At 63.5% G+C, this 57,671-nt stretch carries 22 protein-coding genes and 1 pseudogene (2 of these 23 cut by a window edge); 7 read left to right on the top strand and 16 right to left on the bottom strand.

Going from position 1 to position 57,671, the window contains the following annotated elements:
* The 3 genes in view from BKG76_RS12120 to BKG76_RS12110 are tightly spaced (at most 17 nt apart) and all read right to left on the bottom strand, a layout consistent with a single transcriptional unit that may run on beyond the window.
* Nucleotides 1–6,614, bottom strand: the 5' portion of a protein-coding gene (locus BKG76_RS12120) for a non-ribosomal peptide synthetase (RefSeq protein WP_070937853.1). Its footprint begins 1,543 nt before the window's first position; only the first 6,614 of its 8,157 coding nucleotides appear in the window; it begins with the start codon at nt 6,612–6,614; its stop codon lies off the left edge, out of view.
* Between the two features lie 2 nt (nt 6,615–6,616).
* Nucleotides 6,617–30,952: a non-ribosomal peptide synthetase gene (locus BKG76_RS12115; RefSeq protein ID WP_070937852.1), complete on the bottom strand. Its 24,336-nt coding sequence runs from the start codon at nt 30,950–30,952 to the stop codon at nt 6,617–6,619.
* A gap of 17 nt (nt 30,953–30,969) precedes the next feature.
* Complete coding sequence (locus tag BKG76_RS12110) at nt 30,970–31,200, bottom strand: MbtH family protein (RefSeq protein ID WP_070939170.1); 231 nt, start codon at nt 31,198–31,200, stop codon at nt 30,970–30,972.
* Between the two features lie 533 nt (nt 31,201–31,733).
* On the opposite strand from BKG76_RS12110, the gene BKG76_RS12105 reads away from it, so the two are divergent.
* Nucleotides 31,734–33,137 (top strand): cytochrome P450, encoded by a 1,404-nt coding sequence (locus tag BKG76_RS12105; RefSeq protein WP_070937851.1) that lies wholly within the window; start codon nt 31,734–31,736, stop codon nt 33,135–33,137.
* Here BKG76_RS12105 and BKG76_RS12100 read toward each other — a convergent pair.
* The 3 genes from BKG76_RS12100 to BKG76_RS12090 form a co-directional block, all read right to left on the bottom strand.
* The gene (locus BKG76_RS12100) at nt 33,113–34,390 is read right to left on the bottom strand and encodes a glycosyltransferase (protein WP_070937850.1); all 1,278 of its coding nucleotides are present in this window, start codon (nt 34,388–34,390) and stop codon (nt 33,113–33,115) included. The genes BKG76_RS12105 and BKG76_RS12100 overlap by 25 nt on opposite strands.
* A 40-nt stretch (nt 34,391–34,430) precedes the next feature.
* Nucleotides 34,431–35,711, bottom strand: a complete 1,281-nt coding sequence (locus BKG76_RS12095) for a glycosyltransferase (RefSeq protein WP_070937849.1) — start codon at nt 35,709–35,711, stop codon at nt 34,431–34,433.
* Between the two features lie 146 nt (nt 35,712–35,857).
* The gene (locus BKG76_RS12090; protein WP_070937848.1) at nt 35,858–36,838 is read right to left on the bottom strand and encodes a class I SAM-dependent methyltransferase; all 981 of its coding nucleotides are present in this window, start codon (nt 36,836–36,838) and stop codon (nt 35,858–35,860) included.
* Nucleotides 36,839–36,927: 89 nt separating this feature from the next.
* Between BKG76_RS12090 and BKG76_RS12085 the strand changes: the two genes are divergently transcribed.
* Together BKG76_RS12085 and BKG76_RS12080 are read left to right on the top strand one after the other, a co-directional pair.
* Nucleotides 36,928–37,719: a GAP family protein gene (locus BKG76_RS12085; protein WP_070937847.1), complete on the top strand. Its 792-nt coding sequence runs from the start codon at nt 36,928–36,930 to the stop codon at nt 37,717–37,719.
* A gap of 134 nt (nt 37,720–37,853) precedes the next feature.
* Nucleotides 37,854–38,639 carry a GAP family protein gene (locus tag BKG76_RS12080; RefSeq protein ID WP_070939169.1) on the top strand — a complete coding sequence of 262 codons (786 nt, stop codon included), beginning with the start codon at nt 37,854–37,856 and terminating at the stop codon, nt 38,637–38,639.
* 30 nt (nt 38,640–38,669) lie between these two features.
* Here BKG76_RS12080 and BKG76_RS12075 read toward each other — a convergent pair whose 3' ends face one another.
* Together BKG76_RS12075 and BKG76_RS12070 are read right to left on the bottom strand one after the other, a co-directional pair.
* Complete coding sequence (locus tag BKG76_RS12075; RefSeq protein ID WP_070937846.1) at nt 38,670–39,626, bottom strand: sulfotransferase family protein; 957 nt, start codon at nt 39,624–39,626, stop codon at nt 38,670–38,672.
* A gap of 229 nt (nt 39,627–39,855) precedes the next feature.
* Nucleotides 39,856–40,635 (bottom strand): class I SAM-dependent methyltransferase, encoded by a 780-nt coding sequence (locus BKG76_RS12070; protein ID WP_070939168.1) that lies wholly within the window; start codon nt 40,633–40,635, stop codon nt 39,856–39,858.
* A gap of 332 nt (nt 40,636–40,967) precedes the next feature.
* Between BKG76_RS12070 and BKG76_RS12065 the strand changes: the two genes are divergently transcribed.
* Nucleotides 40,968–42,383 (top strand): condensation domain-containing protein, encoded by a 1,416-nt coding sequence (locus BKG76_RS12065; protein WP_070937845.1) that lies wholly within the window; start codon nt 40,968–40,970, stop codon nt 42,381–42,383.
* 55 nt (nt 42,384–42,438) lie between these two features.
* Here the strand turns inward: BKG76_RS12065 and BKG76_RS12060 are convergent, their stop codons facing one another.
* The 7 genes from BKG76_RS12060 to BKG76_RS12030 form a co-directional block, all read right to left on the bottom strand.
* Nucleotides 42,439–42,777: a hemophore-related protein gene (locus tag BKG76_RS12060; protein ID WP_070937844.1), complete on the bottom strand. Its 339-nt coding sequence runs from the start codon at nt 42,775–42,777 to the stop codon at nt 42,439–42,441.
* Between the two features lie 55 nt (nt 42,778–42,832).
* Nucleotides 42,833–45,694 (bottom strand): MMPL/RND family transporter, encoded by a 2,862-nt coding sequence (locus BKG76_RS12055; protein ID WP_070937843.1) that lies wholly within the window; start codon nt 45,692–45,694, stop codon nt 42,833–42,835.
* A 40-nt stretch (nt 45,695–45,734) separates the two neighbouring features.
* Entirely contained in the window at nt 45,735–48,638 is a 2,904-nt protein-coding gene (locus BKG76_RS12050; RefSeq protein WP_070937842.1) for an MMPL/RND family transporter, read from the bottom strand.
* Nucleotides 48,635–49,045 (bottom strand): MmpS family transport accessory protein, encoded by a 411-nt coding sequence (locus tag BKG76_RS12045; RefSeq protein ID WP_078280950.1) that lies wholly within the window; start codon nt 49,043–49,045, stop codon nt 48,635–48,637. Before BKG76_RS12045 ends, BKG76_RS12050 begins: the two co-directional genes overlap by 4 nt.
* A gap of 354 nt (nt 49,046–49,399) precedes the next feature.
* A complete protein-coding gene (locus tag BKG76_RS12040) occupies nt 49,400–50,737 on the bottom strand; it encodes a hypothetical protein (RefSeq protein WP_070937840.1) in 1,338 nt (445 codons plus the stop codon).
* A 72-nt stretch (nt 50,738–50,809) separates the two neighbouring features.
* The gene (locus BKG76_RS12035; RefSeq protein WP_070937839.1) at nt 50,810–52,081 is read right to left on the bottom strand and encodes a lipase family protein; all 1,272 of its coding nucleotides are present in this window, start codon (nt 52,079–52,081) and stop codon (nt 50,810–50,812) included.
* Nucleotides 52,082–52,084: 3 nt separating this feature from the next.
* Complete coding sequence (locus tag BKG76_RS12030; RefSeq protein WP_070937838.1) at nt 52,085–52,684, bottom strand: TetR/AcrR family transcriptional regulator; 600 nt, start codon at nt 52,682–52,684, stop codon at nt 52,085–52,087.
* A 57-nt stretch (nt 52,685–52,741) separates the two neighbouring features.
* Here BKG76_RS12030 and BKG76_RS12025 point away from each other — a divergent pair, with 57 nt between their 5' ends.
* The 3 genes and pseudogenes from BKG76_RS12025 to BKG76_RS12020 all read left to right on the top strand — a co-directional run bounded on the left by BKG76_RS12025 (nt 52,742) and on the right by BKG76_RS12020 (nt 54,164).
* A complete protein-coding gene (locus BKG76_RS12025; protein WP_070939167.1) occupies nt 52,742–53,704 on the top strand; it encodes an NAD-dependent epimerase/dehydratase family protein in 963 nt (320 codons plus the stop codon).
* Nucleotides 53,705–53,710: 6 nt separating this feature from the next.
* Nucleotides 53,711–53,794: pseudogene (locus BKG76_RS24860) on the top strand (AraC family transcriptional regulator); the annotation flags it as partial.
* Nucleotides 53,763–54,164 (top strand): VOC family protein, encoded by a 402-nt coding sequence (locus tag BKG76_RS12020; protein WP_070937837.1) that lies wholly within the window; start codon nt 53,763–53,765, stop codon nt 54,162–54,164. The pseudogene BKG76_RS24860 and the gene BKG76_RS12020, both read left to right, overlap by 32 nt.
* Here BKG76_RS12020 and car read toward each other — a convergent pair whose 3' ends face one another.
* A protein-coding gene (gene car / locus BKG76_RS12015; protein ID WP_070937836.1) for a carboxylic acid reductase crosses the window boundary here: on the bottom strand, nt 54,165–57,671 show its 3' portion. It continues 30 nt past the right edge of the window; only the last 3,507 of its 3,537 coding nucleotides appear in the window; the start codon falls outside the window, past its right edge — the gene reads right to left on this strand; it ends in the stop codon at nt 54,165–54,167.

The following is a 57,671-nucleotide window of genomic DNA, read 5'->3' as shown; positions in this document are numbered from 1 at the left end:
GCGATGCCGGCGTGGAAAAGCAACCCCTGCTGTAACGGGGTCAGCGGCAACACATCGGCGACCGGGAATCTGCTCTGCAACCCGTCGATCTGCTGCTGACTGAGTCTGGCCGGGACGATATCCGACGGAGTCAATCCGCCCCCGCCCCTGCGCACATGCGCGCAAATCCCCGCCAGTGCGTCGAACCACAGCCGGTTGATCCGGGAGACAGCCATGCGGTCCAGCGCGGTGGGCGCCCATGTCCAGGTGGCGTTCAGGTGTGGACCGGTGTCGGTGTCGATGGTCACCGCGTTGAGTTCTACGGTGTGCGGCAGCGCAATGGGCATGGCCCCGGCGGCGCCGGTCAATGACAGACCATCCTGGCTGAAACGCCACACATCTCCGGACGCGTAGGCCGCCGGAGCGCCCAGCCGGCCCAGATAGTTGAATCCGATCGCCGGATCGGATTCGGGCAGATCCACGTCCGGGTTGAGGTAGCGCAGCAGACCGTAGGTCAGGCCGTCGGGCAGGGCCCGTAGTTGTTCCTTGGCCTCCTTGATCACCGCGCCCAGGGCCGCGTCTCCGGCCACCACCTGTGTCCAACGCAGCCCCCCGACTGCCAAAGACACCGGATATTTGGTGGTGAACCAACCGACCGTGCGCGACAGGTCGACACTGCGATCGGCAGCTCCATCCCGACCTGTCAGTTCCTCTTGGCGCCCGTGGCCCTCCACATCGATGGCGATCGGGGCGCCGCCGGTCCCCAGGTGTTGCGCCCAGGCCAACGCGAAGGCGATCAACAGGATCTCGTGCACACCGGCATGGAAGGCAGCCGGCACCTCGCCGAGCAACATGTGCGTCGTCTCGGCATCCAGAAATTCCGTCAGGTATCCGGCTGTGGCGAACGTGTCCTCGTCGGGCTGCGGGGCCGCCAAGCTCGAAGCGATCGACCCCACCTGCCGCCAGGCATCAGCCTGGCTGACCACATCCGGGTGACGTGCATGTTCGGCCAACCGTTCGGACCACCGCTGGAATGACGTTCCCGCGGGCGGCAACAACACCTCCTGTCCCCCACGGAGCTGTGTCGACGCTATGGTCAAGTCCTCCAAGAGAATCCGCCACGAAACTCCGTCAACCGCCAAATGGTGGACGATCAGCACGAGCTGGCTTGTCGTGGTCACCCATAGTCCGCTCAGCATCATCCCGGCCGCTGGATTCAACCGCGACCGCGCCTCCACCACTGCCTCATCGGATAGAACGTCCACCGTCTGTAGACACTCAGCAGCGTTGACGGTCCCCGGCTCGGGCACCGTCAACGACCATCCGCCGGTGTCATCGGCGGTGGCCCGCAGCCGCAGCATCGCGTGCCTGTCGAGCAAGGCCTGCAACATGATGACAACCGCGGCCTCGGTGACACCCGTGGGAGCCTGCAGGACCACCGTCTGATTGAACTCGCTGATCGGGCCTTCAATTTCCTTCAGCCACCGCATGATCGGGGTCGCGATCATCGGGCCGATGCCTTCGTCGATCACGCCATCGGCGCTATCGGCCATCCTGACCACCCGCGCCAGCCGGGCGACGGTCTGCTGCACGAAGATATCCCGCGGTCGCCCGAGTAGCCCCGCGCCGTGGGCCCGCCACACCACTTGGATCGCCGAAATGCTGTCGCCGCCCAGGTCGAAGAATGAATCGTCGACACCGACGCGTTCCAGACCCAAGACTTGGGCATAGATGCCCGCGAGTATCTCCTCCACCAGGGTGGCCGGCGCCCGGTAGTGATCAATATCGGTGTATTCCGGTGCAGGCAAGGCTTTCTTGTCGAGTTTCCCGTTGACCGTCAACGGCAACGCCGTCAAGGAGACCACCGCGGCCGGCACCATGTAGCTGGGGAGACACTCGGCCAGCTGGGCGCGGATCTTGCCCGAGTCGGCAACGCCGGTGATGTAGCCGACCAAGCGCTTGTCACCGGGCCGGTCCTCACGCGCGATCACCGCTGCCTGCTCGACTCCTGGCAGAGCGGTCAACGCCGAATGAATCTCACCCAGTTCAATGCGATGTCCACGGATCTTGACCTGTTCATCGGCACGCCCCGCGTACTGCAGTTGCCCGTCGATGCTCCAGCTCGCCAGATCGCCGGTGCGATACATCCGTTGGCCCGCCGCACCCGCGCCCAGGAACGGGCACGCCACAAATCGTGAGGCCGTCAAACCCGTGCGGCCCACATATCCATAGCCCAATCCCGCACCGGCCACATACAACTCGCCGATCACACCGGCGGGTACGGGGTGTAGGGACCCGTCGAGCACGAAGAACCCCAGGTGAGCGAGCGGCGAACCGATGGGACTCACCGAGCCCTCCACATCGGTGGCCAGGATCTCGCGGAACGAGGCATGCACCGTTGTCTCGGTGATCCCGTACATGTTCACCAACCGGGGCATCACCGGATGACGGTCCAACCACGGCTTCAAACGCTGCGGCTCCAGGGCTTCCCCACCGAACACCACAACCTCGATACCGAGCTGACCGGCGTGTTCGGTGCCCATTGCGTCCACAGTTTGCAGGGCGTAGAACGCCGACGGCGTCTGGCTCAACACATTGACCTGCTCATCCACCAGCAAGGCATGGAACTCTTCGGGAGACCGCACTACCGCTTCGGGCACGACCACCAGCCGGCCACCATGCAAGAGCGCGCCAAAGATCTCCCACACGGAGAAGTCAAAGGCCAGTGAATGACTCTGTGCCCACACCTGACCGGCCGACAACTCCAGGGCGTCGTCGAGGGCCAGCAGTAAACGGGTCACGTTCCGATGGGGAATGGCAACACCTTTGGGCACACCGGTGGTACCCGAGGTGTAGATCAGATACGCGATGTCGTCGGCGGTCAGGCCCGCCTGCGGGGTGCTCGCGGGCCGCGCATTAACAGCCTGATCATCGATATCGATAACCACCACGCCACACCCATCCAACCGCTCCGCCAGATCGGTGGTGGTCACGGCGACGACCGGCTCCGCATCGGACAGCACGAATTCCAGCCGCGCATCCGGCACTGTGGGGTCAATGGGCACGTAGGCAGCGCCGGTCTTGAGTACCCCCATGATCGCGACGACGGCCTCCATCGATCGCGGGAACAACAGCGCGACCCGTTCTCCGGGACCAACTCCGTATTCAATAAGCAGGTGCGCCAGCCTGTTCGATGACTCATCCAACTCCTGATACGACATGTGACCGTCGCCGAAGCTGACCGCGACCGCGGCGGGGACGCGGGATACCTGCCGAGCGAACAACGCGGGAATCGACACCGAGGCCACGTGTCGCGCCAACTCCGCGCGATTACCCCATTCGTCCAACTGCGCCAGCTCGTCGACGTCCAACACCTCGATCGCCGACAAGGGCCGGGCAGGATCGGATGTCATCGTCTCGAGCACCCGGTAGAGCCGATCGATCAGGGTCTGCACACTTCCCGTGTCGAACACGTCGGTGCGGAACTCGACTGTCCCCGAAATCCCATCGGCCTCACCCGTTTCCGTCCAGGACTCGGCCAACGAGAACGACAGATCCATGCGGGCCGAGTGCGTGTCCAGCGGCAGCTGGGTGAGCTGCAGATCCGCCAGCGCCATCCCACCGCGCGCATCACCGATTTGCCCAGGGACGTTTTGCCAAGCGAACATGACCTGCACCAGTGGATGATGGGTCAGCGACCGAGCCGGGTTCAGGCGCTCGACCAGCGCCTCAAATGGCACGTCTTGGTTATCGAAGGCACCCAAACTGCGCGCCCGCACCTGAGCCAGCACGTCGGCAACGGTGGGGTCTCCGGCGAGGTCAACCCGCAGCACCAAGGTATTGACGAAGAATCCGATCAGCTCGTCCAGCGCCGGATCACGGCGACCAGCTATCGGGAAGCCCACCGCCACATCGGAACTCGCGCTGAGCTTGGAGAACAGCACCGCCAGGGCTGCTTGCATGACCATGAAGCTGGTCGCATTGTGTTGACGCGCCAGGCGATTGACTCGCTGCTGCATCTCGGCCGGCCATGCCACGTCCACCCTCGAACCGTGTTGGTCAGCCACCAGCGGATAGGGCCGGTCGGTCGGGATCGCCAAACGTTCGGGCATCCCGGCCAGCATGTTCTCCCAGTACGCCAGTTGCCGGGAGATACGGCTGTCGCTGTCCTCGAGATCGCCCAGTTGCGCACGCTGCCATAGCGTGTAGTCCGCATACTGCACCGCCAACGGCTTGCGGTCGGGGGCCTGACCCGCGCATCGGCTGGCGTAGGCGACCCCGAGATCGGCCACCAGCGGCGTGATGGACCAACCGTCGGCGGCGATGTGGTGCACCACCGCCACCAACACATGATCATCTTCGGAGACGCGGAAAAGCCGTGCCCTCATCGGGATCTCGGAGGACAGATCGAAACTGTGCTGAGCGGATTCGGCGACTGCCGTTTCCAGACGGCTGGTCGGCCATTCGGAGGCATCGACGACGTCCCAGCCGAATTCTGCCTGCTCCGCGGGAACGATCAGCTGCTGAGCCACCCCATCGACCGACGGGAACATGGTGCGCAGGCTCTCATGACGATCCAGCACATCCGCGAATGCCACACCCAGCGCATCGACATCGAGCAGCCCCTGCAGGCGCAGTCCCACCGCCAAGTTGTACACCGGGGATGGGCCATGCAATTGGTCGATGAACCACAGCCGACTTTGCGCATACGACAGGGGCATCACCGCGGGCCGCTCGCCGGCGATCAACGGCTCCAGCCGACCTTCGTCTCCGCCGATACGAAGCATCAACTGAGCGACCGTCGGGGCGTCGAACACCGCGCGTTCCTCAAGGCCCGCATCCATGGACCGGTTCAGCGCGGCGACCAGGCGCATCGCCAGCAGTGAATCCCCACCCAGGTCGAAGAACGAATCGTCCACGCCGACACGGTCCAAGCCCAATACCTGGGCATAGATTCCGGCCAGTATTTCCTCGGTCGGATTGGCCGGGGCCCGGTACTGATCGATCGATTGATACTCCGGAGCCGGCAGGGCCTTCTTATCGAGCTTGCCGTTGACCGTCAACGGAAGGTCTGGCAGCGCTACCACGGCGGCGGGCACCATATAAGGCGGCAACCTATCCGCCAGCGCAGCACGTAACTGCGCGGGATCAGCGGTTCCGGTGATGTAACCCACCAGCCGCTTGTCCCCGGGGCGATCCTCGCGCGCGATTACGACCGCCCGTCCGACACCATCCAAACCATTGAGTACCGACTGGATTTCACCAAGCTCAATGCGGTGTCCCCGTATTTTGACCTGTTCGTCGGCGCGCCCCAGATATTGCAGCTGACCGTCGGGGCTCCAGCTCACCAAGTCTCCGGTGCGGTACATCCGGGTGCCCGGCTCCCCGAACGGGCAGGCCACAAATCGGTTGGCGTTCAACGAGGCCCGCCCCAGATAGCCATAACCCAAACCCGCACCGGCCACATACAACTCGCCGACCACATCCACCGAGACCGGCTGCAGCCACTCGTCAAGAACCGCAAAGGCCAGGTGGCCCAGCGGGACCCCGATCGGGCTGCCCGCATCGTCCACATCGGCAGCGGCTATCTCGCGGAACGAGGCATGCACCGTTGTCTCGGTGATCCCATACATGTTGATCAATCGCGGAGAATCCGGGTGGTCACGGAACCAGCCGCTCAAACGCGGAGGGTCCAGCGCCTCTCCACCGAACACCACCGATTCCAACGCGAGCTGCTCGCCTTGGGGCCGGGTTTCGTCCACAGACAACAGCGCATAGAACGCCGACGGCGTCTGGCTCAGCACACTGACGCGCTCATCGACCAACAGAGCATGGAACTGGTCGGGCGACCGCACCACCGAATCCGAGACCACCACCAGTCGTCCCCCGTGGAGCAGCGCACCGAAGATCTCCCACACCGAGAAGTCGAATGCCAACGAATGGCACTGTGACCACGCCTGCCCGGGCACGAGCTCGAGATCGGCGTCGATTGCCTCCAATAGCCGCGTCACATTGTGATGCGGAATGGCAACACCTTTCGGTACACCCGTGGTGCCCGACGTATAGATCACGTACGCGACATCATCACCTCGCGGCGGCGCCACGTTCAGCGAGCAGTCAAGGACCGCGGTGTCGGCCTCGGTCGGCACCGCGCCGATGTCGATGATCACCAACCCGCGGCCATCCAGCCGGTCCGCCAGGTCCGTGGTAGTCACCGCGACCAACGGCGCGGCATCGGACAGCACAAACCGCAACCGCGCATCAGGCACCGACGGATCGATCGGAACATAAGCCGCACCGGTCTTGAGCACGCCCATGATCGCCACCACAGCCTCAACCGACCGCGAGAACAACAACGCCACCCGCTGCCCCGGACCGACACCGTGGGCAATCAGCAAGTGTGCCAACCGGTTCGATGCCTCATCCAGCCCGCGATAGGTGACCGCACTATCACCGCAACTGACCGCGACGGCCCCCGGATCACGAATCACCTGCTCGGCGAACAACTCCGGAATCGACACCGAAGTGGTGGACAGCGTCAGTGTGGCCCGATTACCCCACTCCTCCCACTCCGCGCGCTCATCAATATCGCCCAGGTCCATCGACAACAGTCGTCTGGTCGCATCGGCCTTCACTGTTACTGCACCTCCCCCGTCATGGCCTCCAGCACGCGCTGGAACCGCTCGACGACTTTCCGCACCCGACTCACACCGAATAGACCGGTATCGAATTCGACCCGCAGAACAAGTTCATTCCCGGGCATGGCTTGCAGGGTCAGCGGGTAATGGTTGTACTCGCGGCCGCTCACCGCAGTGATGGCCAGCCCGTCTGCCATGGACGACGCCACCGTTTCCACCGGATAGTTCTGGTAGACGAACAGCGTGTCGAACAGCTGGTCATGACCCACGGCATGCTGGATCTCACTGAGTGCCAGATGTTGGTGATCCAGGGTGTCGTTGTGCTGACGCTGCAGGTCCTCGAGCAGTTCGGCGATGGTGGTGTCCGGCGTGACGGTGGCGCGCACCGGCACGGTGTTGATCAGCAGACCAACCATCGAATCCGCACCCACCACCTCGGCCGATCGGCCCGAGACCGCCACGCCGAATGCGACGTCGCGCCGGCCTGTCAGCCACATCAGTACCTGTGCCCAGGCAGCTTGCAGCACGGTGTTGGCGGTCGTGTGTTGCGCGCGGGCCAGTTCACCAACAGCACAAGAGATTTCGGCGGGCACACGGAATGTCTCGGTAGCGCGCCGGCCTGCTTTCCGGCCCTTGGGAGCGACCAGGGCCGGGGTATCGAATCCCTCCAGGACCGCACGCCAGGCCGCGCGCGCGCCATCGACATCACGTTCGGTCAGCCAGGTCACGAACCTGCGATAGGACCCGGCGGCAGGCAGGCGCTCACCGTAGTAGCTGCCGAAGATCTCCTGGAGCAGGATCGGCAGTGACCAGCCATCGAGCACAATGTGGTGGTAGGTCATGACGAACCGGTGCTCGTTGTCGGCGGTGCGGATCAGTGCGGCGCGGAACGCCGACTGGTGGACCACGTCACACACCGCCGCACGCTCGGTAGCGCACAGCTGCGCCAATCGTTCATCAACGTCACCGACATCGCCGTTTTCGGAAGAGATTTCAACCTGCTGCCAGGGCACCGTCGGACAGGCCGGAATGATCTGCACCGGCTCGTCAAAACGCTTGTCGAATCGGGCCGCCAGGTTCGGGTGGCGGTTGATCACCGTACCTAACGCCTCGTGCAGCCGGTGGGTGTCCAGTGGGCCGGTGACCGTGACATCGAGTTGCATGGCGTACAGGTCGTCGTTGTTACCGCGACTTGTGTTGGCCTGGAACAACAGTCCATGTTGCAGCGGAGTCAAGGGCAGCACGTCGTGGATTGGATGTTCCCGGCTCAGCTCGTCGAGCTCGTTCTGGGTAAGCCGGGCCGGGACGATGTCCGACGGCGTCAGACCGCCGCCTCCCCCGCGCACATGCGCACAGATCCCGCTAAGGGCATCGAACCACAGTCGGCCGAGCCTGCCTACCTGATCCTCATCCAATACCGAAGGCGCCCACGTCCACGCAGCGTGAAGGCTTGGACCATCGTTTGTTTCGGCGGTGCTGGCGTTGAGTTCAACGGTGTGTCCCAGTGGCATCGATATTGCCGTGGCCGTTGTGGCCACCGCCGCTGTGTCGGGGCTGACCTGCCACAGTTCCGCGAAGGCCTCCGATGGAACGGCACCCGTCCCGCCCAGCCTGCCCAGGTAATTGAACCCGACGGTCGGCTCGGCGGCGGGCAGGTCGATATCGGAGTTGAGATACCGCATCAGTCCGTAGGTCATGCCTTCGGGCAGCGCACGCAGTTGTTCTTTGGCGTCCTTGATCACACGGCCAAGTTCCGGATCACCGGAAACCACCTGGTCCCAGGACAACCTGCGCTCAGCTCGTCCGGTACGTCCTGAAACTTTCAATACCACCGGATATTTCGTGGTGAACCAACCCACAGTCCGCGATAGATCAATGCCGGCGGGCAGGTCTCTCAGATCTTCCACACGACCATGTCCCTCGACATCAACGCCGACCGGCAACGTGACACCCAGGAACTCGTTCAGTGCCAACGCGTAAGCGATCAGCAGAATGTCTTGAATTCCTGCGTGAAACGCGGCCGGGACCTCACCGAGCAGCGCGCGGGTAGTCTCGACATCGAGCGAGGCCGTGAGGTGGCCGGCACTGGCATAGGTGTCCACCCCGGGGCGCGGGGCGGGCAGCGTGGATGGGGTTGCCAACACTCGTCGCCAGCGATCTGCCTGATCGACGATCGATGCGTGGCGCGCGTGCTCCGCGAGCAGCGCCGCCCACCGGGAGAATGAGGTGCCTGTCGTCGGCAGCGCCACGGGCTGCCCATGACGGTGCTGGGCCCAGGCGATATTGAGATCTTCGAGCAGAATCCTCCAGGACACCGCGTCGACGGACAGGTGGTGGACCGCCAGCACCAGCTGGCTCGTCGACCTCACCCACAGCGCGCTGACCATCTCCCCGGCCACCGGCTTCAACCGCGACCGGGCAGCCACCAGCTCCTCGTCGGTCAGCGCATCGACCGACTTCAGATGTGCTGTGGTCGAGCCTTTCTCCGGCACCAGAAGCGACCAATCTGCGGTACGCAGCCGCAGCATCGCATGTCGATCGAGCAGAGCGCCCAGGACCACCGCAACGTCGGATTCTGTCACTCCTGACGGAGCCTGAATCACCACGGTCTGGTTGAACTGGTCGATCGGGCTGCCGGTGGCTTCGACCTCACGAAGCCACCGCATGATCGGGGTTGCCACCACTGGCCCTGTGCCTTCATCGACCGGGCCGGCCTCGTCGCCGAGGACTCCGACGACTTGAGCCAGTCGGGCCACGGTCTGTTCCACGAAGATGTCACGCGGCCGACACGTCACACCGCATGCCCGCGCCCGCGCCACCACCTGCATGGACAGAATGCTGTCTCCGCCAAGGTCGAAGAACGAGTCGTCGACCCCGACCCGATCGAGCCCCAGCACCTGCGCGTAAATGCCGGCCAATGTCTCCTCGACCGCGTCCGCCGGGGCGCGGTACCGCTCGGCGTCCTGATACTCCGGGGCCGGTAATGCGCGGGCGTCAAGCTTCCCGTTCACCGTCAGCGGCAACGCATCCAGCACGACGATCGCGCTCGGGACCATGTATCCGGGTACCCGTTCTGCCAACGCATTCCGAACCCCGGAAGGATCCACCGCGCCGCTGGCCGATTCGGTGACATATCCGACCAGGCGCGTAACACCGGGTAGATCCTCGCGGGCGATCACCACTGCCTGGACCACCTCGTCCAGCGCGGCCAACGCGGCCTGCACCTCGCCGAGTTCGATGCGGTAACCGCGGATCTTGACCTGATCATCGGCACGCCCGAGGTATTGGAGCTGCCCATCGGCACGCCAGCTCACCAAGTCGCCGGTTCGGTACATGCGCGCACCGGATTCACCGAACGGACAGGCCACGAAACGCGACGACGTCAGCCCCGATCGCCCGAGGTACCCGCAGGCCACACCCTCACCGGCGACATACAGCTCACCAACCACGCCAACCGGTACCGGTTGCAGCCATTGGTCGAGCACGAACAGCGCCGATGTCGGGACGGGTGCCCCGATGGGCGCGGCACCGGACCCCGGCGCCAGTGGCGCACTCATCGATGCGTAGACCGTGATTTCGGTGGGCCCGTAGGCGTTGATGACCGCTCGTCCAGGCGCCCAACGATCCACGACCTCGCCCGGGCAGGCCTCACCGCCCAGAAGCAACGCCACCGATTCCAGTCCTTGCGGAGACAATGCCCCGGCCGCCGAAGGGGTCTGGGTGAGCACATTGACGCGCTCTCTGAGCAACAGAGCGTGGAAGTCGTCGAGTGAACTCGCGACGGCCTCCGGAACCACCACCAGGCGTGCGCCGCCCAATAGCGCGGCCCAGATCTCCCACACCGAGAAGTCGAACGCGTAGGAATGGCACTGCGTCCAGACCTGATTCGCGGGCAGGTGTTCCGGGGTCGAGCGGGCCAGGTGCGTCAGATTGTGATGGGTGACGGCCACTCCCTTGGGAACGCCAGTGGTTCCCGAGGTGTAAATAAGATACGCGATGTTCTCGGGATCCGGATCATGGATTACGTTGTTGCGCCCACTGTTTGCCCCCGAGTCAGCCATGTCGCCGACATCTCCGATCTCGACGATCACCAACCCGTGGCCATCGAGCCGCCCGGCAAGACCACTGGTGGTGATCGCGGCGATCGGGGCTGCATCGGACAACATGAACTCGATCCGGGCCGCGGGCACCACCGGGTCGATCGCGAGATACGCCGCACCGGTTTTCAGCACCGCCAGCATGGCGACGATTGCCTCCGCGGATCGTTCCAGCAGTAGGGCCACACACCCTCCGGGGCCTGCCCCCAAGCCGATCAGCTTGTGCGCCAGCTGGTTTGCCGCACCGTCAAGTTCACGATAGGTCAACGACTGTTCGCCACAGCTGATCGCCACCGCATCCGGCGCACGCATCACCTGTTCGGAGAACAACGCGGGTACAGATGCCGGCGTAGTCACGCGCCGGCCGAGTATCGCGCGATTACCCATAGCGTCGAGGCGGGCGTGTTCCTCGGGATCAACCACGTCGATCGATGACAGTTTCCTGTCGACGTCGGCGGTCATCGCCACCAATATCTGCTCGAAGCGACCGATCAATCTTTCGATACTTGCCGGGTCGAAGACGTCGGTACGGAATTCCACCGTCCCGCCGATCCCGGCCGGATCACCAGCGCGAGTTCGCCGTTCGGCGAGGGAGAAGCTCAGGTCCATGCGAGCGGTCTGGGTTTCCGCGGCCATGGGGGCAACCTCCAGGTCACCGAGGGAGAGCCCAGGTCCGGAGGAATTGCCGTCTTGTCCGGGGACGTTCTGCCAGCCCAGTGCCACCTGGATCAACGGGTGATGAGTCAGCGATCGAGTGGGATTGAGCCGCTCGACAAGCACCTCGAAAGGCACATCCTGATTTTCGTAGGCGGCCAGGCTGCGTGCCCGCACCTGGGCGAGTAGCTCCGCGACCGTCGGGTCACCGGCCAGATCCAGCCGCAGCACCAAGGTGTTGACGAAGAATCCGATCAGCTCGTCAAGAACGGTGTCACGGCGCCCTGCGATCGGGAATCCCACGGCCACATCGGTATTACCGCTGAGCTTGCCCAGCAGCACTCCCAGCGCAGCCTGCAGCACCATGAAGCTGGTCGCGTTGTGCTCGCGGGCCACCCGGGCAATCTGCTCCTGCAACGCGGCGGGCCAGTCCAGTGCCATGGTGGCGCCGCGCTGGTCGGCAGCCGGCGGGTAGGGCCGGTCGGTCGGCAGCTCCACACGTTCGGGCATTCCCGCCAGCGCATCCTGCCAATAGGTCAGCTGGGTCGCGATCCGGCTGTCACGGTCGTCGAGGTCGCCGAATTCGGCACGCTGCCACAGGGTGTAATCGACGTACTGCACCGCCAGCGGCGCCCATCCGGGCGCCCGTCCCGCGCACCGGCTCACATAGGCCACGCCAAGATCGGCCACCAGCGGGGTGATCGACCAGGCGTCGGCGGCAATGTGGTGGACCACGGCCGCCAGCACGTGTTCGTCGCCGGTTATCCGGAAAAGCCGTGCTTTCAAAGGTATTTCGTTGGCCAGATCAAATGTGTGGCGCGCGGCCTCGCCTACCGCGTCCCGCACCTGCCCCGGCGTCCACCCGGTGGCATCGACCACATCCCACCCAACGTGGACATGCTCGGCGGGCACGACCAGCTGCCGCGGTACACCGTCTGCGGCCTGGAACCGGGTGCGCAGGCTTTCATGACGGGCCACCACGTCGGCTAGCGCCGCGGCCAGCGCATCAACGTCCAAATCCCCGCTGATGCGAAGCGCTGTCGCCATGTTGTAGACCGGCGACGGTCCTTGAAGTTGGTCCAGGAACCACAATCTGGATTGCGCGAACGAGAGCGGGATCTCCGCTGGCCGCTCGCCGGCCACCAACGGGCTGAGCGTGGTGGATTCGCCGCCAAGACGAGGCGCCAACTGGGCCACCGTCGGTGCTTCGAACACGGTGCGCACTGACACAGCGGCGTTCAGGTCCGCGTTCACCGCCGCGATCAGCCTCATCGCGGACAGCGAATCCCCACCCAGATCGAAGAACGAGTCATCAACCCCGACGCGCTCCACACCCAGCACCCGCGCGTAGATCCCCGCCAGGATCTCTTCGGTGAGGGTGCCCGGCGCGCGGTATCGATCAATGTCCTGATACTCGGGACTCGGCAACGCCCGCATATTGAGCTTGCCGTTGACGGTCATCGGCAATGCCGCCAGTACCACCACCGCGGTGGGAACCATGTAGGCCGGCAATTGCTCGGCCAGCTGCGTGCGCAACTTGGCGGGGTTTGCCGTCCCGGTCACATAGCCCACCAGACGCTGATCGCCCGGACGATCTTCGCGGGCGATCACGGCCGCCTGCTCGACCCCATCCAGCCCTGCCAATACCGTTTGGATTTCCGCGAGTTCGATGCGATACCCACGGATCTTGACTTGCTCATCGGCGCGCCCCACATACCGTAACTGCCCGTCGGCGCCCCATCGCACCAGATCACCGGTGCGGTACATCCGGTGCCCGGATGCTCCGTCATCAGCGAACGGGCACGCCACAAATCGCGAGGCGGTCAAACCCGTGCGGCCCAGGTAACCGACACCCACGCCGTGGCCGGCGATGTACAACTCGCCAACTACGCCGGGTGGCACCGGACGCAACAACCCATCCAGCACGAACATCGCCGCGCCCGAGACCGGCACGCCGATCGACGGTGCCCCCGACCCGCCCGCTAGCGGCGCCGTCCTGGAGGCACAAATGGTGGTCTCGGTGGGCCCGTACGCGTTGACCATCAATCGTCCCGGCGCCCAGCGATCTACTACCTCGGCCGAGCACGCCTCACCGGCCACCAACAACGACACCGACCCCAAGGACTCGGGCGTCAGCATCGCCACCGCCGAGGGAGTTTGACTCAACGCACTGACCTGCTCGGCAACCAGCAGCGCGGTGAGGTCCTCGGGTGAATGCGCCGCCGACTCCGGCACCACCACCAACCGTCCCCCGTGCAGTAGCGACCCCCAGATCTCTTCGACCGAGGCATCGAACGCATATGAATGCCATTGCGCCCAAGCCTGTCCCGCCAAGAAGGTGTCGGGTGTTCCCATCAGCCGCGTCACATTGTGGTGAGTGATCGCCACGCCCTTGGGTACGCCGGTGGTGCCGGACGTATAGATGATGTAGGCGATATCGTGCGGGCTCGGCAGCCCCAGGGCCGACGCGGCGGCAGGGGCCGTCACGTACACGGTATCCCTGACATCGATGACCGACAGGTCGTATCCGGCCACCCGGCCGGCCAGACCTGCCGTGGTGATCGCCGCGGTCGGTGTGGCGTCGCCAATCATGAATTCAATCCGCGCATCGGGCAGCGCGGCATCGATCGGCAAGTACGCGGCTCCGGTCTTCAGAACCGCGAGCATCGCCACAACGGCTTCCGGACACCGTTCCGACAGCAGCGCGACGCATGCTCCCGGCCGTACACCGTGCGCTGTGAGTCTGTGCGCCAATCGATCCGAGGTCTCATCGAGTTCCCGGTACGTCATGTGGCGACCGCTGAAGCTGATGGCGACCGCCTCGGGCACCCGGGCGACCTGTTCGGCGAACAAGAACGGTATCGACACCGGGGCAGCCGCCGGCCGGCTCAACACTGCCCGGTTACCCCACGCGTCTATGCGCGCGTGTTCTGCCGCATCGAGTAGGTCGATAGTCGAAAGCCGCTGGGAGGTATCGGCCGTCATCGCCGTGACAATGCGCTGCCATCGTGCGATCAGCGTTTCGACGCTGCCCGCGTCGAACACATCGGTGCGGAATTCCACGGCACCGCCTATGCCCGCGGGCTCTCCGGCCTCGGTCCAGCGCTCCCCGAGAGAGAAGGTCAGGTCCATCCGGGCGGTCTGGGTTTCCACCGGCAGCGGAGTAACCCGTAAATCGCCCAGAAGCAATCCATCGGCTGGACCCGTGTCCTGCCAGGGGAGGTTCTGCCAGGCCAATGCCACCTGCACGAGCGGGTGATGGGTCAGGTTGCGGATCGGGTTGAGCCGTTCGACCAGAACTTCGAAGGGCACGTCCTGATGTTCGTAGGCGGCCAGACTGCGCCGGCGCACCTGTGCGAGTAGCTCTGCGACGGTCGGGTCGTCGGCCAGATCGACGCGCAACACCAAGTTGTTGACGAAGAAGCCGACCAACTCCTCCAATGCGGAGTCGCGACGCCCGGCGATCGGGAAGCCAACGGCGACATCGGATGTCCCGCTGAGGTTGGCCAGCAGCACCGCGAGCGCGGCCTGCATCACCATGAAGCTGGTCGCACCGTGCTCACCTGCCACCGCACGCACCTGCTGTTGCAATTCTGTCGGCCACTGCACCTCAACGGTGGACCCGCGCTGATCGGCGACCGGCGGATAGGGCCGATCGGTGGGCAGCGCTACGCGTTCGGGCAGACCGGCCAGCGCCTCTTCCCAGTAGGCCAGCTGCGCGGCGATGGGGCTTTCACTGTCCTCGAGATCGCCCAGCTGCGCGCGCTGCCAGAGCGTGTAATCCACGTATTGCACCGGCAAGGGCGCCCAGTCGGGAGCCTGACCCCGGCACCGGCTGGCGTAGGCCACGCTCAAATCGCGTACCAACGGGGTCAGCGACCATCCGTCCGCGGCGATATGGTGCACCACCGCCACCAGCACATGCTCTTCCTCGGCGACACGGAAAAGTTGTGCGTACAAGGGTATTTCGGTTGCCAAATCGAAGCTGTGACACACAGCGGCAGCGATGGCCTCATCCAGGCGACTCGCCGGCCAATTCATGGCGTCGACAACGGTCCAGCCGAAATCAACGGCGTCATCGGGCACCACGATCTGCCTAGGGGCTCCGTCGGGTGCCTCGAAACGGGTGCGCAGACTTTCGTGGCGGCCGATCAGGTCAGTCAGCGCCGCACCCAGCGCATCGGCGTCGAGCCGCCCGTACAGCCGCAGACCCACCGGCATGTTGTAGACCGGCGAGGGCCCCTGCAGTTGATCGACGAACCACAAACGGTTCTGTGCGAACGACAGTGGAATCACTGCGGGGCGCTCCCCCGCAACCAGTGGCTCCAGGCCGCCCGCACCCTCACCGATACGCGGCGCCAGCAGTGCCACGGTGGGTGCCTCGAACACCGCACGTGCCGAAAGGTCGGCATTCAGCGTTGCGTTCACGGCGGCGACCAGGCGCATCGTCGATACGGAATCTCCACCCAGATCGAAGAACGAGTCATCGACTCCGACCCGCTCCACGTCCAGCACCCGGGCATAGATACCCGCCAGAATCTCTTCGACCGCACCGACCGGCGCACGGTAATGGTCGACGTCCTGATAGTCCGGCGCCGGCAGTGCCCGAGCGTCGAGCTTGCCGTTCACCGTCATCGGCAGCGCGACCAGGGCCACCACCGAGGCGGGAACCATATAGCCCGGCAGTCGTTCGACCAATGCGGCACGCGCCGAGGCCGGATCGGCATTACCGGTGATGTACCCGACCAAACGCTTATCGCCGGGGCGGTCCTCGCGCGCGATCACCGCCGCGTTCTCGACTCCTTCCAATGCGGCCAGCGCCGACTGGATTTCGCCCAGCTCGATGCGATAGCCGCGAATCTTGACCTGCTCGTCGGCCCTACCGAGATAGTCCAACTGGCCGTCGGCGCGCCACCGCACCAGATCACCGGTGCGGTACATACGCGTGCCCGGTTCGCCGAACGGACACGCCATAAAACGTGATGCGGTCAAGCCCGCACGGCGCCAATAGCCGATGCCCACTCCCGCGCCGGCCAGATACAACTCACCGACCACTCCTGCGGGTACTGGACGCAGCCACTCATCCAGCACAAAGAATGCCGCCCAGGCCGTCGGCGAGCCGATCGGCGGCGAGCCCAAACCGGGCGCCAATGGCGCACTGGCGCATAACCACATCGTGGTCTCGGTAGGACCGTAGACGTTGACCATCACCCGTCCCGGGGCCCAACGGTCAACCAACTCCGGCGAGCAAGGCTCGGCTCCGATCACCAGCGCCGCCGCATCCAGACCATCGACCGACAGCATCGACACCGCAGACGGCGTCTGCGTCAGTACCGTGATCTGTTCGCGTACCAGTAGATCGTGGAAGTCCCGCGACGACCGGGCAATTGCCTCGGGCACCACCACCAGACGTCCACCGTGCAGGAGGGCACCCCAGATCTCCCACACCGAGAAGTCGAATGCGTACGAATGGAACTGTGTCCACACCTGCCCGGGCTCCAGCGGCACACCGATCTGCAGCGAGTCGAACAACTGAGTCACGTTGCGCTGGGTCACCGCCACACCCTTGGGTAAACCGGTGGTACCCGAGGTGTAGATGATGTGCGCCATGTCATCCGGGGCCGGCGGCGCCAAAGCCGTGCTGGGCGCGGCGGCGACAGCCGGATCCTCCACGTCGACAACCGTCAGGCCATGACCGTTGAAGCGATCGACCAATGCGGTGGTGGTGACGGCTGCCATCGGGGCCGCGTCGGACAGCATGAAGTCGACGCGCGCAGCCGGCAATGCCGGATCGATCGGCAGATAGGCCGCACCGGTCTTGAGCACAGCCAGGATCGCCACGACTGCCTCGGCCGAGCGGGGGAACATCAACGCCACTCGTTGGCCCGCGCCCACCCCGCGCCCAATCAGCACGTGCGCCAACCGGTTGGACGCATCGTCGAGTGCCCGATAGGTCAGCGAGCGGTTTCCGCAGACCAGCGCCACCGATTCTGGGGTGCGCGCCACGTGCGTGGCGAACAGTTCCGGTACCGATGCCGGCTCCGGCAGTCGGGTGAGCACTCCCCGATTACCCCACCGCTGCAAGCGATCACGCTCGGTCTCGTCGAGTATCTCTATCGCCGAGAGCGGCCGATGCGGGTTCGCCGTCATCGCCGTCAATACCGACTCAATCCGCTTGACGAAGGTTTCGATGCCACACACGTCGAAAACCGCGGTGTCGTATTCGATACGCAGGCGCAACTCGTCACCGGGTATCGCCTGCATCGTCAGTGGGTAGTCGGTGGATTCGTGGCTCGTGATCTCGCTGATGGCGAATCCGTCGACACCCGACAACGAACCGGCGTCCACCGGGTAGTTCTCGAACACGAACAAGGTGTCGAATAGTCGGTCCTGGTCGGCGATGCGATGAATATCGCTCAACGAAACATGTTGATGATCAAGTGTTTTAGCGTGCCATTGGTTGAGCTGATCGAGCAGATCCACGGTGGTGGTGGATGCGGTGATGTCCGCGCGCACCGGCACCGTGTTAATCAACAGGCCGACCATCGATTCCGCGCCCACCACATCCGCGGGCCGCCCGGAAACCACAGAACCGAAGACGACGTCGTGCAGTCCGGTCAGCGAGGTGAGCAGCAGCGCCCAGGCGCCCTGCAAGACGGTATTGACGGTGGTGCGCTGAGATCGCGCCAGCTCGCCCAGCGCCCGCGTGGTCTGCGCGGACAACTGGTGCGCCCGCACACCACGCCGCCCCATATTCGACTTTTGTTGCGGTCCAACCAGTGTGGGGGTGGCGAAACCCTTCAGCACCTCACCCCAGGCCGCAGCGGCGGCGGCGGTGTCACGGTCGGCCAGCCAGCCGACAAAACTCCGGAATGGGGTTGCCGCCGGTAGCCGTTGCCCCCGATAGCTGGCGAAGATCTCCTGCAACAGGATCGGCAGCGACCAGCCATCCAGCACGATGTGGTGATTGGTGAGGACAAACCGATGCCGATCAGCCGCGGTGCGAATCAGGGCCACCCGGAATGCCGGCGGATGAGACAGGTCGCAGACCGCGGCCCGCTCCGCGGCGCACAACCGTTGGATCTCGTCACCCATCTCGGTGCTGTTGAGTTCGGCACCCATATCGACATAGCGCCACCCCGCCGTCGGATCGGCGGGAATGATCTGTACGGGCTGCTCGAACTGTCCACAGAATCGAGCTGCCAGATGCGGATGGCGAACGACCACCGTGTGCACCGCGTCGCGGAGCCGATCCGCGTCCAGCGGACCGTCAACCGTGATGTCAAGTTGCACCACGTAGAGGTCGTCGTCGGGGCTACTTCCCGTTCCGCTGTGGAAGATCAGGCCCTGCTGTAATGCGGTCAGCGGCAGCACATCCGCGACACGGTATTGCCGCTGCAGTTCATCGAGCTGCCGTTGACTCAGACGGGCAGGCGTGATGTCGGACGGGGTCAATCCGCCCCCGCCCATCTGCACGTGCGCGCAGATACCAGTCAGGGCGTCGAACCACAGTTGGCTCAAACGGTCGATCTGCTCACGATCGAATGCCGAGCCGGCCCAGGTCCAGTTGGCCTGCAGCGCAGGGCCCTGATCAGTCTCGACAGCCCCGGCGTTGAGCGACACGGTGTGGGTCAACGGCATCGGCGTGGCCGTCGCCGCAGTTATCGCCGACATGCCCTCGGCAGGAATCCGCCACAGATCATCGGACGACGCGGCCGCGCCGCCGCCCAATCGGCCGAGATAGTTGAACGCTACTGTCGGATCGGCCGTCTCGAGGTCAACGTCGGAATTCAGGTAGCGCAGCAGACCATAGGTCAGCCCGTCTGGCTGAGCCCGAAGCTGCTCCTTGGCATCCTTGATTGCCGCACCCAACAGCGCGTTTCCGGCCGCCACGTCAGACCAGTCCACCCCCTGAAGCGCCAATGACACCGGGTACTTGGCGGTGAACCATCCCACGGTGCGTGACAGATCGACTTCCGCGGCGAGCTCCTCATGCCTACCGTGACCCTCGACATCGATGCCGACCGGCATGCCGCTGGCCGAGAACTCGGCCAGCGCCAGCCCGAAGGCGATCAATAAAATGTCTTGTGGCCCAGCGCGAAATGCCGTGGGAACTTCACCGAGCAGCATGCGGGTAGTCTCGGTATCCAGCGACACCGAGAGCTGCCCCGCGGTCTCGTACGTATCCACCTCGGGTTGTACCGCTGGAAAGATCGCCGGGACCGCCGAGACGTGCCGCCACGTCGGCGCCTGCTCGACGATCTCAGGGCGATGCGCGTGCTCGGCCAATAGCTCCGCCCACCGCTGCAGTGACGTGCCTACTGCCGGCAGCACGATCGGTTGGCCGCCGCGATGCTGTGCCCACGCAATATTGATATCTTCCAACAACACTCGCCACGAAACACCGTCCACCACCTGGTGGTGAACGATCAGCACCAGCTGCGAGGTCGAGGCCACCCACAGCGCATTGAGCATTACCCCGGCCGCCGGATCCAACCGTGACCGCGCCGCCACCAATTCCCCATCGGAAAGGACGTCCACCGTCCGCAGGCACTCGGCGGCATCGACAGAACCCGGCTCAGGCGCCGTCAGCGACCACCCGCCGACGCCGTCATTCACCGCACGCAGCCGGAGCATGGCATGCCGATCCAGCAGTGCCTGCAACAAAATGGCGGCATCGCGCGCGGAGGCGCCATCCGGTGCCTGCACCAAGACGGTCTGGTTGAACTCACCGATCGGGCCGTCAATTTCCTTCAGCCACCGCATGATCGGCATAGGCAACACCGGTCCGATACCCTCATCGAGCGGGCCGCGGGAACCTGCGGCCACTTCGACCACCCGCGCCAAACGAGCCACAGTCTGCTCGACGAAGACATCCCGCGGGCGGCACACCAGGCCCGCGGCCCGGGCCCGGGCGACCACCTGCATGGAGAGAATGCTGTCGCCGCCCAGGTCGAAGAACGAGTCCTCCACGCCAACCCGTTCCAGCCCAAGAACCTGTGCATAGATATCGGCCAGGACCTCTTCCACGGCATCCGCCGGAGCCCGGTAGTGGTGGTGATCGTGATAGTCGGGCGCGGGGAGAGCTCGGGTGTCGAGCTTGCCGTTCACTGTCAACGGCATCGCATCCAGCCGGACCACGGCGGCGGGCACCATGTAAGCGGGCAACCGCTCGGCTATCGCCGCTCGCAGCTCGCCGGAATCGGCTGTCCCGGTGATGTACCCGACCAAGCGCTTATCGCCAGGACGATCCTCACGCGCGATCACCACCGCCTGCTCGGCCCCATCCAGGCCGGCCAAAGCTGCCTGCACTTCGGCAAGTTCGATGCGATGGCCGCGGATCTTCACCTGCTCATCGGCGCGGCCCAGGTAGTGGAGCTGTCCGTCGGGTCCCCAGCACACCAGATCCCCGGTGCGATACATCCGGGCGCCCGGTTCCCCGAACGGACAGGCCATGAATCGCGCCGACGTCAACGGTGCCCGGCCCACGTAGCCATATCCCAAACCCGCTCCGGCGACATACAACTCGCCGATCACACCGGCAGGTACCGGGCGCAACCATTCATCGAGCACGAACAGCGCCGCCCCGGCGACCGGGGAGCCGATCGGCACTCCCTGCCCTGCGGTGAGCGGCGCGCTGATCGCCACGCACATCGTGGTTTCGGTAGGACCGTAGGCGTTGATCATCAGCCGTCCGGGGGCCCATTGATCGACCACTTCAGGCGGACAGGCCTCACCGACCACGGCCAACGCCGCCATTTCGAGTCCCTCGCGCGGCAAAGCGCGTACCGCAGAGGGCGTTTGAGTGATCACGGTGACATGCTCGCGAACAAGCAAGGCGTGCAGATCGTCGGGCGAGCTCGTAACATCCTCAGAAGCGATCACTACCCGCCCACCGCGAAGCAAAGCACCGAATATCTCCCACACCGAGACGTCGAAGGCCAGGGAATGGCTCTGCGACCACACTCCCGGGCGTGGTAGCCCCGCATCGAGAGAGTCCAGCAGTTGAGTCACGTTGTGATGGCTGAGGGCGACGCCCTTCGGGACGCCGGTGGTGCCCGAGGTGTAGATCACATAAGCGATATCGTCCGCGCCGGCCGTCAGCAGCACAGCCTCCGGATCCACGTCGGTGCGGTGCGCACCGACGCCGTCCATAGTGATGACCGCCGGTCCACGTCCGTCAAGCCGGCCGGCAAGATCCGCGGTGGTCACGGCGGCGACGGGGCCTGCATCGGCAAGCACGAAGTCCAGTCGCGTATCGGGCACCGCCGGATCGATCGGCAGATACGCTGCCCCTGTTTTGAGAATGCCCAGGATCGCGACGATCGCCTCGGCCGATCGGTTGAACATCAGCGCGACGCGCTGTCCGGGCCCTACGCCCCGATCTATCAGGAGGCGCGCCAACCGGTTCGCAGCGATATCGAGCTCGCGGTAGGTCCACGATTCCTCACCGCATGTCACCGCCACTGTCTCAGGAGTGCGTGTCACGTTCTCGGCGAAGAGCGCGGGAATCGACACCGGTCGGGGTACCGGCCGGGTCAGCGTCGCATGATTGCCGAGCCGGGACAGACGTGCCCGCTCGTCGTCATCGAGCAGATCCATCGAGGACAGCCGTGCCGCCGGGTCCGCTGTCATCGCCGTCAGCACGCGTTGTAGCCGAGCGACAAGTGTCTGAATAGTGCGGGCCTCGAACACATCCGTGCGGTATTCCACGGTGCCGCCGATTCCCGCCGGTTCACCGGCTTTCGTCCGACGTTCCGCCAGCGAGAAGTTCACATCCATTCTGGCCGTGTGAGTGTCCACCGGCATCTGGGCGACCCGCAGATCGCCCAGCACAGTCCCGGAGGCCGCATCCTGTGCGTCGTGCCCTGCGAAGTTCTGCCATGCCAGCGCCACCTGGATCAACGGGTGGTGTGCCAAAGACCGGGTTGGATTCAGTCGGTCGACCAAAACCTCGAAGGGAACATCCTGATTGTCAAAGGCCGCCAGGCTGCGTGCCCGTACCTGTGCCAGCACCTCGGACACCGTCGGGTTTCCGGCCAGGTCGACCCGCAGCACCAGGGTGTTGACGAAAAACCCGACAAGTTCATCGAGGGCCGGGTCACGTCGCCCGGCGATGGGGAAGCCCACCGCCACATCGGAATTGGCACTGAGTCTGGAGAGCAGAATCAGCAGCGCCGCCTGTACCACCATGAAGCTGGTCGCATTGTGTTCGGCTGCCAACAGGGCAACCTGTCGCTGCAGCTCGACGGGCCAATCCACGGCTATGGTCGCGCCTCGCTGGTCGGTCGTCAACGGGTACGGCCGGTCGGTGGGCAACGCGATGCGCTCCGGCATGCCGGCCAACGCGTCTTGCCAATAGTCCAGCTGCCGTGCGATTCGGCTGTGGCTGTCCTGAAGGTCACCGAACTGCGCACGTTGCCACAGTGAGTAATCGGCATACTGCACCGACAGGTCGGCCCAGCGCGGAGTCTCACCCGCACACCGGCTGGTGTAGGCCACACCCAGATCGGCTATCAACGGAGTGATGGACCAGCCATCGGCGGCGATATGGTGCACCACCGCGACCAACGCGTGCTCGTTATCGGACACACGGAAAAGCGCTGCCCTCAAAGGTATTTCGGAAGATAGGTCGAAAGCCCGCCGTGATACGGCCTCGATGGCCTCCTGTAATTGCCCTACCGTCCAATCAGCGGCGTCGACGACATCCCAGCGCAATTCGACGCTGCCCGGATCCAGTACCACCTGGTGCGGGATGCCATCGGGCGCTGCGAACAGGGTGCGCAGGCTCTCGTGGCGAGCCACCACGTCGACAAATGCCGCAGCCAACGCGTCGGCATCCAGTGCTCCGTCGATCCGGAACGCTGCCGTCATGTTGTACATCGGTGAGGGACCCTGCAACTGATCCAGGAACCACAGCCGCGACTGAGCGAACGACAGTGGGACCACGGCGGGCCGCTCGCCCGCCACCAACGGTGCCAGCCGAATTTCTTCCCCACCGATGTGAGTGGCCAGCTGCGCCACGGTAGGCGCGTCGAACAAGGAGCGCACCGCGATACCGGCGTTCAGCGATGCGTTGATCGTGGCAACCAAACGCATCGCGGACAGCGAATCGCCGCCCAAATCGAAGAACGAATCATCCACTCCGACACGCTCGTGCCCCAGGACACGCGCGTAGATATCGGCCAAGATCTCCTCGGCCGGATTACTCGGGGCTCGGTAGCGATCGTTGTCGACGTAGTCCGGTGCGGGCAGGGCACGTCTGTCGAGCTTGCCGTTGACCGTAAGCGGCACCGTATCGATTGCCATTACCGAGGCCGGCACCATATAGCTGGGGAGCCGCTGCGCCAACTGTTCACGGATCACGCCCGGATCGGCTGTCCCGGTGATGTATCCGACGAGACGCAGAGCACCATGGCCATCCGCATGCGCGATCGCCACGGCCTGCGTTACCCCATCGAGCGCGGCCAGTGCCGCCTGGACTTCACCGAGTTCGATGCGATACCCACGAATCTTGACCTGCTCATCGGCACGCCCCAGATACCGCAGCTGCCCATCGTCACCCCATTGCACCAGGTCTCCGGTGCGATACATGCGGGTACCGGGCTCACCGAATGGACAGGCCACGAACCGGACCGATGTCAAACCGGCACGTCGCCAATAGCCAACACCCACACCACGACCGGCGATGTACAGCTCTCCGGCCACGCCCGGCAACACCGGCCGCAACCAGGCGTCCAGCACAAACAATGCCACTCCCGACACCGGGGCGCCGATCGGTACCGAAGGCCCAGCAGTGAGCGGTGCGCTGATGGACGCGTACACCGTGGCCTCGGTGGGGCCGTAGGCGTTGATCATCACTCGCCCCGGCGCCCAGCGGTCGACCAACTCGGGCGGACAAGCCTCCCCCGCTACCACCAGCGCCGTCGATTCCAAACCTTCCGGCGGGATCATGCCGGCCGCCGACGGCGTCTGACTCAGAACGCTGACATCGTGCGCGACAAGCAGTTCATGAAATTCCTCGGGCGCTGCCGCGACAGATTCCGGCACCACGAGCAGGTGCGCGCCGTGTAGCAGTGCGCCGAAGATCTCCCACACGGAGACGTCAAAGCTGTACGAATGCCATTGTGCCCAAACGTGTCCAGGCTCCGACGGTACGCCGTCGTGCAACGAACCGAACAACCCTGGCACGTTCCGGTGCGCGATGGCAACGCCCTTGGGCGTTCCGGTGGTTCCCGAGGTGTAGATGATGTACGCGATGTCATCGGGCGCCGGGCCCGGCAGCGCGGTGCTGGGCTGCACATCGACAGCGGGATCGTTGATATCCACGACGTCCAACTCGCACCCGTCCAGGCGCGAACGGCGGTCCGCGGTGGTGACCGCGAGGATCGGCGCGGCGTCGGACACCATGAACTCGATGCGGGCCGCCGGTAGCGCGGGATCCACCGGTACGTAAGCCGCACCGGTTTTCAACACGGCGAGAATCGCGACAATGGCTTCGGCTGACCGGGAGAACAGCAGCGCCACGGTCTCGCCCGGGCCGGCTCCCCGACCAGACAGCACGTGCGCGAGCCGGTTGGCAGCCTCATCCAGGTCCCGATAGGTCATCGACCGCCCGTCGCAGGACACGGCTACCGCGTCGGGCGTGCGAATGACCTGCTCGGCGAACAGCGCCGGAATCGGCTTCGGCGCCGACGGTTCGATCAAACTCTCGCGGCTGCTCCACTCGTCAAGGCGGGCGCGTGTGACCTCGTCCAGCAGATCGATCGACGACACCGGGAGCCCCGGGTCAGTGATCATCGCCGACAAGACCGTCGTGAGTCGCGCGAAGAGGGTCTCGACGGTGCCGAGGTCAAAGACGTCGGTGTCGTACTCCACGCGCAGGCCCAGTTCGATACCCGGCAGAGCCTGCACCGCGAGCGGGTAATGGTTGGATTCACGGAAGTCGAACCCGGAGATGACCAGGCCGCCGATGTCCAGCCGCTGGGTCGCATCGATCGGATAGTTCTCGAACACCATCAGGGTGTCGAATAGTCTTTCCTGGCCGCTGATGCGGTGGATGTCACTGAGCGCCAGGTGCTGATGCTCCAGGGTGTTGTTGTGGGCATTTTGCAACTGGTGCAACAACTCCGCCGTGGTGGTGGTCGGGGCAAAGGTGGCCCGCACCGGCACGGTGTTGATCAGCAGACCCACCATCGATTCGGCACCGAGCACCTCGGCCGGACGACCCGAAACCGTCGTACCGAACGCGACATCAGCCTGACCGGTCAACGAGCTCAACAACAATGCCCACGCACCCTGCAACACAATGTTGACAGTGGTCTGATGCGAACGCGCCAGCTCGCCGAGCGCCCCGGTGATCTCCTCGGACAACCGGAACGATTCAATGCCTCGCTGCCCCAATATCTCTCGCCCGGGTGGCTCCACCAGTGTGGGCGAGTCGAAACCGGACAACACAGCGTGCCAGGCGGCGTGGGCCCCTTCGCGATCACGTTCGCACAGCCAGGTGACGAAGTCGCGATACGCCGGGGCAGCAGGCAGCCGCTCCCCGCCAAGTCCGGCGAAGATCTCCTGCACCAGCAGCGGCATCGACCAGCCGTCGAGCACGATGTGATGGGCCGTCAGCACGAACCGGTGCTGATCGTGCGCGATGCGGATGAGCACGCCCCGCAGGGCGGATTGGTGCGCGAGGTCGCATACCGCCGCGCGTTCGGATGTGCTGATCCCCCGGATCTGTTCGTCAACATCAATGCCGTTGGCATCCAGCTCGATGTACTGCCAGGGCACTGCCGGATCGGTGGTGATGACCTGTACCGGCGGGTCGAACTGTTCGCAGAAGCGGGCCGCCAGGTGCGGGTGCCGCGCCACGACCGATTGCACAGCATCACGGAGCCGCCGCGGGTCGAGTGGTCCGTCCATCGCGATGCTCAGTTGCATCGCGTACACGTCATCGGAACCCTCTGTGGCGCCGGCGTGATACAGCAATCCCTGTTGCAGCGGAGTCAGCGGGAGCACATCGGCGACGTGGTACTGCCGACTCAGTTCGTCGATCTGCCCTTGATTCAGTACCGCGGGGGCGATATCCGACGGGGTCAATCCGCCTCCGCCCTGTCGCACATGCGCACAGATCCCGGTCAACGCCTCAAACCACAGCGTGCTCAAACGGCTGACTTGTGTGCGATCGAGTACCGAGAGCGCCCACGTCCAGTCGGCGTTCAGATGCATGCCGGTAGCGGAGTCGACAGTGACGGCATTGAGCTCCAGCGCATGGCCCAACGGGGTCGACACCATGCCGGCGGCACGGGTCAACGACCCTTCGGGGCAGATCTGCCACCCTTCGCTTGTGCCACCGCTGACACGGCCCAGATAGTTGAACGCGACCGACGGGTCGGACGCCGCAAGATCCACGTCCGGGTTGAGGTAACGCAGCAGACCATAGGTCAGGCCATCGGGCAGGGCCCGCAGTTGTTCCTTGGCCTCCTTGATCACCGCACCCAGCGGCGCGTCACCTGCTACCACAGTGCGCCAGGACAATCCCGGTAGATCCAGTGACACCGGATACTTGGTGGTGAACCATCCCACGGTGCGCGACAGGTCGATGCTGCGATCGGCTGCCCCGCCCACATCGGCCAATTCCTCTTGACGGCCATGGCCTTCCACATCGATGCCGATCGGCTCCGCGGTGCCGGCGAACTCGGCCAGCGCCAGTCCGAACGCGATCAACAAAATGTCCTGTGGCCCAGCGTGAAACGCGGTAGGCACTTCGCCGAGCAGCATCCGGGTGGTTTCGGGATCCAGCGATACCGAAAGTTGTCCCGCGGTCTCGTAGGTATCCACCTCAGCGTGAACTGCCGGGAAGACCGCAGGGGTCGCCGACACCTCCCGCCACCGCTGAGCCTGTTCCACGATCGGGACGCTCCGCGCGGATCGGGACAGCAGATCTGCCCATCGCTGAAATGACGTTCCCGTACGCGGCAGCACGACGGATTGCCCGCCCTGGTGTTGCACCCACGCAATATTGAGATCTTCCAACAGAATCCGCCAGGAAACACCGTCGATGGCGAGATGGTGAACGATCAACACCAGCTGGCTCGTGGATGCCACCCATAGCGCGCGCAGCATTGTCCCGCCGGCCGGGTCCAGGAGCGACCTCGCCACCACCAGAGTCTCATCGGTCAGTTCGTCGATCGATTGCAGGCACTCGACGGCGTCGACCGAGCCCGGTTCGGGCGCCGTCAGCGACCACCCGCCGACGCCGTCATCCGTCGCACGCAGTCGGAGCATGGCATGCCGATCCAGCAATGCCTGCAACAGAACAAGGACCGCCGCCTCGGTGATACCGGCGGGAGCCTGCACCACCACGGTCTGGTTGAACTCGCCTGTCGGTCCGTCAATCTCCTTCAACCACCGCATGATCGGCGTCGCGATGACCGGCCCGAGGCCCTCATCAGCAGGACCGTCCGCCCCGCCGGCCGTCCCGATCACCTCAGCCAGCCGGGCCACAGTCTGCTGCACGAAGATGTCGCGGGGGCGACACACCAGCCCCGCCATACGCACCGCCGACGACACCTGCATCGCCAGGATGCTGTCACCGCCCAATTCGAAGAATGAGTCGTCCACGCCAACCCGTTCGAGACCGAGCACCTGGGCATAAATGCCCACCAAGATCTCTTCCACCGCGGTCGCCGGAGCACGGTACCGATCAACGGCTTGATATTCCGGTGCGGGCAAGGCCTTCTTGTCGAGCTTGCCGTTGACCGTCAAGGGCAAGCTCGCCAAAACCACGATCGCGGCAGGCACCATGTAGGACGGCAGCCGAACGGCCAAGGCCGCACGCAGCTCCGCGGGATCTCCGCTACCGGTGACGTAGCCAACCAGCCGCTTGTCCCCCGCGCGATCTTCGCGGGCGATTACCGCCGCCTGTCCGACTCCGTCGAGAGTCGCCAATACCGACTGGATCTCGCCCAGCTCAATCCGATAGCCCCGGATCTTGACCTGCTCGTCGGCACGCCCCAGATACTGCAGCTGACCGTCTGGTCCCCAGCTCGCCAAGTCTCCGGTGCGATACATCCGCGTTCCCCGACCGCCGAATGGGCAGGCCACGAATCGCGTTGACGTCAACGACTTCCGACCCACATAGCCGTAGCCCAGACCCGCACCGGCCACGTACAGCTCGCCGGCCGCGCCGGCGGGCACCGGACGCAACCAATCATCGAGCACGAAGAACGCCAGATCGGCCAGCGGCACCCCGATAGGACTCGCCACACGGTCCAAATCGGCAGTGGTGATCTCACGGAACGAGGCGTGCACCGTTGTCTCGGTGATCCCGTACATGTTGATCAGCCGCGGTGCTCCCGGATGGTCTGCCAACCACGTCCCGAGACGCTGCGGCTCCAGTGCCTCCCCGCCGAAGACCACCACCGCGAGACCCAGCTGGTGCCGTTCGGGCAACGCCGTATCGACAGCTTGCAGGGCGTAGAACGCGGACGGGGTCTGGCTCAAGATACTGACGCGCTCATGCGCGAGAAGTGCGTGAAGCTCCTCAGGCGAGCGGGTCAGGGCTTCCGGCACCACCACCAACCGGCCACCGTGGAGCAGGGCACCAAAAACCTCCCACACCGAATAGTCGAAGGCGAGCGAATGGCACTGCGACCACGCCTGCCCCGGCAGGAGGTCCACATCGGCGTCGATTGCCTCCAATAGCCGTGTGACGTTGTAATGCGGAATGGCAACACCTTTCGGTGTGCCGGTGGTACCCGAGGTGTAGATCAGATAGGCGATATCGTCGGGGTTCGGCATCACGGGCAATGCCGAGCTCGGCTGGGCGTACACCGCACGGTCGTCGATGCCGACCACAGTCAGACCGTGCCCATCCAGCCGGTCCGCCAGGTCAGCGGTAGTCACCGCGACCAACGGCGCGGCATCGGACAGCACAAACCGCAACCGCGCATCAGGCACCGACGGATCGATCGGCACATAAGCCGCACCGGTCTTGAGCACGCCCATGATCGCCACCACAGCCTCAACCGACCGCGAGAACAACAACGCCACCCGCTGCCCCGGACCGACACCGTGGGCAATCAGCAAGTGTGCCAACCGGTTCGATGCCTCATCCAGCCCGCGATAGGTGACCGCACTATCACCGCAACTGACCGCGACGGCCCCCGGATCACGAATCACCTGCTCGGCGAACAACTCCGGAATCGACAGCGGCCGTGGTACCGGCCGAATCAGCGCCCCACGATTACTCCACACATCCAACGGGGGACACTCGGCCTCATCGCGAACATCGATTGTCGACAGCGACCGCCCCGGATCAACGGTCATCGCTGAGAGCACGTGCTCGAACCGGTCCGCGAGGGCACGGGCATCGCAGTCGGCGAACAGATCCCCCACACCCGACGTGCTGAGGAAGAGCTCCTCGTCGTTCTTGATAAAGACAAGCCCGAACTGATCCACCAGGCCGGTGTGGGTCACGGTCCCCGATCCGGCGGCTCCGGCGAAGTCCGCCAAACGAGTGGTCGGAATGAAGTTGATGGCCGCGTGATTCGACGCCCGCTTACCCCGCTGGAATCCCGTCTTGCCCTCAAGGGCGCGCAACGGAAATCGCTGATGCTGCAATGCTTCCTGGATCCGCGTGTCGACATGCTCGCAAAAGCCGGCCACGGTAGTCGCCGGCGAGGTTGTCAATCGCAGCGGTACGACGCCGGAGCTCATGCCCGGCACGAACAGTGCCTCTGGGCGCACCCGTCGACTCACCGGGAAATCGAGTACCACCTCGGCGCCGCCGACCTCGCCATGCACCAATAGGGCGCATGCCGCGGTGATCACGGCCGCGCGACGCACCCCCAACGCGTGCGAGAGCTCACGGGTCTTGGCCACGACGATGGGATCCAACTGGATTGGCGCCGAGGGCTCATACTCGCGCGGCCGATTCGGGGCCGCGGGCACCACGCCATACCGCGATTCATTCTCGAGCGGTCCGCTGTTGGCCCAGTAGACCTCGTCATCGATGTAGTCATCGGACGCCTCGTACTCCGACTCGCAATCGACGAGACTCTTCAATGAGCCAAAGATCGGCGGAGGAATCGGTGAGTCCGTGGCGATCGCGGAGTAGACCGTAGCGATCCGATGGCACAGGAGGCCCATGCCGATTCCGTCTGTCGCGATGTGATGGCAGCACACAAAGAAGTAGAAATCGTCGGCGCGTGCCTGCATCAGCGCGAACCTGAACAGCTGCCCGCCGAGTGGCATCGGCGCCCGTTGGATCGATGCCGCTATCCGATAGGCATCGCCCATGGGATTCGAGGACCCCGTCAGGTCATGGTGAACGAGCTCAATGTGCGGATAGTCAACTACCGTCTGGAAAACCTGACCGTTACGTTCAGAAAAGACGGCCCGGAGTGGTTCTGCTTCGTGCACTACCTGGCGCACGGCCCGCTCGAGCAGGCCGTGATCGATAGCGCCTTCGATTCGACCGAGCATGCCGAGGTGCCACTTGGCGCCAGCGCGGCCGGTTTCCTCGGCGAGCCATATGTCCAGCTGGCCCCGCGTGAGCGGGAGCGCCCCGGGATCACATTCCATTGGTCCCCACCCGATGCTTATTGATCAACAGTCCGACCCTGTGCCACCCTCTCGCGCAGGCTTTTTGGCCGAATGTCGGCCCACTGCCGCTCGATGTTGTCCAGGCAAGCGGCGCGGTCCGCGGCGCCGAAAACCACTCGCCAACCAGCCGGAACATCGACAAAGGCCGGCCACAGACTGTGCTGTTCCTCATCGTTGACCAGCACGAAAAAGCTGGCATTGTCGTCGTCAAATGGATTGATGCTCAACAGTTCTCCCGAAACCATCCACGCAGATAAGTGGAACCTGTTCTAAAACTAGCCGAGAAAACTGCGCCGATGCACGTTTTTAGAGAAATCTCCGATACTTGCTACTCGCCAGTTGGAAACGGCAGGCGCCTAACAGGATTGCCCAACCCGACCGCCGCGGCAGAGCCGAATTGGCTGCTAGTCGTGACCAAACCGGGCGTGAACAGCTAGCCACCCAAGCCGCGACACAGACAACGCCGGTTGTCTCACAGTTTGCTGTAAGACGCGTGGCACGCACCGCGAGATGCTCGACGAGGTATTGCGCGTGACCAGATTCCCTGGGCCGCAAGGTGGTCCACGCGAGGCCCCCGGAACCAGATCGACATGCCCAACCACCGAAAGTGCCGCACGCCGGGCCCAACACTCGTACCGTTGACAGGCACCGTAGCGCCCCAGACCGAGTCATTATCCGAGACAGGCAAACTCGCGCCAGTCGCCGTCGGGGCCGTCGGCATATGAGCTGGAATACCGTCTAGTACTTAGGATCACGCACCGTGAGCAAAACTGCGAAAATCGCACTGCCGCCCGGACCTCCGCTGCCTCTGGCGGTGCAGTCCATACTGATGGCGAGCTACGGCCTACGCTTTCTCGCCGGCTGCCAGCGCCGCTACGGAAACATGTTCACCTTGCGTATTCCGTTGTCGGGCAAGGTTGTATACCTTGCGGATCCCGCCGACATCAAAACGGTGTACGCCGGTGACCCCCGGGTCTTCCATTCCGGCGAAGCACACTGGTTCTTCCGAGGCCTCCTCGGCGACAGTTCTCTGTTTGTCCTCGACGAGGACGAACACCATGATCAGCGCCGTCTCCTGATGCCCGCGTTCCATCGCGATGCCGTCGCACACCAGGCAGCACAGATGGCCGAGATCGCCGCCGCAAACATCGCCGAATGGCCGGTCGGCGAGGACTTTCCCGTTGCTCCCCGGACAACCGACATCACGCTCGAGGTGATCCTGCGAACTGTCATCGGCGCCTCCGATCCAGCGCGACTGGCTGCCCTGCGCAAGGTCGTGCCGCGTCTGCTCTACATGAAGCCGTGGGAGACACCGGCGATTACCAATCCGGGCCTTCGGCGCTACTGGCCATGGCGCGGGGTCGGTCGGCGGATGGCGGAGACCGACACCCTGCTCTACGCCGAGATTGCCGAGCGCCGCGCCGATCCAAACCTGGCCGAACGCACCGATGTGCTGGCCATGCTCGTCCGTGCCACCGATGACGACGGCCGCACCATGTCCGACGAAGAACTGCGTGACCACCTTCTGACCTCCATCGCGGCGGGGCATGAGACCACGGCAACGGCACTATCCTGGGTGCTGGAGCGCCTCACCCGCTACCCCACCGCGCTTGCCAAGGCGGTGCAAGCAGCCGATGCCAGTGCCGAGGGAGATCCGGCAGGTGACGAGTACCTCGATGCGGTGGTGAAGGAGACCCTGCGGATCCGGCCGGTGATCTTCAGCTCGGGCAGAGTCCTCAAGGAACCCGTTGACGTGGGCGGCTATCGACTGCCGGCCGGCATCATGGTCGACCCGGCAATCGGACTTGTGCACGCGAGTGCCTCGGTATACCCCGATCCGGAGCGATTTGACCCGGACCGGATGATCGGCACCACCTTGAGCCCGACCACCTGGCTGCCGTTCGGTGGCGGCAATCGCCGGTGCCTCGGTGCCACTTTCGCCATGGTGGAGATACGGATCGTGTTGCGCGAGATCCTGCGGCGCGTCGAGCTGAGCACCACCACCGCACCCGACGAAAAGCAGCAGGCTAAGCACGTCACCTTCGTGCCACATCGCGGCGGGTCCATCAGGGTTCGGGCAATCAGGACCTGCGGGCCGGCGGTAGCACCCACCTGCCCCGCCGGCGCCCACGGCACCGGTCAGCTACGCGACCCACAACGGTAGGACGTGGCCAAGCCCTCCACGAGATCGGCTGTGGTCTCTACGCTTTCGGTGGGCTTGGTCATGCGGGCAGCCAGTTCACGGGCTCTGGCGACGCATTGCGGATCGAGGATGGCCCGCAGATCTGACACCAAGGTTTTCTCCGTCGTGCCCGAAAAGCGCCGGGCAGTACCCACTTTCAGTCGTTTGACGCGTGCTCCCCACAGCGTCTGGTCGAGGTCTGTGGAAAGGATCAACGTGGGTACCCCGGCACGAAAGCCCGCGGCGGTGGTGCCCGTCCCGCCGTGATGCACGACGGCGCGACACTGGGGGAAGGCCGCCGAATAACTCATCGCGCCCACAATTTTGATGTTCCCGGAATAGGGGGTGACTCCGAAATCGGTACCGGCAGCACACACCAGGGCCCGCTCCCCCAACTCCTCACAGGCCGCGCTGATCATCGCCAGTGTCTTCTCGGCAGACTCGACAGGCAAGCTACCGAAACCAAAAAAGATCGGTGGCGTCCCCGCGGAAATCCACGATGCCACCTCGTCATCGAAGTCCGTTGGTAAGTCCAATGTCAACGCGCCCACAAAGGGCCGCCGGGGCCTGAATTCCGCCCATTCGGCCGCCAGCCCCGGAAAGCAGATCTCGTCGTAGGCCTGAATTTCCAGTGCGCCGCGCTCGGTAATCCGCCACGGAGAGGGTTGGGCGGCCTTCGGCAACGCCAATTCGCCGCGCTGTACGTGCTCAACCTTCTTGGCATTCTGCCAAGCCAGCCATTCCCCCGCTTTCATCGCGGAGCGGCCGAGCGGAGCGGGTAGCAACGGCACGAACTGGCCGTTCGAGCGCAACGGGAAGAAATGCAGTGTGGCCAGCGGAATGTCGTAGTACTCCGCAACATTGCCCGCTGCGTCCTCGAAGTTGACACCGGTGAAAAGTAAGTCGGCGCCGTCCGCCAACGATGCCAACGTGGCGACGATGTCCTTCCAGCATTGAAGAAAAGGCTCGACCACTTCGCGCCGCTTCTTGATCAGATCCCGAATCTTCCAGAAGTTTCGGAAGAAGTGTGTCCAGAACTCGCGGTGCGCGTCCAACACATTCTGTAGATCCGGTCCGTAGGGAACCGCTGCAAGCCCGGCCGCCTCGACAAACCCGATCAGGTCCGGTGGGACGGCCATGCACACGTCGTGCCCCCGGCGCATCAGCTCGCGTCCGACGGCCACGCATGGCTCGATATCCCCACGAGTCCCGTAGCTTGCCAGCACAAACTTCATCGCGGGTACCTGCCTGCTACGTCCGGTACACGTCCCGCCATCAGCCAGCCCGCTTGAGGCGGACGAAACTTTCCAGCAGATCGGCGGCGGCCACCGGACTTTCGGCCGGTTTGGTCATTCGAGTCGCGGCCTCATGGGCTCTGGCCACGCATTGCGGCTCCAAGATGCTGCGCAGGTCCGCGACCAAGGTCTTCTCCGTGGTCGCGGAAAACCGACGGGCGGTACCCACTTTCAGTCGCTTGACGCGCGCTCCCCACAATGTCTGGTCTAGGTCGGTAGACAGGACCAGCGTGGGAACTCCCGCGCGCAGACTGGCCGCCGTGGTACCCGCACCGCCATGGTGAACGACTGCCCTACAGGCGGGGAAGGCTGTCGAGTAATTCATCACGGCAACCACTTTGACGTTCTCGAAATGAGGGACATGCCCGAAATCACTTCCGCCCGCGCACACCAGGGCGCGTTCACCTAATTCGTCACACGCGGCACTGATCATGGCGAGCGTCTTGTCTGCGGATTCGACCGGCATACTGCCAAAACCGAAGCAGATCGGCGGTTTTCCTGAGGCGATCCAGGAGGCCACCTCGTCATCGGAATCCGTTGGTAAGTCCAATGTCAGTGCTCCGACGAACGGTCTTCGGCCCCCGAACTCCGCCCATTCGGCCGCCAACCCTGGCATACAGGCCTCGTCGTAGGCCTGGATTTCCAGCGACCCGCGCTCGGTGATCCGCCACGGCGAAGGTTTGGTGGCCTTGGGAAGGCCCAGTTCACGACGCTGAGGGTCCTCAAGCTTCTTGAACAGCGGCCAGCCGAGCCACTCGGAAAACTTCATGATCGAGCGGCCCACCCGTGCCGGCATTCCCGGTACGAGCTGGCCGTTGGCCCGGATCGGGAATACATGAAGCGTGGCGAACGGGAGGTCATAGAACTCCGCGACGTTACCTGCTGACTCCTCCCCGAGGACCCCGGTGAAGAGCAGATCGGCGTCCTTCGCCTGCGACCTCAACGTCGAACTGACGTCCTGCCAGCACTGCGTGAGAAACCGCCAGTCCTCGCGCAATAGCTCCTTGAGATCCCCGATCCGCCAGAAGTTCTTCCAGAAATTCCGCAGGAATCGCGCCCAGAAGTCGCGGTTCACGTCCTGCCACACCCGTACGTCAGGCCCGCAGGCAATCGCCGTAAGGCCTGCCGCCTCGGCGAAGGTGACAAGGTCTGGTGGCACCACCATGCGCACGTCATGTCCGCGACGCATCAGTTCGCGGCCGACAGCAACACCGGGCTCGACATCACCACGTGTTCCATAAAATGAGAGTACAAATTTCATTGCGGACCTCAGCCCTTCACTTCCCGGGTTGCTGCGGAATGAAAGCGGGAGCCTTGCCACGGCTCAACCGCCCGGCAGCATAACCCGGTATTCACGCTATTGACTTGAAATCCAAGAGATTTGGGTAGCACGTCCAGAACTCGCCGTCATTTGGCTCGGAGAACAAAGCCAGTCTGGTCACCGCGGTTCTGCTGATTGAGGTGTTTCGCCCGCTTCTCCCACTCCCAGATCTGCTTGGGGCGGAACATCGTAAGGATCTTGGGATCGGTCACCGGTACATCACCCCGATAGGCTTCGCTCCCGGTGAATTGTCCAAAGGTTGAGTCGTCGAACGTCTGCGAGACTCGTAACCCGGCCCGGTCGGCCGCCAACGCCATGCCGTGTCGTGAGGGTATGACCATGTGCCGAGGCGCATCGGCCTGCACCCAGTCAGCCCCGTACATGGACCATGCTTCCGACGAGGTGGTCGGCACCCGGGCCAGACACATGCCTCCGGCAGCGAGTTTCTGGGCGGCGACCTGAAGCGTGCCCACCGGGTCAGGCATGTGTTCGAGCGAATGGTTGAACATGATGAGATCGAATTCGCCTGTCACATCAGCTAAATACCGCTTCAGTAGCGGTATGCCCGCACGTGACTCACCGTCGGCGGCGATAAAGGGATCTGCGCCGACCAAACTGCCGAATCCGACTCTGGCCAGCCTGTCCAACAACGCGCCGCTTCCACAACCGACGTCCAAGATCCGGGCATCACGTTCGGTTCCGAGCTGAGCGAGCATGCTGACCGCGTCCCCGCCGAGCAACACACGGAAGATGCCCTCGGGCACGGGCGCGGTCATAACTGATCCGAAAACCCTTCCGCCACTTCGGAGTTTGAACCGATCTCGTTGGCTGACCAGCCATTCGAGAACTCGCGGCTGCCCCGCACCGTTGTGGGAGTAGTACGTCGCGGGGTAGTGCCGCATGAGTTCTTCACCCTCGAGCACGGTCACGATCTGCAACGTGTCGCACGCGGCGCAAGTGAAGTATTCGAACACCTCACGAGTCCCGAACATCATCTCGCGAATTTCCAGCGTTTGATGAGGACCCGTCGAATCGCACAGTCGGCATTCACTGGTAACCGCCGTCATTCAGATCTCCCAGCGCTTGTGACTGTCCGCCACAGAACAACTTTCAAAGGAACCACAGACGACGAACCTACCGCGTAGTGTGTCCATACGTGTGGGGATCGGTGCTAGCGCTCGTGGTGCTGGTGGCCCTTAACCCCATCCGACTCGGCATCACCCTTCTGGTGATCTCTCGCCCCCGGCCGGTGCAAAACCTGCTCGTCTACTGGGCGGGGTGTCTCATCGGGTGCATCCCGGCAATGGTGCTTCCGTTGACGCTGTTGCACGTCACACCGATTTTCAGATCATTCGCCGAGGGCGTGGCGGGCAGCCCCACCATTCGCCACATTCAGCTCGGCATGGGTCTACTCGCCCTGTGTGTTGCCGCGCTGATCGCGGCGCGTCCGCTGCTTCGGCGGCGCGAACGCGAGTTGGCCACCGTCGGCGCCGCCGCTGCCGCGGAGCTCAATCCGCCGACGCCGAACCCCATCTCGCGGCTACTGGGCCGGGCCGACGACGGCACGGCGCCCGACGGCCGCTCCCCGATCAGACGGCTGCTGGCCCGGGCCGCCCACGCATGGGAGCACGGGTCACTGTGGGTCGCGTTTGTGATCGGCTTGCTTCTGGGTGGAATCGAGCCGGACGCCGGCCTGTTCCTCATCGCGATCCTGGTGGCGTCGGGCGCCACCACGGCGACACAGATCATCGTCGCCGTGGTTTTCGCAGTCGGGGTACTGGCGATCGTCGAACTCACCTTGATCAGCTACCTGGTGGCGCCGACGAAAACCCAAGCAGTGGTGCAGCGGGTACACGATTGGGCGTTGGCTCACCGCCGGAAAATTCTGATAGCCATGTGCATAGTGGCTGGGGTATCACTTCTGATCCACGGCCTCGGCGGTATCTGACACCTCAACGCCAGGTGCCCACGCGAAACCTATTCGGGCACAATGGTTCGCCAAATTCGTCGTTGGTATTGCTGGCATGTTTTGGTTGCGAATTCGCCCAAGAAAGCGCGCCCGTCTGGGTAGTGTTCGGGCCCGTGTGGGGTCTACTGCTCGCGATGGCGATCATGTTCGCGGTCAATCCGGTGCTACTCGCCATCATCGTGTTGATGATCTCCCGGCCGCAGCCGGTGCAGAATCTAGCGGCCTACTGGATCGGCAGTGTGATCGTGAGCCTCGCCGGTCTGCTGATACCGCTGACGGTGTTGCACATAGCGCCATCGTTTCGTTCCTTCGTCGAGGATATGGCCACGCCAGGCAGCAGCATCACCACTCGGCTCGTCAACCTGGCCATGGGTCTTCTCATGTTGTCCATCGCCACACTGCTGGTGGTACGCGCGCTGCGTGAACGTTCGCGCGTGGCGGTATCGGCCGGAAACGTCCCGGCTGAAGCCCACGACGCTGACCGACCGACGCCCATCACGTCGCCGTTCGGCGTCCCCAGCGACGCTGCCGCAGAGGGTGGTTCGATCTTCAGGCGGCTACTTCGTCACCTCCAAAACGCTTGGGAGGAAGGCGCCTTGTGGGTGGCATTCGTGTTCGGCCTGTGCGGGCTGCCGCCACCGATGTTGGTGATCTTCGTACTGACTCCCGTCGTCGCCTCGGGCGCCCCGATCGGCACTCAGGTCATCGCGGTCATCTCGTTTGTCTTCGGGATGTTCACGGTGGTCGAACTCACCCTGATCAGTTATCTCGTCGCACCAGCGAAAACCCTTGCGGTGCTGCAACCGATGCACGACTGGGCACTGGCTCACCGCCGACAGATGCTGATCACCATTTTCTCGGTGGCCGGGATCATCCAGGTAGTCAACGGCATTGCCTGAGCGAGCGGCTCCACACTGGACCGGTCCGGTTCAGGCCCACGTCCCGCGGCGCCCATTGGCCGTCGCCATGACCTCGTAGATCAGCTTCATCATCGACGGGCGGGTACGGCGGCTGAGCTTTTGGAATCTCTGGAAATCCTCGATCATCGCCCGGAAACCGCGCTCACTTATTCGATACGCCTCTAGGACGCGGTCAAGTTCCGACGAGTCCCAGGGATCGTCGCTCGCGGCCGCGCAGAGTGTTTCATAGACCGCAGACATCCAGTCGGTGCCAAAGGGCTCTGTTACCGGGCCCGAGTACTTCTGGCGCCGAAGATCGGATTCCAAGAAGTCCTCGATGGCAACTTCATCCCTATTGTCCAGGTTGACCCCGAGCGTCACCGAAATCCGCTTCATCTCCCTGCGCCAATCCTCGAGGAGATTGGTGTACCCGACGAATACTCGCGGTACGTCGCGGGTCCGGGCCTCGGCCAACAGATTGAACTTGAGCCACAACGCACTCGAAAACTCCGGAGAGGCAGCCGCCTGGGCCGCAACCGACGCAATCACCTCCATGGGGTGGCGCACCGCTACTACCGTCGCTACCTCGAATCCAGACAATCGTGCTGCCTCAAACCACATGTCGGACAGCAGATTTATCCTCGGGTCCTTGATGATCACCACCGGCGCCGACGGCAAGGTCGTCAGGTACGCCTGGATCTCGCCGATACACGTGGCCCGCTCACCGGCGTCGAACGCATCTTCATCCTGCAGGCGTAGCGTCGTGTCGAACCTGGAGCTACCGTTGCGATGCAGAATTCGCTCGTTGAGGACGATCGCCTTGCGCGGCTCCCAATATCCCCGTGGATTGGCCGGATTAGCTCCTGCGAGCGCGGCAGGAAGGGCACCACCGCACAATGACAGAACACGGGTGATCGCCGACGTACCCGACCGGGCCATACCCATGACGAACAGAATGACCGGTCGGGCCTCTCCATCCGAGCTCATGAGCCCAACCTCAGGCCCGATGTCGTATTGAGCGGAGAGGCGCCGCGCCGCACCATGAGATCCTCCAGCGATAGACAGCCCGGTTCTGATGGGGACATCCGACCAGAACAAGTTTCGAGGCGTAATTGACTGTCGCACATTGAATCATGCGCATGTGGCACATATGACAACATCCAGATTGATTTCTGTAAGTGGTAACAGCGGTGATAGGGATCGGCTTTCCGGCTTCTCAGGCCGATTGCCGCGGTTGACTGGCTACGACCACCGTCGGCCCCAGCCCCCGTCGACTCCGGAATTCGACGGTGATGGCTGGATCAGCATGATGTGCCAGCGCACGCAGCGCCGACGGGCTGTAGGCGCGAAGAGAACTGATGAACCCATCGTGCTGCAGCGGCGAAACACCGACGAGCGGCAGTGCCACCGCCAAGAGCGCGATATGCACAGGCACCGGCGGCCTGGGTAAATCGACAATCAACAGCTTCCGTGCCGCCCTGGTCCCTGCCGCGAAGACCCGGGCGGCAAGCTCAGGCGGCAGATGGTGCAGGGACAACGCGAATATCGCAAGGTCGTAATGCCCTTCCGGAGCATCGATTTCGGTGGCATCCATTTCTCGAACGGTCGCGCGCGGGTGGCTACCGATTTCACTGGCCGCCGCCGCAGCCACAAAGCTGGGATCGATATCGGTGACCGTCACCTGGGCAGTGGCATGCATTTCCAGCAGCTTGTGTGACAGCCCGCCGAGACCTGCGCCGAGTTCGAGAATCCTCGGACAATCCACATCGGCGACCTCGCGCAGCGCCATCCGAGCACATTTCTCATGAATGCCGATGCGCCGCCGCCGCCCGGCGCGGTCGAGTGAATGCATGACCTTGCGCTTGAGATCGTCGACATCGTCGCGGTCCAGATACTCCAGCCGACTGGTCTGCAATCGGCGGTCCAGCCAGGAAGCGTCCGGGCCGCCCCGAGGCATCCTGGAAATATCGCGGGCACTGTTCTCCACGTAGAACATCATGGATCACCGCGGCACTGTCCGGTGCGCCTGTCACGAAATCAAATGCAGTGCAGGGCAGAAAAAATGCAACATTTATCCAGTAATACCGACGCGCGCCGCAACAAAGATTTGGGACCGCTCGTCAGTCAGATTGCAGGCCGTCACCAGGGATCAGATTTTGCCACAACATCTCCACGGAGCGGCTAGGCTCCGGACCTATTCGGTTGATGTGGGTTCGGCCGAGCAGCCGACAGAAATGCGTTGCAACTGGGCCATGCGTATCTCCAAATCCATTGCCGCTCAGAGTGTGAAACAGTCGACGCATGGTCGATAACGAAGGAGTCTGATCGGTGCCAGGGCAGATGCGTCGTATGCGCGAATCCTTGCGCAGACGACGGGGATCCAAAAGCGCTGTACAGATGGACAATCGGCTCGCGTTGGCAGATGAGGCACTACTGACCGAACATCATGCCGCCGGTATGAATGTGATCATTCAGGTTACCTGGCTGTATGGGCACACGATCGATCTCGACGCGTTGCAGCGTTTTCGCCACAATCTGGGGCAGGGCTTGTTGGGCCGCCGTATCGAACGCCCGGCACTGCCGATCGCCCGGCATCGCTGGGTGGTGGACCCCGGATCGCCCGAGATCGACATCGCGCAGCACTCCCGTCCGCGTTCGGAATTCAGCGACTGGGTAGATGAACGCTCACAGCTGCGCATCGACCCGGAATCGGGGCCCGGCTGGCATCTCGGTGTCCTTCCTCTCGATGACGGTATGACTGCCATCAGCTTGGTGCTCTCCCACAACCTGATCGACGGCCTTGGCCTCGCACTGGTCATAGTCGAAGCGGTCCTGGGCAGGACACGTGACCTCGGATACCCAGGACCGTTGTCTCGCAAGCGACTACGCGCCCTGGGTCAGGACGCACGGCAGACAGCGCGGGACGTACCCCACGTCGCGCGGGCGCTTGTCGCTGCGGTGAAGCTGGGCCGAAAGCAGGCCCGCGACAAGGACGTGTCCGGCCGGGTACCGGCGCCGCCACCCACCACTCCGGGGGCGGATGTCCCCGACGACGTTGTACTGGTACCGGCCATCACCATTTATGTCGGGTTGGATGATTGGGATGCTCGTGCGGAAGCCCTCGCCGGCGCGAGTCATACACTCGCCGCTGCTTTCGCTGCTCGATTCGGCGAGCGTATCGGGCGGCGAAGCGCCGATAACCGAACGGTCACCCTGCAGATTCCCATCAGTGACCGCACGGAGGACGACACCCGCGCGATGGCGCTGTCTTATGCCCGTGTCAGCGTCGATCCGACCTCGCTCACCACAGACCTACGCGATGTTCGGGCCGCCATCAAGCAGACCCTGAAGACCTTGAAGGAGACCCCGGACGAGTCGAAGCAGCTCCTATGGCTGCCGTCGTTCGCGCCGGAGCGGACACTGAAGCGGATGGTCGCCAGGATGCCCGCTGACCCCGATCAGTCGGTTTTTTGTTCTTACCTGGGTGATCTCCACACGCTGATCGGCTGGCCCGCCGGTACGCTCGCCGATTTCCAGAACGCTCGTGCGACAGGACAACACGAGAGACGCCGGTTACTCGAGAGGACCGGAGGGCGAATGTTCATTCTGTCCGGCCGCCTGAACGGCAAGATCTTCATCAGCGTCGGCGCCTACCAACCGGGCGCAACAAATACCAAGAAGGCGCTGCGCGAACTGGCCGAACTCACACTGTCCGACTTCGGGCTGACCGGCGAGATCCACTGACCAATCCGTCTGCCCCCTGTTGTTGGGCACCAAAACATCTGGTGCCCAACAGCGGTCAGAAGTTGTGGCAGGTCCTGTAGGCCTGTTCCATCACGCCGAGATACGGCTGGAAGGCCGGAGCGTTGGCCACGTCTTGGGCGGTCTGCGCCCGCTTGTCCGGGCCGGCAGCGAGGAACTCACGTAGGCCGCGCTGCAGTATCGGGGATTGCGAGAATGCCTTACCGAATTGCGGGTCCTGCGCATTGAGGGCAGCGACCACCTGCGGATAGCTGCACGTTGTGTTGATGGCCGAATCCAAATCCGGGTCCGCGGACCCAATCCCGGCACCGGCGGTCAGCGACAATGCCAGTCCCCCCAGCCCGACGGACAGTCCGGTTAGCGACAGACGAAACATGTACGTACTTCCCTTCTTATCAATATTTTTCGGGTAATTCGGTACTCGTGACAGGTCAGGCATCTTGCAGCACCATCGGGCGGGCGTCCGGCAACTCCCGTGGTGTTCCGGTGGGGCGCCGGATTATCCGTTGCGGCCACCAGAACCACCGCCCCAGTAACGCCGCAATCGCCGGTGTCATGAACGCGCGCACCACCAACGTGTCGAACAACAAGCCAATACCGATGGTGGAACCCACTTGTCCGATCACACGGAGGTCGCTGACCACCATCGACAACATGGTGAACGCGAACACCAGACCTGCCGAGGTGACCACCTTGCCGGTCCCACCCATGGCTCGAATGATGCCCGTGTTGATCCCGGCGCCTATCTCCTCCTTCATCCGTGACACCAACAGCAGGTTGTAGTCAGATCCCACCGCCAACAAGATGATCACCGACATCGCAAGTACCAGCCAGTGCAGTTCGACACCGAGGATGTTCTGCCAGATCAGCACCGAGAGGCCGAACGCCGCACCCAGCGAAAGTGCCACTGTGCCAACGATAACCAGCGCCGCCACGAAGCTTCGCGTCATGATCAGCATGATGCCGAAGATCAGACACAGCGCGGCGACGCCGGCGATCAACAGGTCGTACGCGGAACCATCCCGTAGGTCCTTGAATGTCGCCGCGGTCCCCGCGAGATGAATCTTGGCGTTCTCCAGCGGCGTCACCTTGAGCGCTTCCTCGGCGGCCGAGCGCACGGCGTCGACCCGTGAGAGGCTCTCCGGTGTCCCCGGGTCGCCGCGATAGGTAAGGATCAACCGGACTGCCTTGCCATCCGGTGAAAAGAACAGAGACATCGCACGTTTGAAGTCCTCGTTCTCGAACACCTCTGGAGGTAGGTAGAACGAGTCGTCATTTTGGGCGCCGTCGTAGATCCTTCCCATCTCACTGGCATTGGCTGCCGTCTGGTCGATGAGGGAGAAGATCCCCGACATGGTGCTGTGCATCGTCAGCATCATGGCGCGCATCGACTTCATGGTCGAGATCATCGGCGGGAACAGGGCGATCAGCTCTCGCTGGTACCCGTTCATTTCCTCCACACGTTCGAGGATCCGATGGGTTCGCTCGCTGAGCAGGTCGGTGCCGTCGAGCGCCTGGAAGACGGATCTGACCGCGAAACAGACCGGGATGGTCTCGCAGTGTTTCTCCCAGTACAGGTAGTTCCGCAGTGGCTTGAAGAAATCATCGAAATTGGCGATGTAATCGCGTAGCCGATCAACGGTCGCTGTCAACTCCCGGTTCATGACAACGGTCTCGTTGGTGATATCGGATATGTTGCTCATCAACTCATAGGTGTGCTGCATCTGGTTGATCATCTTCGTCATGTCTTCGGCCTGCTTCAGCATGTCGTCCACGCGTTCTTTTCCGAACGGCAGGATCTGCAGCATGCCGGCACTTTGCAGGCTGATTTGGAACGGGATGGACGTCCGCTCTATCGGGCTACCCTCTGGCCGGGTAATGCTCTGCACCATGGAGATACCCGGCACCGCGAAGAGGCCCTTGGCCAATTTGTGCAGAACCACGAAGTCTGCCGGATTGCGCATGTCGTGGTCTGCCTCGACCACCATGACGTCGGGGGTCATTCGCGATTCGGGGAAGTGCCGCTGCGCCGCCGCGTATCCCACGTTGGCGGGAATATCCTGGGGCACATACAGTCTGTCGTCATAGCTGGTCTGGTAACCCGGAAGTGCCAGCAGCCCAATCAGTCCGACCGCGCACGCCGCGGCGAGGATAGGAGCCGGCCAGCGCACAATCGCCGTGCCGACCCACCGCCACCGCCGGACCAGGATCTTTCGTTTGGGCTCAAACAATCCGAAACGACTGCCCACGGCGATCACCGCCGGGACCAACGTGACGGCGACGGCAACCGCAACGGCCATACCGACCGCAGCAGGCACACCCATCGTCTGGAAGTAGGGCAGACGGGTGAAGCTCAGGCAGAAAATCGCTCCGGCAATGGTCAGCCCGGAGGCCACGACGACCTTCGCCACACTGCCGTAGGTGGTGTAGAAGGCGGTCTCGCGGTCTTCGCCGGATTGGCGCGCTTCCTGATATCGCCCGGTGAAGAATATGCCGTAGTCCGTTCCGACCGCGATGCCGAGCGATACCAACAGATTGACCGAGAAGGTCGAAAGACCGATGACCCCATGATCACCCAAAAGTGCGACGATGCCTCGGGCCGCCTGCACCTGTATTCCCACCATGATCAGCAGCAGAATCACCGTGACCACCGAGCGATACACAAAGAGCAACATCGTGAAGATGACCACGAGTGTGACAACGGTGATCTTGATGATCGACGAGTTGCCGGCATCGTTCATGTCCGTCACCAACGGCGCCGGACCCGTGACATAGGCCTTGACGCCGGGCGGAGGCGATACCCGGTCCACAATGCCGCGGACCGCTTCCACGGATTTGTTCGCCAGGGCTTGGCCTTGGTTGCCCGAGAGATTGAGCTGGACATACACGCTCTTACCGTCGGCGCTCTGCACACCTGTCGCGGTGAGAGGATCACCCCAATAGTCTTGGACGTGCTGCACATGCGTCGTGTCAGCCCTCAGTTGACGAATCAAATTGTCGTAGTAGGCGTGCGCGTCGTCCCCGAGCGCCTGCTCGCCCTCCAGGACGACCATCGCCACGCTGTCGGAATTGGATTCGCCGAATACCTCACCCATCCGCTGCATCGCCCGAAACGATGGCGCCGCTTGGGGAACCAGGGACACCGAGCTTTCCCTCCCGACGTGCTCCAGCGAAGGAACAGCGAACGTCACGAGGGCGATGACCACCAACCAGCCAAGAATGATCGGCACCGACAGCCGGCGGATCAACCCGGCGAGTAGCGGTGGACGGTCGACCATCCGATGGATACTCATGCGGCCTTTATCCAAAGGCAGACAAAAACATTCATCGCTATTAGCGCTCTTCCTTCTGGAAAAGGAAGCTCACCAACGGGCGGGGTCCGGCCGGGGCCCGGAATGTTCTGGCGGGACGCTGCAGCACCCGTTGTGGCCACCAGAACCACCGCCCCAGTAGCGCCGCGATCGCCGGTGTCATGAACGCGCGCACCACCAACGTGTCGAACAACAAGCCAATACCGATGGTGGAACCCAGCTGCCCGATGGTGACGAGGTCGCTGACCACCATCGACAACATGGTGAACGCGAACACCAGACCCGCCGAGGTGACCACCTTGCCGGTCCCACCCATGGCCCGAATGATGCCCGTGTTGATCCCGGCGCCCAGCTCTTCCTTCATCCGTGACACCAACAGCAGGTTGTAGTCAGATCCCACCGCTAACAAGATGATCACCGACATCGCGAGCACAACCCAGTTCAGTGGGATGCCCAGAATACTTTGCCAGATCAGCACCGAGAGTCCAAACGCCGCACCCAGCGAAAGTGCCACTGTGCCAACGATAACCAGTGCGGCCACGAAGCTTCTCGTCATGATCAGCATGATGCCGAAGATCAGGCACAGCGCCGCGGTCGCTGCGATCAAGAGATCGTATTTGGAGCCGTCGACGATGTCTTTCACAGATGCCGCGGTACCGGTCATATAGATCTTGGCATTTCGAAGGGGGGTGCCCTTGAGCGCTTCCGCAGCCGCCGTCTCTATCGGCTGAACCAGCGACATGCCCTCGCGCGTCGCGGGATCGCCCCGCTGCGAGATGAGTAGCCGGGCCGCCTTACCGTCCGGAGACATGAAGATATTCATCATGCGTTTGAAGTCTTCGTTCTCGAATACCTCTGGAGGCAGATAGAACGAGTCGTCGTTCTGGGCGGCGTCAAAGGCCTTTCCCATGGCAGTCGAATTGTTCGTCGTCTGCTCCATTTGATCGAAGATCCCGGACATGGTGCTGTGCATGGACAGCATCATTTTCCGCGTAGATTCCATCGTCTCGATCATCACCGGGAACTGCTCGGCCATTTGCGGCAGGAGTTGATCCAGTTTGTCGAGGTTCGCGACCAGATCACTCAGCTTGTCGGAGACCTCATCGACGCCATCGAGCGTGTCGAAAACCGAACGGATGGCTTGACATACCGGAATGTCGTAACAGTGCTTTTCCCAATAGAGGTAGTTGCGAATCGGCCTGATGAAGTCATCGAAGTCCATGACGTGATCGCGCAGATCATTCATGATGTCTTCGAGCTCATGTGTGGTCTCGACCATGTCGTGGGTCGTGCCGACCATCTGCTCGGTCAACGCCTGCATGCGCTTCATGATGGCTATCGTCTTCAGCATGTCGTCGGCCTGAACCAATAGGTCGTCCATACGATTCCGCTGAAACGGCATCAGATGCGATTGACTCGCGCTGCTCATGCTGAGCATGTACGGAATGGTGGTGTGCTTGAGCGGTTCACCTCCGGGCCGCGTGACCGCCTGAACCCGCGAAACACCGGGGACAGCCTGAACTCCTCGAGTCAGTTTGTTCAGCACCAGAAAATCCACGGGATTGCGCATATCGTGATCGGCTTCGACCAGAAGAATGTCGGGCGCCATCATCAATGATTGCGGGAAATGTCGTGAGGCGGCCGCATATCCGACGTTGGCGGGGATGTCTTGCGGGATGTACTTCTGATCGTTGTAGCTCGGCTGGTAGACGGGCAGCGTCAACAGTCCCACTAGCGCCACTGCGCATGTCGCGACGAGGATCGGTGCCGGCCAACGCACGATCGCGGTGCCGATCTGTCGCCATCGGCGAACCATGACCTTCCGTTTGGGCTCGAACAACCCGAATCGACTGCCCACGGCGATCACCGCTGGGACCAGCGTGATGGCGACGGCCACCGCGACGACCATGCCCACGGCAGTGGCGACACCCAGCGTTTGATAGACGGGTAGCCGCGTGAAGTGCAAGCAGAGAACGGCTCCGGCAATGGTCAGGCCCGAACCCAACACCACCTTGGCCACGCTGCGAAAGGTGGTGTAAAAAGCGGCTTCCCGGTCCTCGCCGGCCTGACGAGCCTCCTGGTATCGCCCGGTGAAGAATATGCCGTAGTCCGTTCCGGCCGCGATGGCAAGCGCTACAAGAAGATTGACGACGAATGTGGTGATACCGATAACCCCGAGGTTGCCCAGGAAAGCGACGAATCCGCGGGCCACCGTCAGCTCGACGCCAACAACCACCAGCATGAGGATGACGGAAATGAGCGATCGGTAGACCAAGAGCAGCATGGTAAAGATCACCGCGAGGCTCAACCCGGTGACCAGCAGGACGGTCCTATTACCCGCGGGCCCCAGATCTGCGGCGAATGCCGCCGGGCCTGTGACGTAGGCCTTGACTCCCGGCGGCGCCGGCGTTTTGTCGACGATGCCGCGGACCGCCTCCACGGATTGGTTCGCCGACGCCCCATGCCGCGGATCGGTAAGGGCCACTTGCACATACGTGGCCTTGCCGTCGAGGCTTTGCGCAGCGGCCTGCGTCATCTGATCGCCCCAGAAATCCTGGACATGCTGCACGTGGGCCGTATCGGCTTTCAGCTGGCGGATCAAGTCGTCGTAGTACCGGTGCGTGTCGTCTTTGAGGGGTTGCTGCCCCTCCACCACAATCATTGCCACGACGCTGGAATTCGACTCGTCGAACAGCTTGCCCATCCGCTGCGTGGCCTGAAACGAGGGTGCCGCATCGGGGTTCATTGCCACCGCGTGGTCCTTCTCGACCTGCTCGAGAGAGGGAACGCTGATGCTCAAGATGACAGCGACCGCCAACCAGCCCAGGATGATGGGCACCGACAGGCGGCGGATCATCCGTGCCACGAACGGTGGGCGGCTGAGCGCCGGTAATGGCTCCGTGGGGGGTTCGCTGTGGGCGCTCATGCGGCCTTCAGCATGCAGAAGGTCAAAGCGCTTACGCCGTAGCGGATCTTCTCGTCTTTGACCTTGTCACCCACGAGGATGCGGCATCCGATGCTGTCGGTGTCACCCTGTGCGGTGATGTTTCCCATCGCGGTGGCCTCGGTGATCGGGAACTCCACAGACCAGGGAAGCGCGGCTGACCTGATGACCTGTGGTTCGGCATCTGCGTCGAAATAACTGATCGTCGCGACCGTGCCCGGAGGGCCGAACACCTCATAGATGAGGTACTTGGGGTCATGAGGCCGCTTCTCTTCACGCTCGGCGGTGGCGTATTCGGGGCGACGCTCATTGCCGAAGACACCATGCAACCGCGAGACGGTGAATCCGCCTGCAACTCCCACCACCACGAGCACCAACGGAATCCACACACGCTTCAAGAGCCTGAAAATCTCGAGTTCCTCCGACTGTCTTCCGTGCTCGGCAGCACGTCAGCTGCGCAAACATGTATCTGCAGATCGGATGTGAACACGACGGATAACCGAACTTCGAATGCGGGGCACCCAGGCTCGGTCGTATGCGAAGCACCGCCAACGTGCGGCACGCCTCGTCGCGCGCGACCCGATTACCGACGAGTAAACCACGTTGATGCGCCATGTACGACACAATCGGGAATCTTGATACGCCTCGGTCTGGCAACGCCGAATGCCTTGATATCAACCAAATTTGGGAATGGAATACTCGTTCAGAAATAGCTCTTGACGCCTCGTGTTCCCGACAGCGGGCTACTCCTCACTCCCCACCGAATCCGGATCCATCTCCGGCTGAACCCACCGGAAGCCGAACTTGCTGCGGTCCATAAAACGGCGCTCGTAGATCCCGGCAATCTGCTTGCCCTCCACTTCACCGGTGAGCACCAACCGGTCCGGGCCGGGCTGATCGATGTGAAGAACCTGTTGCGGTGCATCTGATTTACGCTTACGCAACTCGATCTGGTCACCGCTGATCTCCAACATCCACCGCGAGGTGCGGCCGTCGGGGGTTTGGGCAACGAACGCCTCCACACCGAATTCCTCCACCGTGTTGCGATAGGTGATGGCCACGTTCGACCACGGCGCGGGGTTGACCTGATTCACCGTTGCCTGGCGTCCATCGATCGTGAATGATGTTGCACGCCAAACACCGTCGAGACTCGAGGTCGGCGTCTTGTACGTCGAGTACACAAGCACACTCAGAGAGGCGGCCTGCACCGTCAAGACTGCCGCCAGACCGAACTTGAGTACGATGCCCGTCCTCAGTAACCACCGCCGGTCGGAACCAAGAGTCGGCCACAGCCGCACCGGTTGTGTGCCGCTGCGATTGAGGACAACCCGCACGAGGTTGGGCCATAGCGGCGCAGTAACGGCCACTGCGATCAAGAACAGTTCTCCCGAGACCTGCTTGACCGGAACGTCGTAGGTCATGTTGAGCAGGAACACCTGAGCCATGGCGAAGACAGATCCCAAGGCGCCCAGCACCCAGGTGCGATTCCACAACAACAGCAGCCCGGCCACCAGTTCCACGAGCCCGGTGGCTATCGAATACGGCTCCGAGGCGCCCATGAAGCCCCACAACGTCTTGAATAAGCTTGTGTCACCGACTAATTGCAGCTGTTGATCGGGCAGGGCCATGTACCCCATCTGCGTGGGAATCGCCTTGGCCATTCCGTAGATGATCATCGACAGGGCCAGACCGTACCGAGCGAACACCCATAGCGAGGCCGCCAGACGCCGGTAGTTCGGCCGACGACGGTCCAGCGCCGTCCATATCGCGGTGATCACCAGCGCGATGACAATCCAACCAAGGTGGTAGCACCACAACCACACCAGGTCGCCTCCGGACGACGAGGTGAGTTCGATACCGCGTCCGCGGGTGAGCAAGCTTCCGATCTGCGCTGTCAGCCATAGAACCGGCTCGAACAGATCGAACAACCCGAGGTTGTCGTACACCGACAGCAGCAGGATCCCGCCACCGATCGTCAGCAGCAGCCGAAATCCGAGCTTCTGCAGCCAGGTCCATCGCACCGGGGTCTGCGCGCCATCATCCTCGGAGGTGCCGGAATGCTCGGGCGCAATGGTTGTCATGCTCGCGAGCCTAGCCGCCGCGCGGGCGACTCCGCCTCCGGGAAAACCCTGAGTCACATCCTGATTCGCGGGTTACCTATCCCCTAGGGCATCTCGCATCCAGCGCAGGACACTGGGCATCGCCCAACCGGCGGCGATCAGATGTTCGCCGGGTACAGGCAGGTAATCCACCGTCGCACCGTCTGCGCGCCAGCTCTCGACCAACTCGGTGACGCCCTCTTCAGGGATGAACTGATCACCCATGAACCGGTGCCGCGAACCGTGATAGAGCAAGGTCGGCATGCTCGGTGCCGTCGCACCCGGCTTGTTCGCGGCGATCACACTCCGCGCGATGTCCGAGTCGAAAGGTGCCGGGATGGCGGCCAAGACGTCGAGGTTGATCCGCGCCACCCCGGCCGCCGCCAGTGCCGGTTGCGGCAGATCCTTGATAAGAGTCGACATGTAGAACGCGAAATCCCCGAAAAGTTCGATCATGCTGGGGTATTCGCGCGCCTGTCCGATAATGGCCGCGGCGAAGAGCCCAGAACCTAAGGCGCCGTTCATAGTCCGGTACAGCAGGGCGTAGTCCGTTGGTGTCCCACCCGCGACGGCCCCATTGAATCTCAGCTCCGGCGCGTAAGTCGGTTGCTCCTGCGCCGCCCACACAGTAGCGATGGCACCGCCGCTGTACCCGTCCATCACCATCGGTGACTCAACGAGATCGCCTCGTATTCTTCGCATTCCGCGTACCGAGTCCAGCACCGCGTGGGCGGCCATGACGCCCGCCGAGTATGCCATCCGTGGACCCTCATGGTCAGGTACGAGGACGGCATAGTTTCGGGCCAGTAGCAGCGGCATCAGCGGCGGCACGTCGATGTACATGCCGCGTTCCAACCGGTAGGAAGGCGCAGCCTTGAGACCCAGCGAGTTGATCGGCTGATTGCGTACCACCACAGGCCGCGCACCCGGGCCCCGCCATGGGCGGTTGGGCTCGATCAGCGTGGCCGTCACGGGAACGGCACTACCCGCAGTATCGGTCGAGCGCACCATGAATCGTCGGATGGTGACCCCCGGGAACGCCACACGCGGCCGCACGTATTGCTGGCGGACAACGTCTCCATTCACCCGGCCGTCGAGATCGCCGGGGTCGGCGTAGAAGCCACGGCCCAGGATCGGGGTCGGCAGGATGGCGGTATACCGGTCAGCGCGCTGCTCATCGGTCAACCTACGCGCGGCCCACATGTTCAGCCGCCGCAGCACCGCGGGGCTACGCAGTGCGGCAGCCGAGCCGGCAATCCCGGCCAGTGCCGTACCAAGGCCGGCCAGCGCGGTTCCGCCGAGTACCGCAATCGGACTCGTTGCCATGGGTTACCTCCCTGTCTCCACCCTAGGCACCCCGCAGGAGTTCTTGTACGAGAGAAGCCCTTCCACGACCCGAATTACGCTGCACCTCAACGCATCCTCTGCCATCACCCCGCGAACGACATAGGCAAGCGCTACCCCGTCCAGGCACGCGATGAGATCCGCCGTGCGCTCGACGGCATCGGAAATCCCCAGCGCGATCACCCTCCGTTCCAGGAGCTCCCGGATGTGCGCGGTAGCGGCATCAAGAACGTTTCGCATCTCGGGATGATGTGCCGACGCCAGCAGCAATTCGTGTCGCGCGAGAACGAGCACCCCACCGTCGGCCGTCCACGTTCGCACCGCCTGGACCGCCAGTTGCGCCAGTTCGGAGGCGTTGAGCGCCTCGGCATCTGCCAACGGGTTCACCACTACCGCGGTCCGCTCTGCAAGGCGTGCCGCGCAGGCTTGTAGCAGCGCGGCACGGGTTCGCAAGTAATACGAGGTGGAGCCCTCGGGTAGTTCCGCCGAACGGTCGACCGCGCGATGGGTCAGGCCCCGCGCACCGGTTGTGGCCAGCACGGCGAGCCCCGCATCGGCCAGCTGAGTCCGTCGATGATCGGCCATCTTGCCTCCCTCTACGCTCGTAGAGTACATTGCCTCTACATCTGTAGAGGAGACGTGGTGGGCATACATGTCGTGGTGGGAGCCAACGGGGCGACCGGCACTGTTCTGTGCGAAGAGCTGCTGGCCGCCGGTCATACGGTGCGAGCGGTCAGCCGCACCGGGCGAGGCGCACCGAACGGAGTCGATGCGATTGCGGCCGACGCGACCGACTCCGCACGTATCACCGAGATCTGCTCCGGTGCGGCAAGCGTCTATCACTGCGCACTGCCACCGATGGAGTCTTGGCTGCCCACGTATGTCGACCTGACCCGTTCACTCATCACCGCCGCGGGGAATGTCGGCGCGCGACTTGTGTACGCCGATGACACCTGGATGTACGGCAGGGCGGACGGGCCGATGCGCGAGGACAGTCCCATCAGGCCGGTGGTCTACAAGGGTGCGCTGCGCGCACTCGCCGCGGAGCTGATCATGTCGGCACATGCCCGTGGACAAACCGAGTCGGTGATTGGCCGTGCCGCCGAGCTCTACGGTCCGCGTGTCGAATCCTTGTTGGGCGCAGCCCTGTTCACCGCCGGCCTAACCGGACGCAAGGCAATGTGGCCGGGCGATCCCGACTTGCCGATGACCGCGACTTTTATCGGCGACTTCGGTCGGGCACTGGCTGATCTCGGGCAACATTCGGCGGTTGCGGGACAGGTCTTCCACGTCCCCGTCGCCCCTGCCATTACCGGCAGAGAGTTCATCGAGAAGATCGGCGGCATCGCAGGCACATCGCCGAAGGTCGGGCGGCTGACACCGCGTCTAATCACGATTCTCAAGACGGTGGCGCCCATCGTGCGGGAAGGCGCCGAACTCCTATATCAGTTCGAACGCCCATTCCTATTGGACGACAGTCGTTTTCGCGATCTCACCGGGCGTGCCCCGACAGCCTGGGACGACGGCATCGACCAGACCATCTCCTGGTATCGCGCCGCCCCCGAACGTGCCAAATACCGGCTGCTGCCCGGAAGGTCCCGGTAGTGCCAAGAGTTCCGAAATATACAAGACAGCGGACACGCCTTCGGATCACAGTGGGACCATGACTACCTCGACACCCAGTGTGTGGCTGACTCTCAGAGCCAACGATGCCCCGGCGCTCATCGACTACTACGTCGACACCTTCGGCTTCATACTCGCGGCCCGCTACGGCGACGGCGACCGAGTCGATCACGCCCAACTGAATTGGCCGGAAGGCAGCGGCGGCATCATGCTGGGCAGCCATCGACCGGGAGGCGAATGGGCGTTGCAGCCGGGAACCGGCGGCGGATACGTAGTGACTGGTGACCCCGGCAGCCTTTACCAACGGATCATTTCCAAGAACGCCGACATCGTCCGGCCACTCGCCAAAACCGACCACGGCGCCAACGAGTTCGCAGTTCGCGATCCCGAAGGCAACCTGTGGTCGTTTGGCGATTACACCGGCGAGCCGACACCCAGCTAGCTACACCAGGCCCAGCAGCTTGATGTCCGCGGCGTACTTGAGGATCAAATCCTTGGTGACGTGCGGGATCTCACCGCTATCGCCCACCTTCGCCTCGCGCACGGCTCCACTGAATTCAGCTGTCGGCAGTGCACTTCCGTCAATCGCCGGCTGCGGCTTCTCGTACATCTTGAGAAGGGGCAGCACTGACTGCTGGCGCTGCTGCTCGGGCAATCCCTTGAGCGCCAACTCGAACCGGGCGAGCCACTGGCCGTAGTCGTCGATGCGTGCGATCTTGTAACCGGCCTCGATCAACCAGTCGACGAACGTATCCATCGAGACACCGTCGTGGTGCGGGTTGAACACGTCGAAGCTGCGGTAGCCGTCAGTCACGTTCACACCGCCGATCGCCGTGATGGACGCGGCGGTGAAATCGCCAGGCACACCGTCATAGTGCGCACGCTGACGGTTGCCGTCCGCATCCAGTTCGTAGAAGCTGGCCGGCGCGACACCTGTGAGCAGCAGACTCTGGATGCTCCGCGTGAACACGTCCGTGACGTTGAGCTGGCCATGGTAGTCACTGTGCGCCAGAATCATGTCGGAGCGGAACACTCGCACCGGAAGTCCGGCCAAGTCGTGAGCTTCCCGCAGCAGCACCTCACCGGCCCACTTCGAGTTGCCGTATCCGTTGGCGTAGCCGTCGTTGATCTGGCGTTGCGCCGACATCACGCGGACATCCGAATCTTCCTCGAACTCCGTCACCGGAATCTGGTCGGCGATGCCGACCGTCGACAGGTAGGTGACCGGCTTGAGCCGCTCGGAGAGCGCCAGTTTGATGATCTCGGCGGTACCTGCCACGTTCGGGCCGAACAACTGGTTGTAGGGCAACACGTGGTTCACCAATGCACCGGAGTGCACGATCAAGTCCACCTCACCCGCGAGCTTCTGCCAAACATCTTGGGACAGACCCAGATTCTGATCACCGAAATCACCGGCGATCACTTCCAGGCCCGCTTCCGCCAGCTGACGGTAGTGCGCCGAGAGCTTCGGGTCGCCCGCTTCGTACACGGCATCCAACCGCGCGCGAGCCGCTTGCGCATCGGTGCCGCGGATGAGCGCGTACACCTTTCCACCGTTGGGTGCCAGCCGCTCCAGCCAGTCAAGCACCAACCAGCGCCCCAGCCAGCCATTGCCGCCGGTCACCAGCACGGTCTTGACGTCGGCGGTGGCGGGCTGAATGCTCTTGGCCGCCTTCAACAACGGCTCGTCCAGGAACTTGTCGAGGGTGAGCTCTGCGGCGTTGATGACCGTCGCGTCCCGGCCATGGACCGATGCGAACGTCGGCTGCGTCGCGGCACCGGTCCGCTGCGCCTCGATATGCCGGGCGATCGCGGCGAGATCGTTGGCGACGCTGTTGATGACGCCGACCGGAACATCCACCTCGAAGATGTCTCGCAGCAGCTCGGAGTACGACAGCGCCGACAGCGAGTCGCCGCCGAGGTCGATGAACCGCACATCGGGAGCCAGGTCGGACGACGACGCGCCTAGCAGCGCGGCCGCCGCATCGGTCACCGTCTCCAGCACCGGGCGGCTCGCGGCCTCCCGCGCCAGCTGCCGCAGTCGCTCGTTCTGGCTTTCCGCCAGCTCGACGTACAGAGCCTCCAGCCGCTCGCCGTAGTGATCCTTCAGCTTGGGGCGCAGCAGCTTTCGCGCGTCCGACAGCAGTCCTGATTCGACGGTGAACGGCACCGTCTCCACGATGAAGTCCCGCGGGATCTCGTAGGACTGCAGTTCCGCATCCTTGGCGACCTGCTGTAGCGAGTCCTGAATCAACGGCTTGAGCGCGTCCGGTGAATCCGCATACCGCTCAAGGGCTTCCGGCGTCGGCACCACGACCGCCAGCAGGAACGAGCGCTCACTGTTTCCGTACACGAAGATCTGTCGCACCAGCGGGCTGCCGGTGTATGCGGCTTCCAGTTTCGAGACCGCGACGAACTCGCCCTGAGCGAGCTTGAGGACGTTCTTGACCCGGTCGAGGTACTTGAGGTGATCCGGACCGAGCTCGGCAACCACGTCACCGGTCTTGTAGTACCCGTCTTCGTCGAAGACGTCGGCGGTGGTTTCCGGGCGCTTGTAATAGCCGGGGAACATCGTCTCGGACTTCAACCGCAGCTCGCCACGGGGATGCGGGGAATCCGTGGTGAAGTATCCGAGTTCGGGAACATCAACCAGCTTGTAGTCGGTGACCGGTGGGCGCTGCAGGACTCCGTCACGCCACACACCACCGGCCTCGGTGGATCCGTACCCGTCGCGCAGCGGCACCTGTAGCAGCGACTCCATGAACTCCGTCATCTCCGGAGACAAAGGCGCCGAACCTGATCCGGCGCTGAGCACACGTCCACCGAAGTCCTCGTCGCGGATACGGACCTTGATTCGCTCCGCGACCTCGGCATTGCTCTCACCCGGAGCGAGGGACCGGTCCAGTTCCGCCTGATAGCGCTGGAAGACCATCTCGACCACACGGGGCACAAAGAGCACTTCCGAGGGACGGATGAGCGCGATGTCTTCGAAGAATGTCGAAAGATCGCTCGAGGCGATGTAGTAGGCCGATCCTCCGCCCGAGAGGGTGCCCATGAGGGTGAGTCGGCCTGCCAGGTGGCTCATCGGCATGAAGTTCACGCCTACCGACGGAATGACGTCGTCGGTGAGCCACTTCTTCTGCCACAAGTTGGCGACGAGCCACTGCGGGTACATCGCGCCCTTGGGCGTACCCGTACTGCCGGAGGTGTAGATGAGCAGGCGCAGGGCGTCGGGATCCGCGCTGGGCAGGGGCGCAGCGGGCAGCTCTCGTCCCCGCGCGAGGGCCTCGCCCAACGTCTCGATGGCAATCGTCCGGCCGGCATCCTGCAGCCGGGTCCGCACGGCCTCAAGCGCCGCACGATGGCTGTCGACCTCGGGGTGGTAATCGAAGACCGACAGCAGTCGCACCGACGGCGTCGCGAGTACCGAATCCACTGCGGCGTCCAGGTACTCGACGCTGGCGGCAAAGACCGCGGGCCGCGTCTCCTCAAGGATCGCGTTGCGCTGCGGCAGCGAGGCTCCGGTCTGCAACGGCACCGAGACGGTGCCCAGGCGCAGTCCGGAGACATCAAGGGCGGCGAAGTCGGTGCTGGTGAAGCCGAGCTGGGCGACAAAGTCGCCATCGCGAATCCCGCCTTCGTACCAGGCGGCAGCGATTGCCTCGGCACGATTCCACAGCTCGCGATAGGAGATGGTGGTGTACTCGGGCTTGAGCGCGATCTCGGTTGCCCCACCGTCGGCGGTCACGAACGCGAACGCGCGCTGCCCAAGGGCCGGGCGGTCGCCGTAACCCTCCAGCAGTCGCCTGATCACTTCGACTAGCGGCAGATTGGGCTCATTGACGGCCTCGGTCACCGCATCGTCAGGAAGCAGCGCCGCCAGTTGCGGATCGCTGGACACCACCTGTTCGATGCGTCGTTTCACCTGCTCTTCGAGATCCGTTGTCGG

This window comes from Mycobacteroides franklinii, assembly GCF_001853795.1.
GTDB lineage: Bacteria > Actinomycetota > Actinomycetes > Mycobacteriales > Mycobacteriaceae > Mycobacterium > Mycobacterium franklinii.
Note: the sequence above shows the minus strand (reverse complement) of the source record. Positions and strands in the feature narration are given on the sequence as shown.

Excerpts from the sequence above, each read along its gene's own strand:
- BKG76_RS12115 (WP_070937852.1), bottom strand. The coding sequence starts at position 30,952 with ATGGAATGTGATCCCGGGGCGCTCCCGCTCACGCGGGGCCAGCTGGAC.
- BKG76_RS12100 (WP_070937850.1), bottom strand. The coding sequence starts at position 34,390 with ATGAAGTTTGTGCTGGCAAGCTACGGGACTCGTGGGGATATCGAGCCA.
- BKG76_RS12095 (WP_070937849.1), bottom strand. The coding sequence starts at position 35,711 with ATGAAATTTGTACTCTCATTTTATGGAACACGTGGTGATGTCGAGCCC.
- BKG76_RS12090 (WP_070937848.1), bottom strand. The coding sequence starts at position 36,838 with ATGACGGCGGTTACCAGTGAATGCCGACTGTGCGATTCGACGGGTCCT.
- BKG76_RS12075 (WP_070937846.1), bottom strand. The coding sequence starts at position 39,626 with ATGAGCTCGGATGGAGAGGCCCGACCGGTCATTCTGTTCGTCATGGGT.
- BKG76_RS12070 (WP_070939168.1), bottom strand. The coding sequence starts at position 40,635 with ATGTTCTACGTGGAGAACAGTGCCCGCGATATTTCCAGGATGCCTCGG.
- BKG76_RS12060 (WP_070937844.1), bottom strand. The coding sequence starts at position 42,777 with ATGTTTCGTCTGTCGCTAACCGGACTGTCCGTCGGGCTGGGGGGACTG.
- BKG76_RS12055 (WP_070937843.1), bottom strand. The coding sequence starts at position 45,694 with ATGAGTATCCATCGGATGGTCGACCGTCCACCGCTACTCGCCGGGTTG.
- BKG76_RS12050 (WP_070937842.1), bottom strand. The coding sequence starts at position 48,638 with ATGAGCGCCCACAGCGAACCCCCCACGGAGCCATTACCGGCGCTCAGC.
- BKG76_RS12040 (WP_070937840.1), bottom strand. The coding sequence starts at position 50,737 with ATGACAACCATTGCGCCCGAGCATTCCGGCACCTCCGAGGATGATGGC.
- BKG76_RS12035 (WP_070937839.1), bottom strand. The coding sequence starts at position 52,081 with ATGGCAACGAGTCCGATTGCGGTACTCGGCGGAACCGCGCTGGCCGGC.
- BKG76_RS12030 (WP_070937838.1), bottom strand. The coding sequence starts at position 52,684 with ATGGCCGATCATCGACGGACTCAGCTGGCCGATGCGGGGCTCGCCGTG.
- BKG76_RS12020 (WP_070937837.1), top strand. The coding sequence starts at position 53,763 with ATGACTACCTCGACACCCAGTGTGTGGCTGACTCTCAGAGCCAACGAT.